Raw genomic sequence first — 57671 nt, 5'->3', positions numbered from 1 at the left:
AACGATAACGCCTTTTCCAGCCCGCTACAAGCCGTGGCACTTTCTCCAATTACGCCATTTATCGATCCGCGTTCAGGACTTGTAAGTGGAACTTTGCCAGGTGCTGCCTCAAATTTTCCTGTTTATTACAACCCGTTTATTGGCATTGAAAACGCAAGCTACAAGGCCACCGTTTACCGTACAATTGCTAAGGCATTTGCCAATATTAATATTGCAAAAGGGTTAAAGTTCAGCACTGATTTTTCAATTGATAACTTAAATCAAAATGAAGAAAGTTATTATGGTGCTTTAACTTTCAGAAATACGGGAACAGCAAATGGCGATGGCCAGAACATTTCTACTTTCGTTATCAATACAAATACAAATAATTTCTTTAGCTACGCTACAAACTTCGGTGAGAAAAGCAAATTCGACGCAGTTTTAGGTACCAGTTATCAAAAATCTACGGCTAAATATAGTACACTCGAAGGTCAGGATTTTCCAAGTGATTCTTACATCAAATTAGGTAGTGCTGCCACAAAAGTTACCGCAACATCCAACGAAAGCGCATTTAGCTTCTTGTCTTATTTCCTGAGAGCGAATTACAAATATAACGATCGTTACTTAGTTGGGTTTAGCGTGAGGGCCGATGGTTCGTCCCGTTTTGGCGCAAACCATAAATATGGTTACTTCCCTGCGGGTTCAGTAGCATGGATTGCATCAGAAGAAGATTTCTTAAAAGGCAGTTCATCAATCAGTTTATTAAAAATCCGGGCAAGTTATGGTTTAACAGGTAATGCCGAGATTGGTAACTATTCGGCTCGTGGTTTATTTAGCGGAACGGGCGCATATGGTGGTAGCGCTGGTCAGATTCCAACAAGAATTGCAAACCCTGATTTAACCTGGGAAAAAACCAAACAGCTGGATTTAGGTTTAGACTTCGGTATTCTTAAAAACAGAATCACCGGTGTTTTCGACTTCTATCAAAAAAACACTTCAGATTTGTTGCTGGATGTCCCAATTCCACAAACCACAGGTTTCTCTACTAAAACCCAAAATTTAGGCAAGCTGAAAAATACAGGTTACGAGCTTGGCATAAACACCGAAAATTTCGTCGGTGCTTTCAAATGGTCAACTGCCTTAACAGCCTCAATTAATAATAACAAGATTACCAATTTAGGTGGCCAGGTTTTAAATAGCAATGAAATTAATGCCGCAATTGCTGGTCAGCCGATTGGTGTATTTTATTTGCCAGAGTACGCAGGTGTAAATCCGGCTAATGGTGATGCCATTTACTATAAGAACACGACTGACGGCAACGGAAATTTAAACAGGGAAACAACAAACGACATTAACCAGGCCCAAAGGATATTTGCAGGCAACCCGAATCCGAAATATATTTTCGGAATTAATAATACCTTCTCTTACAAAAACTTCGATTTGGGTGTTTTCTTACAAGGTGTTAGTGGAAATAAAATTTTTAATGCCGGCGGGCAATATATGAGCGCAAATGCATCTAATGGATATGATAACCAAACGGCCGACCAAATGTCGTACTGGAATGCACCTGGCGATATCACTCAGGTTCCTGAACCGCGTTTGTTTTATGCAAATGGCACAGGTAATTCTACCAGATACATCTCAGATGGTAAATACCTTCGTTTAAAAACGCTAACGCTTGGTTATAACTTTGCGCCAGAGGTTTTAAGTAAATTAAGATTAAGCCGACTTAGAATTTATGCAACCGCACAAAATTTAGCAACAATTACAGGTTACAAAGGTTGGGATCCGGAAGTGAATGCCGATTATCAATCTACAAACATCAATCAGGGTGTAGATTTTTACTCCGCTCCGCAACCCAGAGTAATATCATTCGGTATAAACATTGGCCTATAATTTAAAGAGATTCATCATGAAAAAAACATATATATACAATTTACTATTTGCCTCGATGCTTTTGGCAGCCGCATCATCCTGCAAAAAGGCGCTCGATATTGATCCGGTTGACACCATTGAGCAAAGCCAGGCTTTGTTAACCTCAAAAGATGTTGAAGTTGCGCTCGTTGGGTCCTATTCCGCACTTGGCAACTCGAATTTTTATGGAGGCCGGCCGTTCCTAATGGCCGATTTCTTAGCCAATACCAATGCCATTGAATGGTATGGAACGTACGAAGAGCTTACGCAAACCATCAATAAACAGCTGTTAAAAACAAATACTTTTGTTGATAATGTTTGGGCAGCTGGTTACACCGCAATTAATGACGCAAATAATGTTATTGCTGCAATTAGTAAAGTTGATGCAGCGAAAAAGAATAAAGTTGAAGGCGAGGCCAAATTTATACGAGGTGCCGCTTATTTTGACCTGGTAAGGCTCTTCGGTAAAGCATACAATGATGGAAGCCCAACAACTAATCCCGGGGTGCCTATCGTATTAACGCCAACAACCACTGTTACCGATGCCAGTTATGTAACCCGGGCTTCAGTTGCAGCTGTTTACAGCCAGGCAATTGCTGATTTAACCGATGCAGAAGCAAAGTTACCTGCTACCAACGGTTTCTTTGCAACTAAGTACGCTGCAGCAGGAATGTTGGCCAGGGTATATCTGCAAATGGGAAACTATGCAGCAGCAGCGGCAGCGGCAAACAGGGTAATTGCATCAGGAAATTATACACTTACACCGGCATTTATCGATGCATTTCCAGAAATGGGATCAACTCCGGGTGTCAATTCCTCAGAAGATGTTTTTGCAATGCAGGTAACAACACTTACAGGTTTTAACGGTTATAACGAATTCTACGGATCGTCAACCTATGGCGGACGTGGTGATGCAGTAATATCACAGGATTGGATTAACAATACCTATGCAGCCAATGACGATAGAATTAACGCATTTTATGATGATGGCGATATGTACACCTCAAAATATGCAAATCCCTATGGAAATGTTTCTATAATCAGATTATCAGAAATGTATTTAATCAGAGCTGAAGCAAATGTCCGCTTAGCCCCTGCCGCACCAGTTGGTGGCAGAACACCTTTACAGGATTTGGCTGTTGTTAGAAGCAGAGCTGGGTTAACAACAACCACCGCTACTTTAGCCAACATTTTAGCGGAGCGAAAATTAGAACTTGCATTTGAAGGTTTTGCGTTGCATGATGCAAAAAGAACGCAAACTAATATTGGTTCGATACCGTGGAACTCCAATGTATTGGTTTTTCCAATTCCTCAAAGAGAAATGGATGCGAATAAAAATTTAACTCAGAACGCTGGTTATTAAAATTTCGTCGAAACAAAAAAAGCTTCCTGATTTTTTATCAGGAAGCTTTTTTTGTTTAAGAGGTTTTACATTTGCTTAGCGGCTTCGATAATTTCTTCCACAACCGCTGGGTCTAACAATGTGGATGTATCGCCGAGATTAGTCGTTTCGCCCTCGGCAATTTTGCGTAAAATCCTTCGCATAATTTTACCCGAACGAGTTTTAGGGAGGCCGGAAACAAATAAAATTTTATCGGGCTTAGCGATTGCGCCTATTACTCTGGTAACCGTTTGCAGAATGTCTTTTTTGGATAACTCTGCTTCCCCATGCATTTCCGGATAAATTACAAAAGCAAAAATACCCTGCCCTTTAACATCATGAGGATAACCGACAACCGCACTCTCTACTACTCCTGCATGCATATTAATGGCATTTTCAACTTCAGCTGTACCAATTCTATGACCTGATACATTCAGGACGTCATCAACACGACCGGTAATTCTGTAATACCCATCTTCATCACGAAGGCAACCATCACCAGTAAAATAAAGATTTTCATAGGTTGAAAAATAGGTTTGTTTACAGCGCTCGTGGTCGCCATAAGTTGTGCGCAACATGCCTGGCCAGGGAAATTTAATACAAAGATTTCCACTTACGCCATTCCCTTCAATTTCGTTACCGTTTTCATCCACCAAAATTGGCTGGACACCAGGAAGTGGCAACGTTGCAAAACTTGGCTTTGTTTGCGTAACTGATGCAATTGGCGAAATCATAATTCCACCCGTTTCCGTTTGCCACCAGGTATCAACAATCGGCGCCTTGCCATGCCCAATCTTCTCATCGAACCAATGCCACGCTTCTTCATTAATCGGTTCGCCAACCGAGCCCAGAACACGGATTGAGCTTAAATTTTTTCCGTGTAACGGTTCTTCGCCAAAACTCATCAACGAACGAATTGCAGTTGGTGCGGTGTATAAAGTGTTTACCTGATGTTTTTCTACAATGTCCCAGAAACGTGATGGACTTGGATAAGTCGGGATGCCTTCAAACAGAACGGAAGTTGCACCTTGCGAAAGCGGCCCGTACACGATGTACGAATGTCCTGTAATCCAACCGATATCTGCGGTGCAAAAATACACTTCGCCCGGCTGGTAGTTAAACACGTTGGAGAATGTATAGCCAGCATAAACCATATAGCCACCGCAGGTATGCACAACGCCTTTTGGCTTGCCAGTTGACCCAGAAGTATAAAGGATAAACAGCATATCTTCAGCGTCCATTTCTTCGGCCTCGCAAATATCGTTAACATGCTTAACCTCATCTTCCCACCAAACATCTCTGCCTTTAAGCATTGATACCGGTGTGCGAACATGGGTAAGCACAATACATTTCTCAACAGTTGGGCAACCAATTAGGGCATCATCAATAACATCCTTCAATGGAATCTGTTTGCTGCCGCGATGAGCTCCATCGGCCGTTATGACTAGTTTACATTGCGAATCATTAATTCTATCGGCAATAGATTTGGCAGAAAATCCACCAAAAATTACGGAATGCACAGCGCCAATTCTTGCGCAGGCCAAAACGGCAATGGCCAGTTCCGGAACCATAGGCATGTAGATACAAATACGATCACCTTTTTTTGCACCATTTCTCTTCAAAACATTCGCGAAACGGCAAACCCTTTCGTGCAGCATTTTGTAGGTAAGCGTTACACTTTCTTCCTCCGGATTATTTGGTTCCCAGATAATTGCCGGCTTATCGCCATTTGTAGCGAGGTGGCGGTCCAGGCAGTTTTCCGTAATGTTTAACTTCGCACCCTCGAACCACTTAATTTCAGGATCCTGAAAATTCCATGATAAAACCTTAAACCACGGTTTACGCCACTGAAAGTTTTGGGCAACCTCGCCCCAAAACTGCTCCGGATTTTCTACGCTTTTCTTATAATCTTGTTCGTATTGTTCGAATGAAGTAATTTGCATTGCTCGTGTATGTATTGTTATATCTGCTAATTTATATAAATATTGATGGATTAATCAATGATAGTTTATCAAAAACATTGCCCAGGAAATTTTCTCCATTTGCTTTAACCTAAATATTATCTTATTTTTAAAGTATGAAACCCATCAAATTAATACTCGCTGCCTTACTGTTAATCACTACTCAACAGGCTTTTTCTAAAGTGAATGGCCCATTATTAAGAACCGATACTTTACAAAAAACAAATCAATACCTGCTGTTTAGCAAGGGTGAAAACATTGATAACGTTCGTTTTACCAAAAATAAGAAATCAAAAGACGAAACTTTATTCATCAATATTGATTACGCCAAAACAAGTTCGGGTTCCGGCGTTAACCAAACAGGCGTACAAAGTCCTCGTCAGTTTGGTAATGCAGATAACCCGACAATTAGTAATGTTAGAATTATTTTAGGAAAATACACGGATATGAAAGCAGATGCGGTAACCAAAACAGCTACGCTTTACACGCTTTCCGGACTACAATTTCCGCTGCGCCTGCAGGTTTTTGTGATGGGAGAAATCATTGATTTTGAGCTTTCAGAACCAGGGAGATGGAATGTTGATTTAATTTTAAAAAAATAGCTACTCTCTCTTGCCGTTTACAATTATTATTAAGATATTTGCACACTCTTAAAAAAATTAAGCGGACGATATTAACAACTATATTTACAAGTCATGTCAAGAGTTTGTGATTTAACAGGAAAAAAAGCAATGGTAGGTAACAACGTTTCTCACTCAAACGTTAAAACCAAACGCAAATTTTACCCAAACCTACAACTTCAGAAATTTTATATTCCTGAAGAAAACCGTTGGATTACGTTGAAAGTTTCTACTTCGGCGATTAAAACCATCAACAAAGTGGGTATAAGCGAAGCGATTAACCGTTTCGTAAAAAAAGGATTTTTGTAAAAAACATTAACTGTTGAGATTAACAGTTTACAATTTATAATAAAATGGCAAAAAAAGGTAACAGAGTTCAGGTTATTTTAGAATGTACTGAACATAAAGAAAGTGGCATGCCGGGTATGTCTAGATATATTTCTACCAAAAACCGTAAAAACACTACTGAAAGATTGGAATTGAAAAAATTCAATCCGGTATTGAGAAAAGTAACCGTTCACAAAGAAATAAAATAATTGAATCATAGATTGAATGATTGAGTATATATTCAATCATCATTAAATCCACTAATTCAATCATAAAAATTTTTAGAAAACATGGCAAAGAAAGTAGTTGCAACCCTTAAAACAGGTACAGGTAAAGAATATTCGAAAGTTATCACAATGATTAAATCACCAAAAACAGGTGCTTATTCATTCAAAGAACTTATCGTACATAACGACCACGTAAAAGATGCTATCGCATCTAAATAGGTTAATATTTTTTAATATTAAAAGATATTAAAGGCCGTTCCGTTTAAACCGGAAGGGCTTTTTTTGTTATATAAAAATTTACATATGGGTTTATTCGATTTTTTCAAAAAGAAAGAAACAGCGCCTGAAGCACAGGAAGCATTGGATAAAGGCTTGGAGAAAACTAAAGATGGCTTCTTTAACAAAATAACAAAAGCTGTTGCCGGAAAATCTTCTGTTGATGATGAAGTACTTGATAATCTTGAAGAGGTTTTGGTAACCTCTGATGTAGGCGTAAGCACCACGTTAAAGATTATTAAGCGTATTGAAGAACGGGTATCTAAAGATAAATATTTAAACACTTCTGAATTAAACTACTTACTCCGTGATGAGATTCAGTTGTTATTATCTGAAAACAACAGCAATGATTTCCGTCAGTTTGAATATGGCGATCATAAGCCTTATGTGATTATGGTTGTAGGCGTAAATGGCGTTGGCAAAACGACTACCATTGGCAAACTCGCCCACAAGCTTAAAGAGGCGAATCTAAAGGTTGTTTTAGGTGCCGCAGATACATTTAGAGCCGCAGCTGTAGATCAGATTAAGTTATGGGGAGAGCGTGTTGGTGTTAGAGTTGTGGCTCAGGCAATGGGTTCAGACCCTGCGTCAGTAGCTTTCGATACCCTGCAATCTGCCGTTGCCAATGGAGAAGATGTGGTGATAATAGACACCGCGGGCCGTTTACACAACAAAGTTGGATTAATGAATGAACTTGGTAAGATAAAACAGGTGATGCAAAAGGTTGTTCCTAACGCGCCACATGAAATTTTATTAGTTCTTGATGCCTCTACCGGGCAGAATGCCTTCGAGCAATGTAAGCAATTTACAGAAGCCACAGATGTTAATGCTTTGGCCATTACAAAACTTGATGGTACGGCAAAAGGCGGCGTTGTTATTGGCATTTCAGACCAGTTTAAAATACCCGTTAAATACATTGGTGTAGGTGAAAAAATAGGCGATTTACAACTTTTTGATAAAAAGGAGTTTGTAAATAGTTTATTTAAGTAAATTTCATTGGAAAGTTAAAAACCATACACTGCCTGCTTGATTTCACAGTTTACTCAATTGCACAGATTTGAAGTAGCTATAGTGATGGAATAAATCAAAGTGTATTTAATTAACTTTTGCAATTGAAGTTGCCAAGTAACCAGATTTGTAGTTAAACTGAAAATCACTACAAATTTTTATACCAGTGTAATGATTGATTTGAAATTGACGATATAGTTTGTGCAGTCACTAGAAGTCATCCAATCTTTAAAAAGTTTAAATACCCTTGAAAAAATCTGTGGAATCAAGCTTTAAGGGAAGCGTAACCAGCAAGATATGAATACCAGAACCATAAAAAAAAATTTAACAATTAAACAACCTAAAATCAATGTGATTACATTAGGTTGTTCCAAAAATATTTACGATTCAGAAGTTTTGATGGGTCAGCTTCGCGGCAATAATTTAAATGTTGTACACGAATCCGACAAAATGGGGAAAGATGACATCGTTGTTATTAATACCTGCGGTTTTATTGATAATGCAAAGCAAGAATCCATTGATACTATTTTACAGTTTAGCGAATTAAAAGAGGCTGGCAAAATTGGCAAAGTGGTGGTTACCGGATGTTTATCTGAGCGCTACAAACCAGAACTGGAATCGGAAATTACCAATGTCGATGCTTTTTTCGGCACTAATGATTTGCAAAACATACTGCATGAGTTAGGCGCAAACTACAAACACGAACTTATTGGCGAACGCTTGCTTACTACCCCGTCTCATTTTGCCTATTTTAAAATTGCAGAGGGTTGCAACCGTCCATGTTCTTTCTGTGCAATTCCGCTTATGCGTGGGAAACACATGAGCAAGCCAATGGAAGAGTTAGTTAACGAAGCCAAAATTCTTGCCAAAAATGGTACGAAAGAACTGATATTAATCGCACAAGACTTAACCTATTATGGGCTCGACTTATATGGCGTTCGTAAACTGGATGAATTGATGCGCCGTTTATCTGACGTTCAGGGTATTGAGTGGATTCGTTTACAATATGCATATCCTTCAGGTTTCCCAATGGAAATTCTGGATGCGATGAATGAGCGTGATAACATCTGCAAGTACCTTGATATGCCTTTACAACATATTACCGATAACATGCTTAAATCCATGCGCCGTGGTACAACAAAGCAGAAAACGATCGATTTGGTAAATCAGATTAGAGATAGGGTGCCAAATATCGCAATGCGAACTACGTTAATCTGTGGCTATCCTGGAGAAACGGAACACGATTTTGAGGAGATGAAAGCGTGGGTTGCCGAAACAAAGTTCGATCGGCTTGGCTGCTTTACTTATTCGCACGAAGAAAAAACACATGCACACACACTCATTGATGACGTTTCTGATGAAATAAAACAACAACGCGTTGATGAGATAATGGAAATCCAGCAGGGTATTTCTTTTGACATTAACCAGGAAAAAGTTGGCAAAACCTTTAAGGTACTTGTTGATAAGAAAGAGGGTGATTTTTTTGTTGGAAGAACTGAGTTCGACTCGCCTGAGGTTGACAACGAGGTTTTAATTGACGCTGCCACTGGCTACGCGGCAAATGGAAGCTTCGTAAATGTTAAAATAAACCGGGCAGAAGATTTCGATTTATACGGAACGATTATTTAATAAAAAAGAAATGGCCGATTGTAAACAATCGGCCATTTTTATTAAGCACTATTTTTTCTCTACTCTTGTTTTAATCTGGCTTGGTTTTAACCAGATTTTGGCACCTTTTGAGTTCACATAGTATTTTTCATTCTTTGCGTTAATGTACACATCAGAACCATCTGGTGCCATCTTGCCTTTCCAGGTTTTATCTGCTACTTTAGAGCCACCTTTAACAGCCACCTCGGCCGTTTTGTTACCAACAGATTTAGCGCCTTTACCAATTACTTTACCTGTTTTATCCAAAGCTTTACCAACATCGGTTTTCTTTTCTTGTGCGTTTACGCTCAAACTTAAACCGCCAAATAGTGCGAGTGTTAATAATCCTATTGCAAATTTCTTTTTCATGACCGTCATATTTTATTTGATACTAAACGTTTGGTGTTTCGTTTTTGTTTTAACCGCCGTATCAATATTAATGTAATCAAAATTACTGGAACAGATACTTTCAAATGCATTAACCTGAACGCTAAACTGCCGGCTACTTAAACATCGCTAGGCGAAATCTCCTAACAGATTAATTTAACTGTTCTGCCAAAAGTTTCATCTCAATATGCGGCGATCGGTTTTCGTACAAAATATTATGAACAGCCTTACAAATTGGCATGTCTACATTATAAGCCTCATTTTTAATGTGCATACATTTCGCGGCGTAGTAACCCTCTGCCACCATATTCATTTCCAGCTGCGCTGATTTTACAGTGTAGCCCTTCCCTACCATATTCCCAAATGTTCGGTTCCTACTAAACTGAGAGTAGGCGGTTACCAGCAGATCGCCCAAATATGCCGATTCCATAATATCCCGATTGATGGGATGAACAGCATTTACAAAGCTTTTTATTTCGCGAATCGCGTTGCTGATCAACACGGCCTGGAAGTTATCTCCGTAACCGATGCCATGACAAATACCACTTGCTACGGCATATATATTTTTTAAGACCGCAGCATACTCTGTTCCATAAATATCATCAGATACATTGGTTTTAATGTACCTTGTGTTTAAAAAGGAAGCGAAAGAAGATGCCTTTTCAATATCAGTGCAGGCAATTGTTAAGTACGATAACTTTTCGAAAGCAACCTCTTCCGCATGGCAGGGTCCGCTCACAACCAGAATATCATGATAAGGAATTTGATAAACCTCGTGTAGAAATTCGCCAATAATCAGATTATCTTCTGGAACTATACCCTTAATGGCCGAGACAATTTTTTTACCTTTTAAATCGTTAGCAGTAATGTTGCTTAAACTAGCTTTTAGAAAGGCAGCAGGCACATTTAAAACAACATAATCTGCCGCCCGTATGATGCAACTTATATCGTCAGAAATATTATCAGGTGAGATTTTTATTTCGACAGAACTAATGTAATGGGGGTTATGTTTAAAGCGTTTTATGTGCTCAATGGCTTCAGCATTTCTCATCCACCAGTAAATTTCCTTTTCAGTTAAATTATCTGATAGCATTTTTACAATTGCAGTAGCCCAGCTTCCGCCGCCAATCATCGCTATTTTTGGTACCATAGTTATAAAAAACAATTTAAGGTAAAAGGTGCAAGGTTTAGGTTTGGCAAACTGCCTTAAAACCCTAAACCTTACACCTCAAACCACTGCAAGTTACTGTTTTTCTTGCGACTAATTAAACACTACTTCTTAGCGTCTTTGCTAAATAACTGGTCTTTAGATGTTTTTTCTACAACCATTCCGTCTTTAAGCTTATTTTGAATGGCTGAGTAAGGTCCCGTTACGATTTCCTGTCCGGCTTTAACACCACTTTTTACAATAATAAACTGGTCGTTCTGAATTCCTGTGGTAACTTCCGCCTGCTTAACTTTTTTGCTTGTAGCATCATAAATATAAACGAACTGTTTAACGGTTTTATCAGTAAGTTTTGATTTTTGTTTGTCGTTATTTTCCTGGTTATTCGATGAGGCGCCAGCATCTCCAGATTTATTCTTGTTATCTGTAAATACAGCTTGAATTGGCACTGCTAAACCTTTTAACGATTCACTTTCAATATCTACAGTTGCAGACATGCCCGGGCGGAAGATAGATTGTTGTTTGCCGGCAAGTTCTTCAGTAATCCTGATTTTTACAGAAAAGTTTGTAACCTGATCTACAGATGTAGAAGTTGTGGTACCCACAGCAGTTGACGAACTTGCGATTTCGGTAACCTCACCTCTAAATTTTTTATCAGAAAACGCATCCACTTCAATTGAAGCCTTGTCGCCAACTTTAACACGCGTAATGTCATTTTCATTTACATCAACATTTACTTCCATTGATGAAAGGTTTGAAATACGCATAATCTCCGTACCAGCCATTTGAGAAGTACCCAGAATACGGTCGCCCAGCTCGATGGAAAGTTTTGAAACTACACCATCTACAGGAGCGTAAATTGTTGTCTTTGCAAGGTTTGCACCAGCTTCTTTAACGTTTGCACCGGTTTGTTCGAGCGTAAATTTCGCACCTGTTACATTTTCTTTAGCACTGGCCAAATTTGCTTTTGCGGTTAAGTAAGCCGCTTTCGCTGCATCAAACTCCGAAGCTGAAATCACTTTTTTATTATACAGTTCTACGTTACGCTTATAAGTGGCTTCTGAATTAACAAAATTAGCCTGGTTTTGAATCAGCTGTTGTTGAGCTGCTGCAACACTGGCTTTTTGAGCGTTAAATGATGCTACAGTCCTTTCGTAACCCGATTGCAATACATCTGGTCTCACTTTACATAGTAATTGTCCGGCTTTTACAATATCTCCTTCTTTTACCTTTAGTTCAACCACCTCACCCGATACCTCCGAGCTTAATTTCACTTCTGTTTCGGGTTGTATTTTACCACTGGCAGTTACTGTTTCAACAACAGTCCTATCAGATGCTTTCTCTGTTGTAACCTTTTCAGTTTTGTTGCCGCCTATTACACCGGCAAGTCTTAATCCGATTAGAACAACAAGGATAACACCAATGGTAATTAAAATGTGCTTCAGTTTCATAATATTTTATTGTATTTCGTTTGTTGGTTATTAAAATGTAATCTGTTTGCCTAAATAATAGTCAATTACTTTAGCTCTAAATAACAGGTCGTATTTTGCCTGGATAAAATCAATTTCAGCTTTATTTCTGTTGGTTTGTGCCGTACTATAATCAAGCGAGTTCACTAAACCTACGTTATAACGTTGTTCTACTACATAGAAAGCATCTTTTTGCGCATTAAAAGCATTTTGTGTAGAACCATACCGACTCTGAGCGGCTTTTAAATCTGTAGTTGCCTGAAAGATAACTTTATTTAAATTGTTTTTGGCCAATTGCTCTGTTGTTAAACTGTTTTGGTAAGTTATTTTAGCTCTCCTCACTGTAGAGCGGGCACTGAAGCCATTAAAAATGGGAATTTGCAAACTCATACCAATGCTTTGGCCCAAACGCTGGTTAATTTGGTCGGTGAAAGACGATTGTGGAAATTGCCCGTTATATTTAAACTGATATGAATATGAAGTATTAAGGCCGGCACCTAAACTTAAGGATGGCGAGTAAGCCCCTTTTGCTACGGCTATCCCTTGTTTTGCTGCCTCCGAACGTAGATTCGCTAATTTTATGTCGGGAAAAATGCTTAGGGCATTATTGTAAATCTCTTCAGGACTTGCAGCTGATGGCGCCGCTTTAACATTATCGATTAAAGGAGCCTGAACCACAAAACGTTGATTTGGTTGCATCTCCATCAACTGGCCTAGGGTTAGGTAAGAAATTGACAGTGCATTTTGTGCGTTTGTTAAATTCAGTTCTGCTATGGCTACCTGCGATTTGGCTTGCGAAATATCAGCAAGGGTTTTGTTTCCGGCATCAAGCAAGGCGTTTTCTCTGGTCAGGGTTTTGTTTGCGATCTCCAGCTGCTCTTTCGAAGCCCGCTCCAGGTCAGTATTGTACAACACCTGCAGATAGGCAGTAACAACATTTAAAATCAAGTCGTTTTTAACCTTATCAACATTAGTTTGATCTGCAGCTAAAAGCAACTTATTCTGTCTAATCTGGTTTACTTTTTCAAATCCGCGAAAAAGGTCAACATTGGTGCTTAAATTTCCGCTTGTAAATAAAGATGTTTGATTGGTAACCTGGAAAGTTGTTTGATCCAAACCACGCCCAAATGTTAAGTTTGGATTGATGCTTGCGTTTAAATTTGGGTAAAGAGCGTATTTAGATTGCGTTAAATTTTCGTCGGTTATTGCAGCGCTAAACTGGGCCTGCTTTATGGTAAGATTATTATTTAGGGTATTATCAACAGCCTGTTGTATGGTAATTACTTGCTGGGCGTTAACAATTTGACTACAGCCTAAAGCAATTAACAATGTAGTGCAGGTAAAAAACTTTGTTTGGGTAAACATCTTCATAATTTGTTTCAAATCTATATAAACAACTTCAATAATTTCAATGTGTCCGGGCAATTACTAACTTTGGCGTAATGTACCTGGTAAAATCGCCGCTTCTGCTTAAATGGTATTACCCATCTTTGTTATGGAATAAATCCCGAAACGAAAAAGTTATTTATTTAACCTTTGACGATGGACCCATACCCAATGTTACAGATTTTGTTTTAAAAACTTTAAAAGTCTTCAATGCCAAAGCGACTTTTTTTTGTATTGGCGATAATATTATCAAGCATCCTGATGTCTTCAACCGACTAACAAAAGACGGTCATGCTATCGGAAATCATACTTTCAACCACCTAAAAGGCTGGATAACCGACAACGAAAGCTACATCCAAAATGCCTTAAAGTGCCAGCAGCTTACTAAAACTAATTTATTCAGGCCTCCGTACGGAAGAATAAAAAAGTCGCAAATTAAGCTTCTCAAATCTCATATCCCAAAACTAAATATCGTAATGTGGGATACACTAAGTGGCGATTTCGACCTAACCCTCGCTCCCGAAAAATGTTACAAAAACGTAATCAACAATGCCCGAAATGGTTCAATTATCGTTTTTCATGATAGCCTGAAAGCTTTCGACCGTTTAAAATACGCTTTGCCCCTCGTTTTAAAATATTTTTCCGAAAAAGGTTTTCAGTTTTCATCATTGAACGAAAGCTAAAGTAATGCCAACTAAGCGAAGAAACCTAATCGGCTAATATACAACTGGTTAATGTTTGTAACCACCCAGCTTGTGTTCGTAAATGAACAGGATAGTCCGCAATTGAACAATTGGCGAAGCGATCTATTTAGAACAATAATAAATAATACAATGATCCTCCTATGACTGTAACAGGTTCATTTTTTTTGTAAATTCGCACCTATTAGAATAGAAGTATTACCTTTTAACCAATAAATCGATGGCTTTTGATATAGACATGATTAAAAAGGTTTATGCAAACTTCGGCCCTCGTGTAGATGCGGCCCGCAAAATAGTTGGCAGACCTTTAACATTATCTGAAAAAATATTGTATGCTCACCTTTGGGACGGCGATCCTAAAAAAGCATTTTCTCGGGGAACAGATTACGTAGATTTTGCACCAGATCGCGTTGCGATGCAGGATGCGACTGCGCAGATGGCTCTTTTACAATTTATGCAAGCTGGTCGGCCTCAGGTAGCAGTGCCTTCAACAGTTCACTGCGATCACTTAATTACGGCGAAAGAAGGTGCTGCAATAGATTTGCCTCATGCAAGAACAGAAAGCGCTGAAGTATTCGACTTTTTATCTTCTGTATCAAATAAATACGGTATTGGTTTCTGGAAACCAGGCGCTGGAATCATCCACCAGGTTGTACTAGAAAATTATGCTTTCCCTGGTGGAATGATGATTGGAACCGACTCACACACGGTTAATGCAGGCGGTTTAGGTATGGTTGCGATTGGCGTTGGTGGTGCTGATGCTTGTGACGTAATGGCTGGATTGCCTTGGGAACTTAAATTTCCAAAATTAATCGGTGTAAAATTAACTGGTAAACTAAACGGCTGGACGGCTGCGAAGGATGTTATTTTAAAAGTTGCCGGTATCTTAACCGTAAAAGGTGGTACCGGTGCAATTGTAGAATATTTTGGCGATGGTGCTATTAACCTGAGCTGTACTGGTAAAGGAACTATTTGTAACATGGGTGCCGAAATTGGTGCTACTACTTCTACATTTGGTTATGATGAAAGCATGGAACGCTATTTACGTTCTACAGACCGTAACGAAGTTGCCGATGAAGCTAATAAAATCAAAGAATATTTAACAGGTGATGCAGAAGTTTATGCAGATCCTGAAAACTATTTCGATCAGGTTATCGAAATTGATTTAAATACCTTAGAACCATATTTGAACGGTCCTTTTACACCCGATTTGGCTACTCCGGTATCACAAATGAAGGTAGAGGCCGAAAAAAATGGCTGGCCTTTAAAAGTTGAGTGGGGCTTAATTGGTTCTTGTACCAACTCATCATATGAAGATTTATCGAGAGCAGCATCCATTGCTAACCAGGCCATTTCCAAAGGTTTAAAAACTAAAGCGGATTTTGGTATCAATCCTGGTTCTGAACAGGTTCGCTATACAGCCAACCGCGATGGCTATTTGAAAACTTTCGAAGATTTGAATGCGACTATTTTCACCAATGCCTGCGGACCATGTATTGGTATGTGGGACAGAACTGGTGCTGAGAAAGCAGAGAAAAACACCATCGTTCATTCATTTAACAGGAACTTTGCGAAACGTGCAGACGGTAACCCGAACACTTTCGCTTTCGTAGCTTCGCCAGAAATGGTAGCGGCAATTGCGATTGCCGGAGATTTAGGTTTTAATCCGCTAACAGATACTTTAACAAACGACAAAGGTGAGCAGGTTAAATTAGACCCACCAACGGGTGATGAATTGCCTACTAAAGGTTTTGCTGTAGAAGATGCCGGTTTCCAGGCGCCCGCTGCCGATGGTTCATCGGTTCAGGTTTTGGTTTCTCCAACTTCACACCGTTTACAATTGTTAGATCCTTTTACACCTTGGGAAGGCACAGACCTTAAGGGTTTGAAACTGCTAATTAAAGCAAAAGGAAAGTGTACAACGGATCACATCTCTATGGCTGGCCCATGGTTAAAATTCCGTGGCCACTTGGATAACATTTCTAACAACATGTTAATCGGTGCGGTAAACTACTTCAACGATAAAACTGATAATGTTAAAAACGAATTAACCGGCGAATATGGACCAGTTCCGGCAACGCAACGTGATTACAAAGCTGCAGGTGTCGGTTCTATCGTAGTTGGCGATGAAAACTACGGTGAAGGTTCATCTCGTGAACACGCAGCTATGGAACCTCGCCATTTGGGTGTTCGTGCTGTTTTGGTTAAATCTTTCGCCCGTATCCATGAAACGAACCTTAAAAAACAAGGTATGTTGGGCTTAACGTTTGCCAATAAAGAAGATTACGATAAGATTTTAGAAGATGATACAATTGATATTTTAGGCCTAACAGAATTTGCACCAGATAAACCATTAACATTGGTATTGCACCATGCAGATGGTACCGAGGAGCAATTCCCGGTTAACCACAGTTACAATGCACAGCAAATTGAATGGTTTATTGCAGGTGGTGCTCTAAATATCATCAGGAGAGAAGCTGCACTTAAAGCACAAGGCTAAGCGCAAATACTAATATGCTTACGAAATCCCGTTTTGATTAATTTCAAAACGGGCTTTTTTTAATCAGCAAAGTGTTTTTATTTTTTGGAAAATTTAGCGGCTAATAAGCTTATTTCAGTAAACCAGTGTTGCTTTTTCGGCGATACAAGCAATAGATTTCGGCGGAATGATGGTACTACAATCTGACAAAATTTGATACTTCACATTAAACGCTCTTTGCTTCTCGGTATATTCTGATACTTTTTGAAGAAAGAGCTTTGTATCAATATCAAGGGAATATAAAACGAAATGCGTTGCACCGCCACAAGGTTTTGAACCGATTGGAACGAAACGCCAGTTTGATGGATTATTACAAGATACTTCAGCCGTCAAACTTTCGATTTCATTTAGTAAGGTCTTGAGTTCTTTTTCATCAGCATTTTTAGTTGAGCTGTTTAAGTTGCCGTCTTTGCAGCTTTGAAAGGTTACTATAGCAGAAAAGAAAATCGTAACGATTATAAGGGAATAGTTGTTCATGGTGTGTTTTACTCAAAACGAAAACGTTAAAGCAAACGCTACAGCCTATCGTTTCAAAAATTCCTGCCACCAATATCCGGAATCCTTTATGGTTCGCTCCTGAGTTTTAAAATCATTGTAAATAAGTCCAAACCTTGCGGTAAAACCTTCGGCCCATTCAAAATTATCCATTAATGTCCAGGCCATGTAACCTTTAACAGGCATGCCATCGTTTTTCGCCCTCAGTAACGCTGCAAGATATAACTGAAAATACGCTATGCGCTCAACATCATTAACATGTCCATCCATTAATTTATCGTGGTAAGCAGCACCGTTCTCTGTTATAATTATATTCTTAATGCCCTGGTACGATGAAAACTGTTTAATAATGTTGTAAAAACTCTCTGCATTAATTTCCCAGCCCATAGCCGTGTGCGCTTTTTTTCGGCTTTTCGCCTTAACTTCCCAAGCCTGGATTACAGGTATAAAGGCATTGTATTTAACTGTTAGCGGAAAGTAGTTCTGCAAACCAATAAAATCGAAATCAAATTTATAGCGCTCTGTATGTCGCCACGTTCCATATTCAATCTGAAACTTTTCGAGTACGTCCCAATTTTCTGTTGGAAAGCCAAGGCCGAGACTAGGTTCTACAAAAAGTCTGTTCATCAGGCAATCGACTCTTTTCGAAGCCAAAATATCATTGTCGCTTTGCGTGTAAGGCAGAATTTCTGAACAGGAAAAAGTTGTACCAATATTTGCCTGACTAATTTCGGCACGTAAAATTTTGCCCCCTTCTGCTTGCGCCAGGGCTGTGTGGTGTACCGCAGAAAAGAAATTTGTTAAACCAGTTTTACCGGGAGCATGCACACCCAGCATGTAGCCTAAAGAAGTATATCCGAAAGGTTCGTTAATTACAATCCAGTTCTTTACTTTGTCGCCATACGCTGTAGCGCAAATGCTTACAAACGCGTTAAAAGCAGCATTGATGCTAAAGCTTGTCCAGCCGCCCTCCTCTTCTAAAGCTTGTGGCAAATCCCAGTGGTATAAGGTTATGTAGGGTATGATACCATGTTGAAGGCATTCATCAACAATGTTGTGGTAAAACCTGATGCCTTCGGGATTAATCTCTCCTTTTCCAAAAGGTAAAATCCTCGACCAGGCAATTGAAAACCTGAAAACTTTGAAACCTAGAAGCTTTACCAAAGCGATATCTTCACGAAACCGATGGTAAAAATCACAGGCAACATTGGGTTTGTGGCCTTTCTTTATCTTGCCGCTTTTGGTAGAGAATGTATCCCAAATGGATGGACCTTTTCCGTAATAATCTGACGTCCCTTCTATCTGGGCTGCCGCAGTTGCAACGCCCCATAAAAAATCATTACCAAAATCAGTTGATTTGACCATGTCCATGTATTAACGAGCCAAGATGCAAACCTAATATTAACACAACATTAATTTTATTGGCTAATCAAGTGCAAGGCCAATCTCTTTCAATAATATTGCGGCATTAAATGTGGCGCAGGGTCCGGTTTTAAGTTTGTAATCAAACCGCATGTTGCCGTCAATAATCGATATATCAAAATGAAAATTACGTAAAGCACCTTCATGTTCCGGCTGCATATCTGCCAACTGCAAATCATGCGTAGCAAACAGTGCCGCTCTTTTTAACTCCAATAGTTTTTCGATAAAAACCTTCGAACCTAAATATTTATCGCGACTATTTGTTCCCCGCAACATCTCGTCTATAAGAACAAAGGTATTTTCATTTCGTTTTACATTCATTAAAATCATTTTTAAACGATTTAATTCTGCCTTAAAAGTAGATGTACTCTCGTTTAATGAATCCTTAATTCTCATGTAAGTATTTAGAGCGAAAATCGAAAGCTTCATATCTGCGGCGCAAACGGCAGCGCCAGAGTAGGCCAAAACCATATTTATGCCGACTGTGCGAAGAAAAGTGCTTTTACCCGCCATGTTAGAGCCTGTAATGATATCGACTGTTGGAATTTTTTCACAGCTAAAATCGTTCACCACCCGAAGAGGAAGCTTAATTAAAGGGTGCCCTAACGAAGTTGCAGAAAGCGAAAAGGCCTGCTCAATTTTAGGGAATGTCCATGAAGGCGAATTATAAGTTAATGTTGCCAGGGAAATGATTTCTTCAAAATGACCCAAATTGTTTAGTGATGAGCTTACGTTTTCTGACGAACTTTTAAGCCATTTTTCAAGCTGAATGCAGCATCTGAAATCCCATAAGAACAATGCATTTAACAGACTTCCAATCATTAAATTTAAACGTGAATCAAAATTTTGGATAATTTTTGAAAGGCTATTTATTTCTTTGCTAACCGTTAAATTAATTGGCGAAAGTTCTGAAAAAAAGGCACTTTCCCAGCGCTGGCTTTCAGTCCATTTAATTGCTTTTGAATATTCGTTTAACAAGCTAGAGCTGCCACTGAAGCTATAAAAAACAAGATCTACTTTTTTGCTGAAAAAAGAATTCCAACCGATATGTGCAAAAAATAAAAAAGCAAAAAATTTCCAGAAAATCCCTCCGTAAATTATTCCGGCCGACAATAAAAAAATTGTTAAGAATGGAACCAGTGAAACATAAAACCTAAAAAAGGTATTATTTGTAAAGGTTAAGAGGCTTGCCAGTTTATTCGAGAGTTGTTCTGTAATTAACTCAATTTTTTCTGCATCATAACCTAACAGATGTGCACGGAATTCAAAAGTTTTATCTGTTATAGCTGCCATTTCCTTTATCGCATCCTGACGAAGGTTAATTTCATCAACCGTTTTTAACTGAGAAAAAACCGCAGCTAATGTTTCGTTTCCTGTTTTTGTGCTACAACGGTTCGCCAGGGCAAATAAAGAGGAGTCTCCGAAAATATCCAAATCAGAAGAATATGGATGTACATCTGACTGGAAATGCTGGCCATTATCATAACCATTTTCCAATCCGTTTGAAATGTTGAGTTCGTTTTGGAAAATCCAAAGAAGTTTTTTTTCGAAACTTAGCTTTTTGTCGAGCCGGCTCTGGCGGCGAACAATAAATACAAAACATAAAACAGGAATAGCCAAACATATTTGAATTAAAGTTCTCAGACCATTATCCGGAGAATTTAAGAGCAATACAAAAAGCAAAATTTCAACTAAAAACAAACCGATTCTAACGAGCGACAGTCGGTCGATAAGTGTTTTAGTTTCGCCAATCTGTTTCGTGGCATCATCAACTTTCTGTAGGTAATCGGCTCGTATTTGTTCGTCAGTTTGAGACATCCTGTGTATTTATTTTTGTAAAGATATTAAAGCAGATGATGATTTATTTTCTTCGTACATTTTTATCTAAGTTTGCAACTTCAAGAGAAGGATTATAACCGGTAAATAATGAAGATTAGCCTTATCGCCATTGGCAAAACAGAAGATAAATATTTAATTGAAGGAATTGATAAATATATAAGCCGTTTAAAGCACTACATCAATTTTAATTTTCTGGCGATTCCTGATGTGAAAAACGTAAAAAACCTTTCGGAAGCCCAACAAAAAACGAAGGAAGCAGAGCTGTTGCAAAAACAAATTAATAATGGTGATGTTGTTATTTTATTGGATGAGAAAGGTAAAAAGTATAGTTCTGTTGAATTTTCTGCGTACCTTAATAAACAGATGATTGGAAGCGTTCAGCACCTGATATTTATAATTGGTGGCCCTTACGGTTTTGATGATGCTATTTACAAAAGAGCAAATGGTTTAATATCCCTATCGGACATGACTTTTTCGCATCAGATGATTAGGTTATTTTTTGTTGAACAGTTATACCGGGGTTTCAGTATTTTAAAGGGAGAGCCATATCATCATGCCTAAGAAACATGATTGCTTATGGAAATAAGAATTTCTTTTCATCGTTAAATAAAAAGATTATGATTTTAGATAAATATAAACGGCAGTATAAATTTAAGAGCCGCCAGGGAAATGCAGATAAATACCTTTGGGTGAGTATTATTGGTGCGTTAGTGATCTGTGCAATTATTTATTACTTCTTTTAAGCGTAAGCCTGCAAAAAAAAGCAAAAAAAAACACCGGTTTTCACCGGTGTCTTAAATTTTATTGTCACTAAACTCCTTTTTTACTCGTCATGCTTGCTTTTTTAGCAGGCGCAGACGTTTTTGTAGTTGCTTTAGCACTTGCTGATGCCTTTGAACCTGTAGCTTTCTGCTTTTTATCAGCTGCAGCCTTTTCCTCAGCTAGTTTAACTTCAGCAGGCGAGCCTTGTGTATCAGGCGTATCTTCCGTAAACAGAGGCAAATCCTTAATAATGTTATACCAGCCGATAATTTTCTTCATATCAGAAGCGTAAACTTTATCTTCATCATGGCCCGGCGCTACTTCATTAAAGTAAGCACGTAAAGTTGCGGTATCAGCTTTGGTATCAGGAGTTGTTCCTTTTGCCGAAATTTTGGTAAAAACATCTACCAGCTTAATTTCTTCATCTTCGCCGTAAACCGTAATATCTTCCAGCGAAGCCAGTTTTGTATTTGTAATGTTGGCTACAACTTTAAGTTTCTGAGCGTCTAAACCTTCTAAAATGTAACCTACTTTATTTTGTCCAACAAGTTTAAATAAACCTGGTCTGCCGGAAACGGCAACTATTCCTCTTAAATTCATATATTTTGAGATGTGAGATTTGAACACAAAGCATGCGTAAACACCACCCTGAATTTCAAATCTATTGTCTATTTATTTAAATGAGAAAGAGATTCAAATCGGCACTAAACTATGCTGATTTGAAATCCCACATCTCGGGTTTGTACTAATCTTCGATTATTTCTACTCCTAAAATTTTATCGCCCTGGCGGATATCATCAACAAGATCAACATTTTCAACCGCTTTACCAAATACAGTATGGTTACGATCTAAATGTGCTGTGTTTGTTCTGCTGTGGCAGATAAAAAACTGAGAACCACCAGTGTTACGACCAGCATGTGCCATTGATAACACACCACGATCATGGTATTGGTTTTCGCCATCTAATTCGCAATCGATTTTATAGCCCGGACCACCTGTACCAGGCATTCCTGTTGCGCCATCTTTAGAGTTCGGGCAACCCGTTTGAACCATAAAATCAGGAATTACACGGTGAAAAGTTACGCCGTCGTAAAAGCCTTCGTTCGCCAATTTTTTGAAGTTTGCAACTGCCTTAGGAGCATCTTTTTCAAAGAACTCAACAGTCATATTACCTTTTTCAGTTTTTATTATTGCTTTACTCATATCAATATATTTTTTTACAGCCATTAAAAGTTTTCAAATTTTTTAATGAACCGCAAAAATAACAAAATTACATTACTTATAACACGATTAAATTTTTGTAAACAGACTAAATCAGGTATTTTAGTGTTTTATGTAATTATGGCGATTCGAAAAAAATATTGCATGTTGATTTTTTGTCTGCTTTTGAGCATCTGCGCCAAGGCATCATCTATTTTAGTTTTTATGGATGAAGACCAGAAAAATCACTTAAAAGCTTATGGAATTGCCTATTGGACAATAAGTAAACAACTTGAGGTAGACTGGTTGTTAAACTACCGCGGCGGGAGTTTTCTTATCAAATATAATAAAAACGTTGAGGATGAACTGAAAATCAGAGGTGTATCATACGAGGTTTTAGCAGATGGAAAAGTAGTAAATCTGTTGAATGAGATAAGCGACCCATCGGTGAACATGGAGATGGTAAAGCTGGAAAAAACGCCTAAAATCGCTGTTTATTCGCCAAAAAGCAAATTGCCCTGGGATGACGCAGTAACCCTTGTTTTAACTTATGCCGAAATACCTTACGACGTAATTTATGACGACGATATTCTGCAGGACAAACTAAGCAAATACGACTGGCTACACCTGCACCATGAAGATTTTACAGGGCAGTACGGACGTTTTTACGCTTCGTTCAGGTACGCAAACTGGTATCAGGATGACGTTAAAAACCAGGAAGCCTTAGCCAAGCGCATGGGTTATAAAAAAGTTTCGGAAATGAAACTGGCTGTGGCAAAACACATAAAAGAATATTGCGCAGGTGGCGGGTTTTTATTTGCCATGTGCTCGGGAACCGACAGTTTCGATATTGCACTTGCAGCCGATGGTGTAGACATCTGTGCCACCATGTTTGACGGAGACCCCGCAGACCCGAACGCACAATCTAAGCTTGATTTTAATAAAACGATGGCTTTCCAAAACTTTAAGCTAGATAACAACCCGATGAATTATGAATTTTCGGATATCGACGTAACAAACAGCAGGGGTTTGAACCAATCGAATGATTACTTCACCCTTTTTGATTTTTCTGCCAAATGGGATTTAGTTCCGACCATGCTTACTCAAAACCATGATAAGGTAATTAAAGGTTTTATGGGGCAAACTACTGCCTTTAAAAAAGGGCTGGTTAAAACCAGCGTAACGGTTTTGGGCGAAAATAAAGGCGCCGCAGAGGTTAGATATTTGCATGGTGAGATTGGGAAAGGTCAGTTTACATTTTACGGCGGGCACGATCCTGAGGATTATCAGCATGCCGTTGGCGATCCGCCAACGGATTTAAATCTTCACCCAAACTCGCCGGGCTACCGTTTAATACTGAATAATGTGCTGTTTCCTGCAGCTAAGAAAAAGCCTCAGAAAACATAGCTTGCTCTCTTTGATTAAGAAAACCTGTTAAAATCATTCCTGAAAACGCCACTATCCTTTAATCTATACAGCTAAAGAGATTTGATGTGGCTTACATCTGCCGGGGCTTTATACCCGAAATCAATTAAAAACACCGCTGTATATCAACGATTTAGAAAACACCAATGTAACGTAAACAATACTTTGGCACAGCTTTTGGAAAGAGGCTTGTAATTAACAAATGGCCATTGGCCGATAATTATAAACTAGATTCTTTACTTAAAAGAAAAATATTATGAAAAAGTTACTAATTGGTGCGAGCGTTCTATTATTATCAACAGGTGCATTTGCACAAACTACAATGAGCGGTTCTTCTGCAAGGTTTGGATTGAAAGCCGGTGTAAACTTATCAACTTATAGTGGAACAGGTGTAGCAGATTTAGACTACAAAAATAACGTTGGTTATAACGTTACCGCTTTCGGCGATTTTGGCATCGGAAACAATTTCTTCATTCAGCCAGGTGTTTCCTTGCAAAACAAAGGTGCTAAGTTAGAAAGCTCGGGTACCATTGCCGGAACAACAACTACCGGAACATTTAAACAAGATGTAATGGCTATTGAAGTTCCAGTTAATGCCGTGGTAAGAATCCCTACAGGTGATGCTGGTGCAATTCAGGTTAGTGCAGGACCATATGTTGGCTTCAACATTTCTGGAAAAAACAAATACTCAGGAAGTTATACTAATGCAGGAACTGCATCCTCAACTTTTACTGATAGAGATTTAAATTTCGGTAGCGAAACTTCTGATGATTTAAGCAGTATAGACTTTGGTGCAAACTTTGGTTTAGCTTACCGTACAAACTCAGGAATTTTAGTGGGCGCAAACTATGGCTTGGGTTTATCTAATTTAATTCCTTCGGATTCTAGAACAAACGACGTGAAATTAAGAAACCGTGTATTAGGTTTCTCAGTTGGATATTCATTCTAGAAAACCCTCTAATATAAAAAAAGGCGTTCTGAATTGAAATTCAGAACGCCTTTTTTTTTAATCGTAAAAGTTCCAGGTAACGCCAAATTTCAGAAGTGCATCTGGCATTGGGTATCTGTTAACGGTAAAATAGCCCGGCGAGAGCAAACCCTGATTCAGGTAATCGTATTTAACAAAAATGTTAGCCCGCTTTAAGTTTGCTTTCAAAAAGAAATCCACCACAGGAGTTGATTTCAAGACACTTTCCTCGCCTACATAAAATTGCGATAAAGCCGGCGAATAAGAATAATTTGCATAAGCGGTGTTGTACCTTACATCAAAACCGATGTTCGTTTTCAATACCTTAAAAAAAGTTATATCAAAATACACACTATTGTAGGTGTAAAACTCTGGCGTTCTTAAAACACTGCCATTATCCGTTTTTTGATATGCAAGGTAATTTTCAAGGGCAAATTTTCCGAAACGCCACTTTTTGGAAACATCCAGCCTTATTAAATTGATATCCGAACTTTCCTGAAGAGGCTTTATTCCAACATCGTTAATTCCCTTAATTGTAGTGCCAAAGTAAAGGTAGTTGCTGGTTAAAAAGTAGCTTGCGCCAGCCTGGAGCATTAGTTTATCATTAATGTAACCGAATGATAAATTGGCTACTTTAACATTTTTCAAACCTTGATCATTCCACGAGAAATGGTTGCCATTGTAGGCACCGAAGATTGCCGATGGCGATTGGTTCTGAAGGTAAGCACCAAGCTCAATTCTTCCGATGGTTTTGCCTAAAGCAATTTTACTTTTGGCTTCGTAGAGAAAATCGCCTGCATTTCTTCCCTGAAATATCTGTTGAACATCTAAATTTAAATCGATATTAGTTGTAAAGCGATAACCCAAGTTTCCTAGCAAACTGATGTTTTGGAAACTCGATGATGCATCCTCATATCTCGCTCCGCTTGATCGAAGACCAATTGTGTGGTAGTTGTAATAGTCGTGCTTAATTCCTGCATCTAACTTCAACTCATTTTTAATAACAGATGAGTTTTTCGGCCTTAAAAAGAAACTATATAGAAACTCATTTTTTATATGCTGAACATGTGATGAATCATTGGTGAACGATGCATCTACGATATTATCACTTTTTCGTAATGCCCTCGGAATTACGGTGTTGTCGTCAGATTCCTCTTTACTAAAGTCATAACTATCATTGTTGTATTCTATTGTGTAAGATATTTTGTTGGTTGGCACAACAGAGCCATTGACTGTATTGGAACTATCTATTCGCCCCACATAATATGTTTGCTTTAAGAATATGGTATTTTTACGGAAAAGGTTTCTGGCCGACCTCAGTCTGACAGCCTCGGCATCTCTGGAAATTTTATCGTAACCAGAATTAAATATAGTGGAATCTGTAGTTACCGAACCATTTTCGTATGCCCGCAACGTGTTAAAAATGGCAGAGGCCCACATGTTATACCGCTTGCTTGGCGATTGATACCAGCTAAAAACTGCGATGTTTAAATTGTCACCACGTTGCCTGCTGTAAAAACCACGTGAATCCATTCGGTTAAAATTAAAGCCTGCATTCCAGTTCTTCTTAATATTCTGACTATGGATGCCGCGAAAAAGTTGCTCTTTTTGTCCGGCGCTAATTAAATACAGGCTTGTAAAAGGCGAACGTGCCTGATAGTAGATGATCTCTTCAGGCGTTAATGCATAGTAATCGAGCGAATGAAAACCTACATCAAAACCAATCCTTTTGGAGGGTTCGTATAAAAGTGGCCTCGCAACCTGCCCCATGTTACCCGTTGTAATCGTTGGGTGTTTAGGCTGCATCAGCGGACTATAATTTTGGATATTTACCGTCGAGGTATCAAGCGGCAACAGAACAATACTGTCTTTGCTAAGCGAAAGTTTTGTAAACCGAATGTATTTTGCATTATAGACAATGGAGTCTTTTGGGCCTTCTTCTTTTTTTCTTAAAGAATCGAGTTCCTTGTTATTACCAACAGTGGTTTTTAAATCTTGGCCAAAGGCTTTATCAACACCAGAAAGTATTAAGATTAAAAGACAGATTTGAACAACTTTACCCATCTTACAGCTCAGCGATTAAGCGGATTAAAATTTCAGTCATTTTTGGTTCAGCTTTGGCGGCAGCTTCTAAAATTTCGTCTAAACTAAATGGCTGCAAGTCTTCAGGAAAACCTTCATCTGTTAAAACTGATATTGCAAAAACTGGTAAGCCGGCGTGATTGGCAACAATCACTTCAGGCACGGTACTCATCCCGACAGCATCGGCACCTATCAATCTTAAATATTTGTACTCGGCTTTTGTTTCCAAATTAGGCCCTGAAACGGCTACGTAAACACCTTTATGACATTTAACATCAACCTCTTTTGCGATTTGCAATGCTTTATGAATAATAGAACGTTTGTACGGCTGGCTCATATCCGGGAAACGCGGACCCAGGGAACTTTCAATTAAACCGCGTAAAGGATTATCAGGTTGCAAATTTATGTGGTCTTCAATAATCATTAAATCACCTTTTTTAAATTCGGGATTTAAAGAGCCTGCAGCATTAGAAACTATCAAATTCTCGATACCCAAACCTTTCATTACCCTAACCGGGAAGGTGATTTGTTGCATGCTGTAGCCTTCGTAGTAATGTAAACGACCCTGCATGGCAATAATTTTCTTTCCGTTTAAGGTTCCGAAAATTAACTTACCACTATGAAATTCTAAAGTAGATATTGGGAAATTAGGAATGTTTGAGTACATCAGTTGATGTTCTACCTCAATCTCCTTAACCAGGCCGCCTAGTCCTGTGCCTAAAATGATGCCTATTTCTGGTTTAAAGTTTTCGGTTTTGCGTTTAATGTACTCAACGGTTTCTTCTATTGCTCTTAACATAGTTTAAAATAAGTTCATCAAAGGTAATCTTATCTTGTTCAAATAAATCAACCTCGATAGGTAAAAAATATACTGGTAAATTTACCAGTAAATCTTTAAAACCCGCAGCATTTAAACGCTTACTATCCTTTTCTGTTGTGATGATGATTTTTTCTTTTTTTGTACCAGAAACAAATGCTGATTTAAACTTTTCAATATCGGCAATTTTAAATTGATAATGATCTGGAAATTCTTCGTGTTTTATTGTTTTTGTGTATTTCTCAAGCGCCTCGATAAGCGGCTCTGGATTAGCAATTCCGGTAAGCAAAAAAACCTCATAATCCTTAATGGAATCGAGTGTGCGGCTTCCATTGGCGTACAAATGCTTTAATTCGCCATACTTAATGTACGAATGAAGCACTTTTTGATTGCTATCTGGCTGTAATTCATTTATTGAAGCCTGTTGCGCCACATGCAACAGTGGCACGGGAGCTTTAGTTACCAATAAGATATCAGCTCGTTTTCTGGATGAAAAAACATCGCGTAAATTTCCTGCGGGAAGTAAAAATTGCAGCGTTCCGAGTTTTCTGAATTCGAAAAGTAAAATATTAAACCCTCCTCGCACCGCCCTGTGCTGATACGCATCGTCCAGGATAATTAAATCGTGACTATCTTTCAATTTTTCAATCCCTGCTACCCTATCTTCGCAAACCGCTACAGTTATGTTTTTAAACTTATCGTAATATTGAAGTGGTTCATCTCCGATGGTTTCGGCTGTGGCGTTATTGTCGGCCAAAATAAAACCTTTGGTTTTACGTCCATATCCTCTGCTCAAAATGGCAATCTTATAATCGCTTAGGAGCCTTACCAAATACTCGGTAGTTGGTGTTTTACCAGAACCACCAACGGCTAAATTACCCACACAAATTACAGGAAGATCAAATTTAACTGAAGCCATAACCCCCCAATCGTACAGTTTTTTGCGGAGGGTAATGGCCATACCGTAAATTAATGAGAATGGAAGAAGTAAAAGGCGTAAATAATTAATTAGCATACCGTCGTGTTTTCAAAAATAAGGATAATTTAAAAAATTCGGGCATCGCAGTTTTCTTGCCCAATAAAGCAACGTGAGAAAGATGGAAAGGTTTGTCAGAATTTTATTGTAATAATTATTTTAATTTCCTAGCTTGGCGGGTAAGCGTTACATTCAACATCAAAACACCCTAATTGTTGTCGCCATCCTTAGTTTGTACAGCCCCATTGGCTTCGAATTAATTTAGTTTAAATAGTAGCTACTATTTATGAACCTTAAAAACCACCAAATAATTTAATGTCTCCAAGGCAACGTTTAGTAATCGGTCAGGGCCAGATAAGTGGCTACATTTCTATTTTCTTAGCAGTTTTAGCTTTATTAGGAATTCTTTGTTTCCATTACCCGGAAAAATTAACGACTCCGGAATTCCGTGAGATTTACACCAAAGACAGCATGGAGGCGATGATGATTGGCGGAGTTATCGCCTCGCTCTTCTTCTCTGCATTAAGCATTGTTTTAAGCAAAAAGCTAAAATATGGCTGGCCTGGTTTTGCACTGGCTGCTTTGGCGGTAATATTGGGCGCCTTAAGTGTTGAGGGAAGAGACGTAGCCAAATCCAGCTGGCATTTTGGTTTAGATTGGATGATTTTGGATCTGCTTTTAATGGTAGCGATTTTTGTTCCGCTCGAATTGTTTTTTCCAAAGAACGATAAGCAAACAAAATTTCATGAAGAATGGCGGACAGATTTAACCTACTTCGTAATTAGCCATCTGTTTATTCAGTTTTTTGGAATTGTAACGCAAAAACCTGCAGTGCTTTTTTCGGGTGGATTGGATTAGATAAGTTACACACCTGGGTGCAGAGCTTGCCATTTATTGTGGCATTATTTTTAGCTTTTTTCAGCACGGATTTATTTCAATATTTGGCGCATCGGTTTTTCCATACCCGCGTTTCATTATGGCGCTTTCACTCCATACATCATTCTACGCAAAATATGGACTGGCTTGCCGGAAGCAGGACGCATTTTATTGATATTTTCTTTACCCGGGCAATGACATTTGTACCGTTGTACATTTTGGGTTTTTCTGCAACCGTTTTTAATGTTTATATCATTTTCATTGCCATTCATGCTGTACTTATCCACGCCAATACCAGGATAAATTTTGGCCCGCTAAAATACATTTTTACAACGCCACAATATCATCATTGGCACCACTGCGAAGATCCAAAGTATTATGGACACAACTTTGCATCGATATTCCCTTTTATTGATATGATGTTTGGCACCTATTATTTGCCTGGCAAGGAATGGCCTGCCGGAACGGGTGTACACGAGGCCGAATACCCTAAAGGCTTTGTTAAACAAACCATTTACCCCTTTACTAAAAGCCCGTTCGACACGGATTTGAAAATGGAGGAACGAAGTGACCGATAGCGGATTTGTTTGTTTTTAATGGAATTACGGAGTTAAAAGCCTTTGGCAATGAGTGGTAATCACTTTTTGATATGATGTGAATCTCGGTTGAATCTTTTCAAATCTTCATTAATATTTCTCCAAAGAAAATTTTCTGAGAAGCAATGAATTTGGTTACTAAACCCGATGGTAGCGAGCATGAAGCGCAGCGAAATAAAGCGGACAGCGGGGCGACTGTAACCGAGTGACCAGTGACTTTCATTTTCAAATTATCAGACTGATTGTTCTCGTTAATCATACTAGGCTGATTTCCGTCGGTTTTCTGTCATGCTGTCAGTAACATCAGACACTCTTTTTTACATTTTATCAGGCTTTTAGCGATAATATCTGCCAAAACCCAATTGGCACAGGCATTGTTTAATAGGATTAGAAATTATAATACTTTAAAAAGAGAAAAAGAAAAATACAATGGGAAAAATTATTGGAATAGACTTAGGAACAACAAACTCTTGCGTGAGCGTAATGGAGGGCAATGAGCCTGTAGTTATTGCGAACAGTGAGGGTAAACGTACTACACCGTCTATTGTTGCTTTTGCAGAAAACGGTGAGCGTAAAGTTGGCGAGCCTGCTAAACGTCAGGCTATAACCAACCCAACAAAAACGATATATTCGATTAAACGCTTTATGGGTAGCAGCTACGACGAAAGTGCGAAAGAAGCTGGACGTGTACCTTATAAAGTTGTTAAAGGTGATAACAACACACCTCGTGTAGAAATCGACGACAGAAAATATACTCCACAAGAGATTTCTGCGATGATTTTACAGAAAATGAAAAAAACTGCCGAAGATTTTCTTGGTCAGGAAGTTACTGAAGCGGTAATTACGGTACCTGCTTACTTTAATGATGCACAACGTCAGGCTACTAAAGAAGCTGGCGAAATTGCAGGTTTACAAGTTAAGCGTATCATCAACGAGCCAACTGCAGCTGCTTTAGCTTATGGTTTGGATAAAGCACACAAAGACATGAAAATTGTTGTTTTTGACTGTGGTGGTGGTACACATGACGTTTCTGTTTTGGAGTTAGGTGATGGCGTTTTCGAAGTAAAATCTACTGATGGTGATACACACTTAGGTGGTGATGACTTTGACCACATTATTATCGATTGGTTAACAAGCGAGTTTAAAGCTGAAAACAGCATGGATTTAGCTAAAGACCCAATGGCTTTACAACGTTTAAAAGAAGCTGCTGAGAAAGCTAAAATTGAGTTATCAAGCACAACTTCTACTGAAATTAACTTGCCTTACATTACTGCTGATGCTAGCGGCCCTAAACACTTGGTGCGTACATTATCTCGTGCTAAGTTTGAGCAATTAGCGGATAGCTTAATTAAACGTACTATCGAGCCTTGTAAATCTGCATTAAAAAATGCTGGTTTAAGCACAAGCGATATCGACGAAATTATCTTGGTAGGTGGTTCAACCCGTATTCCTGCAATTCAGGATGCAGTTAAAGCTTTCTTCGGTAAAGAGCCAAGTAAAGGTGTTAACCCTGATGAAGTTGTAGCAATTGGTGCTGCTATTCAAGGTGGTGTTTTAACTGGTGATGTAAAAGATGTATTGTTATTAGACGTTACGCCTTTATCATTAGGTATTGAAACTATGGGTGGTGTAATGACGAAATTAATCGAATCTAACACGACTATCCCAACTAAAAAATCAGAAACTTTCTCAACTGCAGCTGATAACCAGCCATCAGTAGAGATCCATATTTTACAAGGTGAACGCCCAATGGCTGGTCAAAACCGTACAATTGGTCGTTTCATTTTAGATGGTATTCCACCAGCACCTCGTGGTGTGCCTCAGGTAGAAGTATCTTTTGATATTGATGCTAACGGTATTTTACACGTAAGCGCTAAGGATAAAGCTACTGGTAAAGAGCAAAAAATCCGTATCGAAGCATCTTCAGGCTTAACCGATGCTGAGATTAAAAAAATGAAAGAAGAAGCAGAAGCTAATGCCGCTGATGATGCTAAAGCAAAAGAAGAAGCAGATAAAATTAACGGTGCTGATGCTTTAATTTTCTCTACAGAGAAACAGTTGAAAGAGTTTGGTGATAAATTATCTGCTGATAAGAAAGCACCAATCGAAGCTGGTTTAGAGAAATTGAAAGCAGCACACTTATCTCGCAACTTCGCAGATATCGATGCAGCACAAGCTGAATTGCAAAATGCATGGAATGCAGCATCTGAGGAAATGTACAAAGACGGCGGTCAGCCTCAAGGTGGTGAACAACCACAAGCTGATGGTCAGCCTCAAGGTGGCGGTGATAACGTTACTGATGTTGATTTTGAAGAAGTTAAAGAAGAAAAATAATTTTTAGTCGACAGACCGAAAGTTAAAAATAAAAGCGTTTCTGATTAAGTTCAGAGACGCTTTTTTTTGTTTGTTGAAATCAGTTGCAAAAATTGAATCGGAATGAGCATTGATGCTACGCCGTGAATGAATCAAACAATAAAAAGTTAACCGACAACAAATGATGGTGTTGTGGATAGCTCAGCGTCTAAAATTATTTAAAGGCGATTGTTTGGTTTATCAGCCTGTTTTACGTTAGCCAGGATTTAGAGTAGAAAATTATTTACGATGCCTGGTTTTTACCGGCTTAGCATGATACTCCAAATCGTGTACCTTGCCAAAAAACCTGTTTAATAATGTAATTGCAGGCCAAATTAACATCGGCGTAAACCTGCTTAACATATTCAGGCTATTTTCTGAAGGCAGGATTGAATTGATAAGTATTCCAAGTACAAATATTGCAGGGACAATAAGCGTTCGCCACCTGGCAAGTCTGCGGGTTTTTATATCATCAAATCCGTCGGAAATTCTACCACGATGCTTAATGATGTAAGCAAGCATGATATAGTTTAACAAACCTGTAAAAGCAATATTTAGAGAATAAAACCAAAAAGGCAAATTGTAAAGCGTATTATCGCTGTAATACGCGGAACTAAAGGGCATTAAAATAATGGAAAAAAGAAAAAAGAAATTTAGCCAGATTAGTTTGTCGTCGTAGTCTTTAATAAAAGAAAACATTCTGTGATGCGAGCGCCAGTAAATGGCAATTACGAAAAAGCTAATAATGAAACCGATAAACTTAGGGACTAAATTTAAGAGCTGATTAATCATTTCTGCATTTGTCATCCCATGATGGATTTCTGGCGCCTTGATTTCGATGATTAACAGGGTTATTGCAATAGCAAAAACGGCATCTGTAAAAAGAATCATCCGTTCAATCTGAAATTCCTTTTTTAGTTCGCTATGTTCTGGCATATCAAGTTTAAACTAAATTTTCTTCGATTATATCTTGTAACTCTTTTTCATTCCGCGATAGCTCTTGCAGCAACTCAAACTGATTTTTTGTTCTATCCAAATTTTGAGCGGGATAACTAATTGAATAATAATTGTTTCCGTTTAAGAAATCGGTTAGAAATCTTAATGCCTGCATGTAAACAATATACTTACCCGAGAATAAAATCAGTTCTTTTTCGGTTTCGGTAAGAATAGTTTTCATTTCTGATAAATAGCCTTTAATCATGGCCTCAAAGTATGGCAATCTGATTTTGATTTTATCTAGATCCGTTTCGTTTTCTGAAAATGCACAGAGGTAGGTTCTCATCATATCGCCCAAATCAGAAATAAATTTTCCAGGCATAATGGTATCCAAATCGATAACACAAACACCTTCGAAGCTTTGCGCATTTAATAACACGTTACTAATTTTTGTATCATGATGCATCACCCGATCCGGAAAATCCACTCTGTGCGAATACGATTTAAAATAGTCCAGTATGTACTTATGCTCTAACGCGTCGTCAATTTGTGGCTTGGCCTGACTTTGCAAACTTTCTGTCGTTGTACTTAAAGCCAGGGTAAATTGTTCAAATCTTAAGGCTAAATCATGAAAACCCGGAATGGTTGGCTTAAGTATAGAGGCGTCAAAATTGTTAAGAAGTCTGCTTAATTTACCGAACTGTTTAGCTGCTTCGTAAGCCTGCTGCGGCTCAGTTAAAACATCTAAAGAGACAGTGTTAGCCACGTAAGGCAACATTCTCCAATATTCGTTATTAACTATTGCCATTTCTTCACCATTTTGGGTGGCAATAGGTTTTACAAAAAGATAATCAGGATAGTTTTCCTTGAGATAGTCGGCGATTGCCTTTAAATTATCGGCAATGGCTTGGGGACTTTTAAATACCGAAGTATTTATATTTTGAAGAATATACTTTTTTTCTTCGGCTGGGGGCGAAAGCAAATAAGTACGGTTTATTAAACCCGTACCTATTTGTGTTATTACAATATTTTCTTTAGTGTATCCGTATGCTTTTAAAACTTCGGAGTCTAAATTTAGCTCCATAATTTTTCAGGATACGTTCCGTTTTTAACCAGCTGGTTAATGCTATCCTGAACATAAGGTTTGTCTTCTTTATAAGTTACGCCAAACCATTTGTTCGAAGTAGGAACAACTTTAAAAGTAGCTTCACCAGTTTTAACAAGGTTTTCGCCAATTAGTGGTATAAAAAATTCTGCTTTTGGTTTATCTTTATTTGCTTCTGCAAACTCTACAAAAAGCTTTTCTGTGATGTTAAAAACTGCAGGTGTGAAACCCCAGAAATTCATCGAAACAGGTGTTGCAAAATCCAAAGGGGATTCTTCACCATCTTCTTCGTAAAAAATTTTACCATCCTTTGGATAAACTTTGGTACGCTCAATAATTTCTTCAAGATTTCCTGAAGCATCTACCTTACAAACCCCGCGTGATACTGCACCAAATTCGGAAAGTGTTTTACCAACCTCATAGCCAATAATCGAAAAATTGCTGTCGGAAGCTTCCTGATCTAAAAAATCAACCATTTTCTTAAATGCATCATAACCATAATAGTCATCAGCATTGATTACACAGAATGGCTCTTTAACAACCTTTCTGGCAGAAAGAATTGCATGCGCAGTTCCCCAAGGTTTTTCCCGGTAAATTTCTTCCTCAATACCAAACTGTTTCAAATCGAAATTTTGAAAAACATAATCCGTTTCGATTCTTCCGTTTAATTTTGGCTCGAAAATCGATTTAAAATTATCTACAAATTCTTCTTTAATGATGAATACAACTTTACCGAAACCGGCTTTAATTGCATCGTAAATTGAATAATCGATGATAGTTTCTCCATTCGGGCCGAATCCATCAATCTGTTTCATGCTTCCATAACGGCTTGCCATCCCGGCGGCCAGTATTAATAGGGTAGGTTTCATAATGCTAAAATAGTAATCCCTAATCATTTTTTTGATTAGGAAAGCGTTTAATTTTCGTTAACGATTTAAATATGTGAATAATTTATAAAGATCATCGTCTTTTTTGAAGTCAATTTTATTTTCTTTGAGGTAATTATCCAGTTGCATGTCATTAATACCATATAAAGCGGTAATAGTTTTTTTATTTGGTAATATTTTAACCAGCATCTCCTCTTTAAGAGCAAAATAGCTAGAAGTTGTATTGATTAACTTATTGGTTACTGCCGAGCCATACTGTTTGCTTTCCGTTATTTCCTTTCTAATTTTTTTGAGGAGGGTAACTTTTCCCTCGGCCAGAATTTGAAAATAAGCTTCTGAACTGAAACCTTTTGTCGCTGGCAAACCGTTGATAAATCGAGCTGGATTTGAGCCTTTCACTGCTAATTCGAATCTCTTAACTGGTTCAGCAAAATGCATCAAAGCGCCATCTTCACTCTTAAATACCAGGTTATCCTCAATAACATTGTATTTCAAAGAGTCTACCAGATATTTTTTTCCATTTGTGAGTGTTACATTCCCTTTTACACAATAATCAAAAAGATAAGGGCTACCGGTTACGTCTGTATATTTAATTTCAGTTAAAGGCGTTCTCTTCACATCTCCGAAAGGAAGCACTTCGTATTGAGCGATGGCGTAGAAAGGAAGGAGAGTTAATTGCAGTATAAAGAGTCTTGGTAAGAGCATGCTATTGGTTTATAACATCGAAAAGTTTTTGCAAATCCAAATCGTTTTTGAAGTCGATTTTTTGAACCTTTAAAAAATCTAAAATTTCCTTTTCCTTGCTCGGGAAGGTACTTGCAATGCTCTTCTTCGACAAATTAATTTTCTGCAGAACGCCATCCTTTAAAACATAATAGGTAACTGATGGATTGAATAACCTTTTAGTTGACTGAGCTCCGTATCCTTTGCTCTCAATTATAGCAACATTGTATTTTTTGTAGAGTGAAGACTTTCCAGTAGCAATGATTTGTAGGAAGGTATTCTCTTTTACGTTGTCTGCCTTAGGGAGGCTATTTACGAATTTCAAGGGAACGGCGCTTTTTTCCGAATTCAACTCGAAAGCAACGATTGGCTCGGCAAAGGTCATTGAATCGCCTTGTTTGTTTAGGTATAGAAGTCTTTCGCCTGCTATGTCGTATTTTAAATTCAGATCAGAGAATGTTTTCCCTGAACCTGTTTTAACAGAGCCCTTTTCCCATTTTTCCAATAGATAGGGACTTCCGGACACGTCATCGTAGGTTGTTGACTTAATTATTTTACCTCGGGAATCGGTAAAAAGTGGACTTGTAACTTGAGCGAATGCGCCAGAGGAGACGATTAAAAAAGCGAATAATAGTACTTTCATATTTAGATTATTTTGAGGTTAATTATTAAAATCCAAAAAAACCGCCACCGCTTTTTGAACGTGTTTTCTTTCCGGTTAGCATCCCAAACAGCCCGCGAACAATTTCTTTACCAATTTGACGGGTAATTGTTGCACCCATAACCCGTTCTACTAAACTCTTTTCGCCAGGTTTTGGCTTATTCTCTAATTCGACCTGTTTTTGGGCTTCAATTTCCTGCTTTTGTTGGTCGGCCGCCGCGGTCTGCTCATTTATCCGCTTAGTTAAAATGTCGTAAGCACTCTCGGGATCTATCGGGTCTTTGTATTTCGTATACACCTGGCTTCCGGTAACTACCTTTTCAAAGTCTGCTGCAGATAAGGGCCCCATAATTGCTCTCGGTGGTGTTAGCATGGTTGCAGAAACTTCGGTAGGAATACCTTTTTCGTTCAGCACCGTTACCAATGCTTGTCCTGTACCCAAAGATGTTAGCACTTTATCGATTTCGTAAAATTCGGATTTTGGATACGTATTCACCGTTTTCTTCAGAGCATCAACGTCGTTCGGCGTAAAAGCTCTTAGCGCATGTTGCACCCGGTTACCCAACTGACCTAAAACACTTTCCGGAACATCGGTAGGAGATTGCGTGCAGAAGAAAACCCCTACCCCTTTAGAGCGGATTAGCCTTATAATCGTTTCAATCTGTTCTAAAAAAGTTTTTGAGGAATTGTTGAAGAGCAAATGTGCTTCATCGAAAAAGAAAACCAGTTTCGGTTTATCTAAATCACCAACTTCGGGCAGGGTATTAAAAAGTTCGGCAAGTAGGCTTAAGAGAAATGTAGAATACAAAACCGGCTGGTTTTGAACATCGGCAATGTTTAACAGGCTTATAACGCCCTTCCCATCTACACGTTCAAACAGATCCTCTGCATCGAAAGATTTTTCGCCAAACATCCCTGCTAATCCCTGCTGCTCAATAGCAACAATTTTCCTTAAAATAGTTCCTGATGTTGCAGTTGAAATGCTACCATAGCTTTCCTTTATTTCTTTGGCTCCTGCACCTTCCGACAAATATGAAACTAATTTTTTGAGGTCATTTAAGTCAATAATTGGCATCTTGTTATCATCAGCATATTTAAATATAACTGCCATAACGCCAGATTGAGTGTCGTTTAAATCTAAAACTTTGGACAACAAAGTTGGACCAAACTCCAGGACAGTTGCCCGCATTTGGGCACCAAGTTTTCCCGAAAGTGAATAAATTTCTATAGGAAAACCTGTTGGGGTGAAGGGTTTGTTGAGTTGTGCAGCACGCTCTTCAATTTTTGGATTTATGCTTCCTGGTTGATTAAGCCCTGACAAGTCGCCTTTCACATCAAGCATAAAAACCGGAACGCCCGCGTCTGACAGCTGCTCTGCCAGTAACTGCAGTGTACGGGTTTTGCCTGTACCTGTTGCACCGGCAATTAAACCGTGCCTGTTCATCATTTTTAATGATAAATTTACTTCAGCATCACCGTATACCTGGCCATCCAATATGCCCGCTCCAAGGTAAATATATGAGCCAGACGGCGCATACGACGCTTTAATTTTTTCGACAAATTTTGATGAGGAATCGCTCATTGCTTTAGTTTTGATGCCCCAATGTAATAACTTAAAATCAAAAAAAGGATTTTTTTATCGCAGCTTTTAGAGGCTGCGAACAGCAAAACTAATGAAGTTGCTTGTAGTAACTGATTTCGTTTTTTAGCGAGGCAATTTTATTTTGCAATAGTTCGAGCTGACCCAACAGATGTGAGACCGCATGTAGGCCTTCCAGGTTTATCTCAAGCTCTTTATATAGGCGGATATATCTTTCCAAACCAGTAAGATCATCAGCATCTATGAAAACTGCTTTATTAACCAGTTTTGTTTTTACTAACCCATATTCTTCCAGCGAAGTTACAAAGTCAGTTGCCACTTTGTAATGTCCACAAAAATCATCAACTGAAATTAAATTGGTTTCCATATTTGCTAAAGTTTGGAAAGCTGTTCAAATAATTCTTTTTGCTGAGTATTTAATTTTGTAGGTAATTTAACCTGCCATTTAACATATAAATCACCAAAAAGGTTTTCCTTTTTATAAATAGGAAACCCCTTTCCTTTGAGCCTTAAGGTGGTATCGGGTTGGGTTCCCGGGGGAATTGTAAGCTTAACTTTCCCATTTAAAGTTTCGATAATTTTTTCTCCACCTAATATTGCGGTGTACAAATCTACCTCTTCCTGTATATGAATATCGTTCCCTTTTCGTTTGAACTTAGGGTGTTCGGAAATATTAAATGAAATATACAAATCTCCTGCCGGACCATTATTGGGGCCTGGCGCTCCATAACCGGTAAGCTTTATTTTCTGTCCGTTTTCTACGCCCGCGGGTATAGTTATCCGCACCTGTTTGCCGTTTACGGTAAGTGTTTGTTTATGGGTAGTGTACGCATCGATCAAATTCAAACTTAGCTCAGAACTGTAATCCTGGCCTTTAAATGGCGAACGGCTACTGCTCCTACTTCCGCCTCCGCCAAACATCGATGAAAAGAAGTCGGAAAAATCATCGCCACCAAAACCCGAAAAACCACCTCCGCTTCTACCTCTGCCCTGCGATTGTCGTTGTTGTTGCGCATCGAACTGATCAGCATGTTGCCAGTCTTTCCCGTACCTATCGTACTTTTTCCGCTTTTCGGGGTCGCTCAGAACCTCATTCGCTTCATTTATTTGCTGGAATTTTTTATTAGCCTCTTCATTATTAGGATTTAAATCAGGATGGTATTTTCTGGCCAGTTTACGATAGGCCTTTTTAATATCATCAGTTGATGAATCTTTTTTAATTTCAAGAACTTTATAGTAATCTATGTATTCCATAAGGGTTAAACAAATATTTAATTTGAATGTTCGTGTTTGATTTTTGAAAGTGTAAAATTACTCAATATGGGCGAAGAACGCTAATTTAAACAAAAATGCCCCCCGGTTACCGGGGCATTTAAAGACAGAATAAAAAATTATTTTTTGTTCTTGACGTATTTCTCCAACCATTGGTCTTGCTCCCAAAGGGCGTGTAATATGTTTTCTTTTCCACGGTATCCGTGTGCTTCGTAAGGCAAAAACACAAAACGCACAGTACCTCCGGCACCTTTAATAGCTGCAAACAAGCGTTCACTGTTTATTGGAAATGTACCTGTATTATCATCAGAATCGCCGTGGATTAACAATAAGGGTGTTTTAATTTTATCAGCATAACTAAACGGGCTCATTTCGTAATACAATTGGGGTGCCTGCCAGTAGGTACGGTCTTCGTTTTGAAAGCCGAAAGGTGTCAATGTACGGTTGTAAGCACCACTTCTGGCAATACCTGCGGCGAAAAGGTTTGTATGCGCTAAAAGGTTTGCCGTCATAAATGCGCCGTAACTATGGCCACCAACCGCCATACGCTTTCTATCACCTACGCCTAAGTCTACCAGTTTATTAATTGCCGCTTCGGCATTTAAACTTAACTGATCCACAAAAGTATCATTCGGTTTCTTGCCATCTTTTGCTACAATTGGCATTTCTGCGTTGTCCAAAACTGCATAGCCGCGGGTTACCCAGTAAATTGGCGAACCCCAGGCAATGGTTGTAAATTTATCTTTGGATCCGCGAATCTGCGCAGCGTCTGCAGCAGAGTTAAATTCGCGTGGATAAGCCCAGATAATGGCCGGTAACGGCCCGTCTTTGTCTTTATTGTAGCCTTTCGGCAAATATAGGTCGCCGGTTAAATCAACACCATCAGCACGCTTATAAGATATTTTCTCTTTTACCACACCATCCAGGGAAGGGTAAGGATTTGCAAAATTAGTGATTGGCCTATCGGCAACACGGAGCACAAGGTTTTTGATATAATAATTTGGAACCAGTTTCTGACTTTCTTTTCGGGTTAGCAAAATCAGTTTGTCAGGGTCTATTACGTCACTTACATATTCGAAGGTTCCTTCTGCGCTTCGCCAGATGATTTCACTTTTCTTTGTGGCCAAATCGAATTTGGCCAGAAAAGGCAAATCGCCTTTTTCTGATGAACCAACAGTATTATTCATTAACAACTTTGTGCCGTTATCTACCGTATGAATTACCGAACGGCCAAACTTGTTTTTTGTTGTAACGGGCGTTCCCGGATTTCCGTAAGCATCTGTTTGATTGCGTGTGTATAACTCCTCCATTTTACCAGTAGTTGGGTTATACGTGCTTACTTTATTGGTTTGCTTACTTCTTAAACCCTCCATTACCAAGGCCAAACCAGCATTGCCCCATTGTGTGCCACGATAGCGGGTTTGCGTTTTGAAAAGTTCTTTTTCTGTGCCCGTAAATGGGGCGATTAGTGAATAGACAGCATCGTGAAACGGCACATTTTTCTTAATTAAGCCGCTGTCTAACGGTTTAGACCAGGTTACCGTAGCCGCTTCATCGTCTCTCCAATCAAAACCGCGGGGAACATTTTGAGTATTGTCATATCCAGATGGCGTTCCTTCAGATGATGGCAGCTCTGCCAGAACCTTAACGGGTTTTCCGGTTAAATCGGTCACCGTAACAGTAGATGGAAAGCCATTCGCCGTTACTAAATATGAGAACGGTTTACGGATGGTTTCGGTTAACATATAATTTTTATCGGGCGAAAGACTAACCGATGAATAAATCGCCGGTTTGCCTATTGGGGTTTCTACGCCTCCTGTATTTTTCACCAATTGCGATGTACCGAAAAACTCGAACAACTGTTCATCGAACGGAGATTTTATTAAATCCTGATAAGTTGGACTTGGTGCTGCCTTGCCTAAATTCTGTTGAACAGTTGGCCCCTTAGGCATTAACGGTTTAACCGGCGCAGCACTTGCTGGTTTGGTAACTGCCCGGTAAATTATCGTGTTATCATTTAGCCAGATTAATCCGCTTCCTAAAACAACGTTCAAAAATGACTTATTTGTTTTGGTCGCTTTCTTGGTTGCGATATCAATCACATACAAATCAACACCTTTTTGAGTGGTATTTGTAAACGCGATTTTAGTTTGCGATGGGTTCCAGCTGATGTTACTGGCATATAACGGTGCCGGCAATCCCGTAACCGGAAAAGTTTTGTCGGCTTTTATACTTTTTAAACTAAAGTTATTGATGTAAGTAATCCGGCTCGGTGAATAGTTATTGGGGTTTAACCTTAAGCCGGCAATTCGGTATTCGGGCATGGCCAGTTCTTCCACAGATGGGTACGAATTTCTTTCGCTGAACAAAATCCACTCGGCTTTATCATCCAGGCTAACGCCGGGCGTTGGCTTGGCAAGTAACAAATCAGCAATCTCCTTTGGCGGTGTTTGATAGCTTACCGCATCCTGCGCAGCAGCTTTAATTGAAAAGCAAATGCCCGCTATTAAAAAATAGAGGTGTAGTTTTTTAAGCATAATCCAGGTTTATTTATTTGACATTCAAATATTGCAAAATAAACACCTAAACCTGCAGCGTAACTGGTTATTTACAAGTTACGCAAAGTGATTTTAGGGAAAACTAAATTTTAACTGTATTGGCTTTTAAGGCTTACTATAGAATTTATAATCATCTGTTTTAAGATATCAATATTAATCTCGTCTAGTTTTTTAATGTAAACACAAGCTTTGCCGGTTTTATGTTTGCCCAAATTTGCTAAAAGCTGATCCTTATCTTCAAAATCGGCTGAGAAATAGAGTGCAAAATTATCTTTTCGCGGCGAAAAACCTGCAAGTGGTGCATCGCCCGCTGTGCCGCTCTCGTATTTGTAATGATAACTGCCAAATCCAACTATCGCATTGCCCCACATTCTGGCTTTAAAAGACGAAACATTTTCAAACAACGCAACTAAATCGAAGCTGTTTTTGCGTTTAGTTTCATCCGTAATTGTATTTATAAATGCAGTTACGCTACTGTCGTTTTCTGTTGTTTTGTTAGTTGTCATAGTTAGTTTTTAAAAACTTCCCATTTATCAACATACAATACTAAGCTGCCCGTTTGCTCTGGATCTGCATTAGAAATTGTCAATTTGCCTTGTTCGTCTCTTGAAATTTTTAGGATTGAGTTCGTGGCATCTCCGTTCTCATGTTTAATGTAGCCTTTATAAAGTGCAAAACCTTTGGTTAAATCAGCATTTAGGGTGCAATCAAACGAATCAATAATAATGTCGAATTTCGATCGTGGCTGATTTGAGATTTCTAAATCGACATTAATTAAATTAATCGGATTAACAATAATTTCAGCATTTACCTTGAACGCTTTGTTGTTCTCTTTTCCTGCTTTAATATAGTATTTGATAACGCTTTCGCAGGGTCCATCTATGTTTTTTTTCCTTGGTTCTACTTTGGCCGAAACTGACACAAATAGAACCGCCATCAGGGCAAGGAAGAGTTTCTTTTTATTAAGATAATGCATGTAGTTTTTTAATTTTCAGTTTTCAATAGAGGACAAAAATACGAAGATGAATTTGCTGATAATTAAAGCTAACGATAATGTTGAAAAAATCTGATTAAACCTTAACATTTCAATCCAAATAGTAATGGCGAATCTTCTGTAAATTATCGTCTAACTCATAAACCAATGGTGTACCTGTCGGAATTTCCAGGGCGGTTACTTCTTCAGTATCCAGGTTGTCGAGGTATTTAATTAATGCCCTTAAACTGTTACCATGTGCTGAAATAATTACTTTTTCGTTTTTACTTATTGCCGGCACAATTTCTTCATTCCAAAATGGGAGCACCCTGGCAATTGTTTGGCTCAAGTTCTCGGTTAAAGGTAGTTGCGCAGCAGTAAGTGAGTGGTAGCGCAAATCGTTACCGGGATACCGGGGGTCGGATGTAGTTATTGCGGGTGGTTCTTCATCCGGATCTCTCCGCCATTTATTTACCTGCTCTAAACCGTATTTTGCAGTCGTCTCATCTTTGTTTAGTCCCTGCAGAGCCCCATAAAAGCGTTCATTCAAATGCCAGGTTTTATGTTCAGGAATCCAAAGGTGGTCCAGTTGTTCCAAAATGATGTGAAGCGTTTTTATGGACCTTTTTAGCAGGGAAGTGAAAGCAATGTCGAAATTGTAATCGTGTTTTTTCAAAATCTCTCCAGCCTTTTTCGCTTCCAGATAACCCTGTTCAGACAAGTCTACATCTGTCCAGCCTGTAAAACGATTCTCCAAATTCCAGATGCTTTGGCCGTGTCGTATCAATACAATTTTCTTCATTTTCAGCCATTTTTTTTAAACGGGTTTTCCAAAAAAAAGGTCTAAGAAATTAACCTCAGACCCTTTTTACAAAGAATAGTCCATCTCGTTGCTTCTCGCAATTGATGAGGAATGTTATTTGAATTCTCTAAAATCCTGACCGTCTTTAATGTTTAGTAAGCTTTGGTATATTAAGCTAATTACATTATCAACGTCTTCTTTATGCACCATTTCTACAGTTGTATGCATGTAACGCAAAGGCAAAGAAATTAATGCCGATGGAACGCCGCCATTTGAGTAAGCAAAAGCGTCGGTATCGGTTCCGGTAGAACGTGATGATGCCTGGCGTTGGAATGGAATTTCATTTTTCTCTGCCGTTTTTATTAACAACTTGTTCAGGTTAGTTTGAACCGCCGGCGCATATGAAACTACCGGGCCCTTACCCGCAGCTAAATCGCCTTGAGTATTTTTGTTAATCATTGGCGTTGTGGTATCATGGGTTACATCGGTTACAATTGCAACGTTAGGTTTAATGCGCTGAGCAATCATTTCCGCCCCGCGTAAACCAATTTCTTCCTGAACCGAGTTGACGATGTATAAGCCAAAAGGCAGTTTTTTCTTGTTTTCTTTTAACAATCGTGCAACTTCGGCAATCATAAAACCACCCACCCGGTTATCGAGCGCCCTGCCTACATAGTAGCGGTCGTTCAAAACCATAAACTCATCCTCATATGTAATTACGCAGCCAACATGGATGCCTAAATTTTCCACTTCTTCTTTCGTAGTACAGCCACAATCTAAAAAGATGTTTTTTAGTTCCGGAGCCTGCTCCTTTTCACCATGGCGGGTGTGAATTGCCGGCCAGCCAAATACAGCTTTAACCAAACCTTTTTCTGTATGAATATTAACACGCTTCGATGGTGCAATTTGATGATCGGAACCACCGTTGCGGATTACATAAATCAGACCATCGTTTGTGATGTAATTTACATACCATGAAATTTCATCAGCGTGTGCTTCTATAACAACTTTATAGGCAGCTTTTGGGTTAATTACACCGACTGCTGTGCCGTAGTTATCAACAAAATGCTCGTCTATATAAGGCTTTAGGTAGTTTAACCAAAGTTTCTGTCCTTCCCATTCGTAACCTGTAGGGGCAGGATTATTTATGTATTCTTCAAGAAACTGTAACGATTTTTTAGTTACAACTGCAACGTGTTTTTTTTTGTCGTCTTCTTTTTTCTTAGCCATATTTATTTAAGGTTTCAGATTTACGATTGTGGATTACAGATAGGAAATCCTTTTCGCTAACCTAATTTTATTTGTGTTTATTATGATGATTTTTTTGGTTTTAAATTGCGGTTTGTAAACCTACAATTTAAAATTCTTTCTCCATGACTACAAAATCGTAACCATCTTTAAAAAAGGTATCTTCCGTTTCGGAGAAGCCAAATTTAAAATAAAAATCTTTTGCATTAACACGAGCATTGCACCAAAGCGCCGTTGCCCGCTGAATTTTACAAAAGTCTAAGATATATTTCATCAATTTAGTGCCGTAGCCCAGGTTTTGAGCAGCTGGTAAAACCGCAAGTTTCCTGAATTGATAAACATCGCCCTGCGAAAACAGAGACACAACACCTGTTAATTTATGATCAGCATACAAACCAAAATGCACACCGTCAAAATCATCCTTTAGCTTTACAGAATCGAAAGGCATATCGGGGTACATCGCTTCGTGCCTGATTCGCCAGGTTAGCGAGGGGAAAATTTGCTCTATTTGAACCAGTGCTTCCAAATTAAGATTTCTTGTTTCCGTAGAATTTGTAAATTAAAATATTTAGGACAATGATTGCTGCCATACCGTAGCAAAATAAACTCCAGCCGCCTTTATCCCAAAGGAATAAGCCAAGCGCTGAGCCACAACTTGCGCCAATAAAACTTACCGACATAAATATCGTATTTAGCCTGTTCCTTGCTTCCGGAATTAAGGTGTAAATTCTTGTCTGATTGGTTACGTGAATGGCCTGCTGGCCGATATCAATAAGAACGATACCAACTACGAAAAGGTATAAATGGCTGCCGGTAAAGTAAAACAGCGCAATGCTTACAATCTGTAAAATGAAACCAATCATTAGATTTTTGCGAGGATTGTTTCCATCGCTAAGTTTTCCAACTAAAGGTGCTGCCAAGGCGCCCGCTGCACCGGCAATGCCAAACAAACCAATTTGCAAAGTTTGAAAACTGAACGGAGGGTTTGCAAGAAACAATACCATGGTTGTCCAAAAGGCACTTATAATTGCGAAGGCAAGGAAATTGATGATGGAGGTTTCCCTTAATACTGGCTGTGTTTTAATGTAGCTAAACATGGAAGTCATTAACTCTTTATAACTCCCTTTAAAACCCGGGTAACTTTGTGGAAAACGTTTGGCCATTAAAGCAATTAGTAATGCACAAATGCCTGCAGCAATATAATACATTGCCCGCCAACCGAGCCAGAAGCCGATACTACCGCTCACGGCCCTTGATGCCAGAATACCAACCAGTAAACCACTCATAATCATGCCGATGTTTGCACCACGATTCTCATCAGAACTTAAATTTGCCGCCAACGGTAAAATAAGTTGAGGAACAATGGAACAAGCTCCGATTAAAACCGAAGCAATCTCGAGCAGGAAAAACGTTTTTGAAAGCGCTGCAACAAGGAGCGCCAGAATAGCAAAACCAGTTATTACTAAAATCTGTTTCTTACGCTCGAACATGTCGCCAAGAGGGACTAAAAGAAATAAACCAAAAGCATAACCAATTTGGGTTAAGTAGGTAATGCGACCGGCGTAGCTTTCTGTAAGGTTGAAATCTTTGGCAACCAAAATTACCAAAGGCTGGCAGTAATAAATATTTGCAACAATTAGGCCTGTGCAAAAGGCCATCAACAAAATATCGGCTCTTTTCAACATTTAAGTTCGAAGTAAAATTAGCGTGTGGCGGCGTAAGCAAGGCAATCCTAATCATTCATTTTCTCCTTGCTGCTTTAGCGCCATCGTTGTTACAAAGGTATATTTCCGTGTTTCTTGCGAGGACTGTTTACTACCTTATTTTCTAACATTTTAAAAGCTTTTATCAACTTTAAACGTGTCTGCGATGGCTCTATAACTTCATCGATAAAGCCACGTTCGGCAGCACGATAAGGGTTTGCGAAGATATCGGAATAAAGCTTTTCCTTTTCGAGCCATTTTTCCTGCGGATTTATGGCAGAAGTAATTTCTTTTTTAAAGATGATTTCCGCTGCACCCTTTGCACCCATTACTGCAATTTCCGCACTTGGCCAGGCATAATTCAGGTCGGCTCCAATGTGTTTACTGTTCATCACATCATATGCACCGCCGTATGCTTTGCGGGTGATAACTGTTATGCGTGGCACCGTGGCTTCGCTAAAAGCATATAGTAACTTTGCGCCATTAGTGATGATTCCGTTCCACTCCTGATCGGTTCCGGGAAGGAAACCCGGCACGTCTTCAAACACCAATAAGGGTATATTAAAGCAATCGCAAAAGCGAACAAAACGAGCCGCTTTCGTTGAGGAATTACTATCTAAAACGCCGGCCAGGTAAGCTGGTTGATTAGCAATAATGCCAATACTCCTGCCTGCCAAACGAGCAAAACCGACAACAATATTTTCAGCAAAATCTTTGTGTACCTCCAAAAAAGAATCAGGATCGGCCACCGCTGAAATTACATCTCTAATATCATAGGGTTGTGAAGCATTTTCGGGCATAAAAGTGTTAAGTTCGGGCCTGCTTTCATCACTGGGTTCGTAGGGTAAGTGCACGGCTGTTTCCTCGCAGTTTTGAGGCATGTAACTTAATAGCTTTTTCACATGTGTAATGGCTTCTATCTCATTGGCACAGGCGAAATGTGTTACACCCGATTTGGTTGCATGGGTGCTTGCGCCGCCAAGTTCTTCGGAAGTAACCTCCTCATGTGTAACGGTTTTAACCACATTAGGGCCAGTTACAAACATATAAGAGGTATTTTCTACCATTAAGATAAAATCGGTAATTGCAGGCGAATACACTGCACCACCCGCACATGGGCCCATTATTGCCGATAACTGCGGGATGACGCCCGAAGCCTGAACATTTTTATAAAAGATATCTGCATAGCCACCCAGCGATACAACACCTTCCTGAATTCGGGCGCCACCGCTATCATTAAGCCCAATTAACGGAGCGCCATTTCTCATGGCCATATCCATCAATTTGCAAATTTTTTCGGCATGCGTTTCTGATAGCGAACCCCCAAAAACCGTGAAATCCTGCGAGAAAACATAGGTTAGCCTCCCGTTTATCGTGCCGTATCCAGTTATTACACCATCTCCTAAATACTTTTCCCGTTCCATGCCAAAATCGGTACTGCGATGGGTAACGAGCATACCAATTTCCTCAAAAGAGCCTTCATCCATTAAAAAGTGAATCCGTTCTCTTGCTGTAAGTTTGCCTTTATTATGCTGACTATCTATTCTCGCCTGGCCACCGCCAAGTTGTGCCTGATTAATTTTATCTTGAAGTAAGGCTATTTTCTTATCCATATATTTGGTTGATAACAGATTTAAATTAAAATCCTGACCGGCAATTTAAGGTTTGGCCAGGCTGTTGCTAAGCACTACAATCTTTGTTGTTAAGCCTGACAGAAGCGATATCCTTTTTGGTATTGAAGCCTTCGCTACCGGTTACGAACCCAAAAAGATTTAGCAAATGGCAGGACCACTTTAACCGACAACGAACTGAACAAGTGCTTTCGAAAAAACAATTGCAAGGTATTAAAAAAAGAGATTAGCGAACGCAACAAAGTTTATATTGCAATTTTTTTACACCTTAAAGTATTGAAAAACCAATTATCCGTTTATTTTTGTATCCGACTTTAAAACACAACTAAAGAAAAAACGAATGTTTTTAAGGAAATACAAGTATTTAATCGTTGCCGCATTTATGCTCATCTTCAGTGCGAAGATGGTAATTTCTGGCGCTCCGGTTTTTTGTACCTGTATTGATAAGGAAATTATGAACGCCGTAATCATGCAAATTGAGTTAGAGCATGATGGCGGAAAGGATGCCGCCAAAGACACATCCAAGTTCACCGATTTTAAACTTGTCGAGTTAAATCATCCAATTTTTTCTTACGAGTTCTCCTCCAGTCATTTTATTTTGAAAAGCAGTTTTATTGAGCATTTCAAAAGATATGTTGAGCCATACCACCCAACGGTTCCAACACCTCCGCCTAACTTTATCTAATTTTTTCAGTTTAACAGCACTTTCTCGATTATTTTAGGATAGCACAGAATATACGCTAATTGGGTATAGCTATCAATTATTTTTTCGCTGTTAAACCACGATTTATTCGTTAAAATTTATTAGATAATTATATCGTTATGCAAAAGTTTAACCCGGCCTTTTCAGGTTCGGATGTAAAAAAATATATTCTTAAAAAGAATTTAAAGAAAGATTTACCATCAAGTATTGTGGTATTTTTAGTGGCCCTGCCATTATGTTTGGGAATTGCGCTGGCTTCGGGCGCACCATTATTTGCCGGTTTAATTACCGGGATTATTGGCGGCATCGTTGTTGCCTCCTTTAGCGGCTCGCAGCTGAGCGTAAGTGGGCCTGCTGCAGGTTTAACGGTTATTGTTTTGGGTGCAATAACCTCATTAGGCACTTACCCTACATTTCTGCTAGCCGTTGTTTTGGCAGGTGTTTTTCAATTAATTTTGGGTTTAGTCAAAGCCGGAACAATTGGCAATTACTTCCCTTCGAGCGTAATTGAAGGCATGCTGGCCGCAATTGGTTTAATCTTGATTTTAAAACAGCTTCCTCATGCTTTAGGCGTTGATACTGATTTTAGTGGTGATGAAGGATTTTTTCAGCAAGACCATGAAAATACGTTTTCGGCAATTACCGCAGCGTTAAGCCATTTTAGTTTGGCAGCAGTTGTTATAAGCCTTTTGTCCATAGCGATATTACTTATTTGGCCAAAGTTTCCTAAACTGGCAGTTGTGCCTGCACCATTGCTGGTGGTGGTTTTGGGCATAATCGGCACCATCATTTTTGCGGGTACAACATATCCACTGCGTGCCGACCAAATGGTTAAAATACCTGTTGTAAATGGTTTCGGCGAATTTATGGGCTTATTTACCATGCCCGATTTCTCTCAGCTGGCTAATAAGAACGTTTACATTGTTGCCGCAACAATTGCTGTTGTAGCGAGTTTAGAAACATTGCTAAGCATTGAAGCCGTTGACAAAATTGACCCGATTAAACGCGTTACGCCTACAAACAGAGAGCTAATGGCGCAGGGCATTGGTAACATTGCCAGCGGGATGGTTGGTGGTTTGCCAATGACGTCGGTAATTGTTCGAAGCTCGGCAAATGTAAATGCCGGAGGCAGAACAAAAATGTCGGCAATATTTCATGGCGTGTGGCTATTGCTTTCCTTGCTTTTTATTCCACAGGTAATTAATTTAATTCCATTGTCTTGTTTAGCGGCAATTTTGCTTGTTACCGGATATAAGTTAACCAGGGTGAGCTTGTTTAAACACATGTACCACAAAGGTTGGGATCAGTTTGTCCCTTTTGTGGTAACTGTTTTAGCGGTTCTGTTTACCGATTTACTGAAAGGTGTTGCGGTTGGTATGCTGGTGTCAATTTTCTATCTGCTGCGCACAAACATGCGTAATCCATTCTTTTACAGAATTACCAATGATGGCGATAAAAAGAATATCAGAATTAAACTGGCGGAAGAGGTTTCCTTTTTAAACAAAGCAGCAATACAAGTGGTTTTAACGAATATTCCTAGAGAAACAAATGTAATTATAGATGGAACAAATGCCCGATACATAGACCCTGATGTTTTGGAAACCATTTTTAATTACAAACACAATGCTTATACCAAAGGCATTATCGTAACCTTAGAAAACGTACAGAAACATTACACTGTACCAAAATTAACTAACAAAATAGTAGAAGACATTAATAAATAGAATTTATGTGCGCAAAAACAATTGAAACAAAAGATATAACATACGATAAATTATTGCAGGGAAATAAAGACTGGGTGAAAGATATGATCGATAAAGATCCTGCTTTCTTTGATAAACTTTCTGCCGGTCAGAGTCCACCGGTTTTATGGATTGGTTGCTCTGATAGCCGCGTTCCGGCGAATCAAATTACAAATACTAAACCAGGTGATATTTTTGTGCATCGCAATATTGCAAATGTTGTAGTACACACCGATATGAACATGCTTTCAGTATTGGATTATTCGGTAAACGTATTAAAAGTGAAACATGTTATTGTTTGTGGCCACTACGGCTGTGGAGGCGTTAAAGCCGCTTTAGGCAACAAACAAGTTGGCATTATCGACAACTGGTTGAGAAACATTCGCGATGTTTACCGCATGAATGAAGGCGAAATGGCGGCAATCGAAGATGCAGACCAGAGATTTGACAGGTTGGTAGAATTAAATGCCATCCAGGGAGCTTCAAATGTAATGAACACTTCGATTGTGCAAACCGCATGGTCTAAAGGCCAGGAACTGGCTGTACATGCATGGGTTTACAGTCTGCAAACAGGAATAATTAAAGATATGGAAGTTACCTGTACCTGCCTTGATGATGTTACACCTGCCTTTAAAGTAGGATAAACACAGTTTAAGTACAGCTTTTTTGTTTAATGAAATGCCCCGATTTTTACTTCGGGGCATTTTTTGTAACTGCATATTGACTGCCTGTATACTTCAATTATAGCTTGAACTAGGCCTTGCCGAAAACTATCTGTTTTTTCTAAATAAGTTACGGAGTAACAAACTAAAAGAACCCTGCATTCTATTGCCTGGATTATTGAAAATATACTGCGTTTTATTTGTTTTTAAGTAACTGAGCCGCTCTCCATTGTAACTTGGGCTTACTTTTTCTCCGGTGGCAATGTTAACCAAATTGTTTCTTAAATTTAACTCATCGGTAACCATATTGCTTAACATTGGGGTGTAATAGTAGCAATCTTTAAAAAAGTAGTGCGTAACCTGCGACCAACGACTGGAGCCTTCCTTTAGTACGGGTGAACCACCATGTAAAATGTTACTCGACCAGATTAGGGCATCGCCTTTCTTTGCATGAAACACCTTTTTTTCTAAACCGTTTACTTTTACAATCTCAGCCATAAAATCTTCGTAATCCTTATAATCTTCATAAGAAGTACTTTTTGCGCCTTCCTTTATTTGGGAGAAATTATATTCAGGCAGGCGTTGCGAACCGGGATAATAAAATAGTGGACCATTTTCTTCAGTTACATCCTCCAAAGCAACCCAAACGCCGCACATAAACTTAGCAGGAAGCGAGCTGAAATGTATCGTATCTGAATGCGCTCTTTGCTGAGAACCAACACAGAAGTTTAAAGTCTGGAATGGAAAAGATTCCCTCCCATAAAGCATGGAGAGCAAATCCAACAGGGGTTGATAAGAGGCCAACTCTTTACTCGCCGCTGATGCCTTCCAGAAATCCTGAATCCGCTGCTCATCCCGGTAGGTTTTAATCGGAAAATCTTTGTTAAAGCCAATTTCTTCTGCATCTTTTCTAACGCGGTCTATTAAATCAATCGGCAAAAAATCAGATAAGACTACATAGCCATCTCTGTTGTAATCGGTTGCAAGCTTTTTTTGTTCCTCACTGAGATTTTTTGTCTTTATGATTTCGCTAGAAAATGGTGATTCCACCCAGGGAAAGTTTGATTGTATCATGGCTAAGTGCATTATGCTAACCTTGTTCGCAAATCACGAACAACAGATTAGTCTAAAAAATTTGTCGCTAAAATAATAAAACCCCTGCTTTTTGCAGGGGTTTTATAGGTAAAAATGTGTTTAATCTTCAGCTAAAAACGGATATCGGTAATCAGTTGGCGATTCAAAAACTTCTTTAATTGTGCGTGGAGAAACCCAACGCAACAAGTTTATCATCGAGCCTGCTTTATCGTTCGTACCCGAACCTCTGGCACCACCAAAAGGCTGTTGTCCAACAACTGCGCCTGTACACTTATCGTTGATGTAAAAGTTACCTGCCGAATTGCGTAAAGCATGGCTTGCTTTATCAATAGCATAACGGTCTTGAGCTATTAATGCCCCGGTTAAGGCATATGGCGAAGTGGTATCAATTACTTCCAATATTGAATCGAAATCGTTATCAGCATAAACATATACAGTTAAAACCGGCCCGAATAACTCTTCGCACATGGTCGTATATTTTGGGTCGTTAACTACTAAAACCGTCGGTTCTACAAAATAACCTTTGCTTTTGTCGTAATTACCACCGGCAATAATTTCTACTCCTGCATCTTTCTTTGCCTGGTCTATATATTTAGCCAGCTTGTCAAATGAACGCTCATCGATAACGGCATTGATGAAGTTTGTGAAATCTTCGGTACCACCCATTTTAAAGGAAGCAATATCACGCAACATTTGTTCTTTAATTTCTGGCCAAAGGCTTTCTGCAATGTAAACACGGCTGGCGGCAGAACATTTTTGTCCTTGATATTCAAAAGCACCACGAACAATCGCTGTACTTGCAATATCTGTTTGCGCAGACGGGTGAACCAGAATAAAATCTTTTCCACCGGTTTCGCCAACAATACGAGGATAAGATTTGTATTTGTGGATGTTTGTTCCAATTGTTTTCCATATCTCCTGAAACACTTTTGTAGAACCTGTAAAATGTATACCTGCGAAATCTGGGTGATTAAAAATCACTTCGCCAGTTTCCGGCCCGTCGGCATAAACCAAATTTACAACGCCATCAGGTAAACCTGCTTCGCGAAAAATCTCCATCAAAAGGTTAGCTGCATATACCTGGGTGTCTGCAGGTTTCCAAACCACAACATTACCCATCATTGCTGCAGATGCCGGTAAATTTGCGGCGATAGCCGTAAAATTAAAAGGTGTTAAAGCGAAAACAAAGCCTTCTAACGGGCGTTGTTCTACGCGGTTCCAGCTTCCACGAGGCGAAACAGGAGGTTGTTGCTTGTAAATATCTGCCATATAACTTACGTTGAAACGCAAGAAATCAATCAGTTCACAAGCCGCATCAATTTCTGCCTGATAGGCATTTTTGCTCTGCCCCAACATTGTGGCAGCGTTTAATTTATAACGGTATTTACCAGCAATTAAATCTGCAGCTTTTAAAAATATTGCTGCTCTATGTTCCCAGGAAAGGCTTTCCCAATCTTGCTTTGCAGCCAGGGCCGCATCAATAGCCTGTGATATATGGTTTTTATCGCCAATGCTAAACTGGGCTAAAATATGTTGATGATCATGCGGTGGAACAACTTTCCCCTTTTTTTCGGTATGAATTTGCTTCCCGCCAATATACATCGGAATATCTTGTTGGTGTGAGCGAGCCTCAGCAAGTGCCTCCTTCAAAAGCGCACGTTCTTTACTGCCTGGACCATAATTTAATATAGGTTCGTTTACCGGAGCGGGTACGTTAAAAAATCCTTTAAGCATATGTTATTTTTTATGATTTGTACAAAGATAAGGCTTTTTGAGGGATGCTATTCTATTATTCTGTAAAGAAATACCAGGCATAAACTCAAATTTGCCTGCGAAAACCTAGTGCATTAAATAACCTGATTTTATTGTATCTTCAACCTAGCAAATCAAAAAAAAATGCAACTAGCAGCACAAATTATTATCGGCATAATTGCCCTCATTCACATTTATATTCTCTGGCTGGAAATGTTTGCCTGGACTACCAAAGCCCCGAAAGTTTTTAAAACCATTCCAAAAGAATTATTTGCACCAACAAAAACACTGGCTGCCAACCAAGGCTTATATAATGGCTTTTTGGCTGCAGGATTAATATGGTCTTTATGTATTGAAAATGAGCAGTGGAAATTTTATGTCGCGATATTTTTTCTGTGCTGCGTTATTATTGCCGGCATTTACGGTGCTGCAACCGCAAGCAAAAAGATTCTTTATGTACAGTCGATTCCGGCTTTGGTTGCTTTAATTTTATTGCATTTAAAGTAGTATAAATTTAAAGCATGAGATTTTTTTCAGTCCTTGCGGTACTTGCGATCTTAAGCTTTAAACAGGCTTCCAGTTATAAACTGAGCGATTCAAAAATCAAAGCCGCATTATCGTTTTGCCAAAAAAACAATATGGATACTTCGGTTTGCATCATGATCGATATGAGTATCCACTCTGGAAAGAACCGGATTTTTGTTTACAATTTTAAGCAAAAAGAAATCATCATAGCAGGACTTTGTGCCCATGGCGTGGGCGGTGGTAGTACGCCGGTAAAACCGATGTTTAGCAATAAAATTGGAAGTAACTGCACTTCTCTGGGAAAATATAAAGTAAAAGGTCGTTCTTACAGTAACTGGGGAATTAACATCCATTACAAAATGCATGGGTTAGAAGAAACCAACAATAATGCTTTTAAAAGAATTGTGGTTTTGCATTCCTACACGCCAGTTCCTGACCGGAAAATTTTCCTCAAACCTTATTCGGCCAAAGTGCGGGGTGTCCGGTTGTATCTGATGGAACGATGAAAAAGATTGACAACCTTTTAAAAACAAAGAAAAAGCCCGTATTACTTTGGATTTATATCTAAAGGCAATCCGCTCATGAGCTCATCATTCCGAAAGCCTTAACATAAAGACTGCTTTGAATTTCGGATTTTAGAAATTGAAAAACTTATAGGTTTAAAAGCCGCTCTAAATGATGATAACTAATGCCAAAGTAGTCTTTACTTTCTTTAATCTTCTGGAGAATTTCTACTTTGTTTTTTGTGTCCTTTTCTTTACCCTTAATTCCGACCACTAAAACATTTTTTGGTGTATGCGCATCAGAAATAAATTCGAATACTTTCGTTTTATAACCAAAATATTCTAAAATTAAAGCACGGATTCCATCGGTAACCATCTCCGCCTGGCGTTCTAAGAAAATACCGTACTTCGTTAAAAAGGAAACGTCATTTTTTACTTTGTTGCGCTCAATTTCTCTGCGGATTTGTTTATGGCAACAAGGGGCAACAACGATTAATTCGGCATTCGCTTTAATGCCCTTAAAAATTGCGTCGTCTGTTGCCGTATCGCAGGCGTGAAGTGCAATTAACAGATCAAGGTGCTCCGCTTCGTAGTCTTCAATTGTTCCCTGTACGAAATTTAAGTGCCCAAAGCCCGACTTTTCAGCAACCTCATTGCATAAGTTTACCATATCCTGGCGGTACTCTACACCAACAACTTCAGCATTTAACTTTAAAACCGAATGTAGATAATCATACAAAGCAAAGGTTAAATAACCCTTGCCAGAGCCCATGTCTACAACATTTTTAATCGTTCCCTCTGGTAACTCTTTTATCAGAGAACTTAAAATTTCGATGTAGTGATTTATCTGGCGGAATTTGTCCTGCGCATTTTTGAAAACTTTCCCTTCCCCATCGGTAATTTTCAATTCAGTTAAATAAGATTTCGAATCAGCTTTAATTAGCCTGCTTTTCTCTTTATCGTGGGTAGCCTTTGGAATCTCCCTAGTTGATGCCGATATTTCCCTTAATACAACCTTACCGCTATTTAACTGTTCAAGAATCAAGTCCTTGTCGGCTGTAAAGAGTGTTCCTATTTTAAATCCGGCATGCAAATGTTCAGCAACGAGCTTAATGCCCTCACTTACAGAAAAGTTTTTCACCAAATCACGTGTTTTATAGCGAAATGTGAAAGCCAGCTTATCTTCTCGTTTAATAACGACTTTTCTAACCAGAATTTGCTTCAAGCCTTCTTCATCTCCTTTATAATTTCCTAAAGAGATTTTAGCAAACTTCTCTGAAGTTAAACTAGCTTGCAAAGCGGAGATAAATTGTTCAATCTGTTCTGAAAATACCATCGTAAAATTTAAACAACAAAGATAAATCAATTTCTTCAGAGAACGCCCCATGACTAATAATGTAACACTCGGCCGACTTTTTTAAAGGCATAAACAACGTTTAGTAATGAATTGCTGCTTAAAGCGTTTCTAAGATGTAATTGCCAAGAAGCGGGCTAACCAATTAAAAAAAGTTATCAGTAATGATTCCAAAAAGGCAAATGGTTTTCGTTTAATGCAATTAAAGATTATTTTAGGATAAATTTAACAGCCAAACCAAATTAATGAGTGAATTTCAGATAAAAAAATCGCCAACTGTTTATGATGCCATTGTAGTTGGCTCTGGCGCAGGTGGCGGCATGGCAGCGTATGTACTTGCAAACGCAGGCCAAAAAGTTTTAATGCTCGAAGCGGGGCAATATTTCGACCCGAGGTTAGATTCTCATCAATTAAAATGGCCCTGGGAATCGCCCAGACG

At 38.9% G+C, this 57671-nt stretch carries 55 protein-coding genes (2 of these 55 running past the window's edge); 23 read left to right on the top strand and 32 right to left on the bottom strand.

The features are described from left to right. Both ASG14_RS04495 and ASG14_RS04490 read left to right on the top strand, forming a co-directional pair. Positions 1-1875 carry the 3' portion of a TonB-dependent receptor gene (locus ASG14_RS04495; RefSeq protein ID WP_056869805.1) on the top strand. 1221 nt of this gene lie to the left of the window's left edge, so the window shows 1875 of its 3096 coding nt (coding positions 1222-3096); its start codon lies off the left edge, out of view; its stop codon occupies positions 1873-1875. Between the two features lie 16 nt (positions 1876-1891). After that, positions 1892-3256, top strand: a complete 1365-nt coding sequence (locus ASG14_RS04490; protein ID WP_200940312.1) for a RagB/SusD family nutrient uptake outer membrane protein — start codon at positions 1892-1894, stop codon at positions 3254-3256. A gap of 65 nt (positions 3257-3321) precedes the next feature. Here the strand turns inward: ASG14_RS04490 and acs are convergent, their stop codons facing one another. Then, a complete protein-coding gene (gene acs, locus ASG14_RS04485) occupies positions 3322-5217 on the bottom strand; it encodes an acetate--CoA ligase (RefSeq protein ID WP_056869803.1) in 1896 nt (631 codons plus the stop codon). A 134-nt stretch (positions 5218-5351) separates the two neighbouring features. Here acs and ASG14_RS04480 point away from each other — a divergent pair, with 134 nt between their 5' ends. The 6 genes from ASG14_RS04480 (at position 5352) to rimO (ending at position 9322) form a co-directional block, all read left to right on the top strand. Next, positions 5352-5837: a hypothetical protein gene (locus ASG14_RS04480; protein ID WP_056869802.1), complete on the top strand. Its 486-nt coding sequence runs from the start codon at positions 5352-5354 to the stop codon at positions 5835-5837. Positions 5838-5930: 93 nt separating this feature from the next. Continuing rightward, complete coding sequence (rpmB, locus tag ASG14_RS04475) at positions 5931-6164, top strand: 50S ribosomal protein L28 (RefSeq protein ID WP_025145121.1); 234 nt, start codon at positions 5931-5933, stop codon at positions 6162-6164. 44 nt (positions 6165-6208) lie between these two features. Further along, positions 6209-6391: a 50S ribosomal protein L33 gene (rpmG, locus tag ASG14_RS04470; protein ID WP_010599807.1), complete on the top strand. Its 183-nt coding sequence runs from the start codon at positions 6209-6211 to the stop codon at positions 6389-6391. A gap of 81 nt (positions 6392-6472) precedes the next feature. Next, a complete protein-coding gene (locus ASG14_RS19990) occupies positions 6473-6628 on the top strand; it encodes a DUF4295 domain-containing protein (RefSeq protein ID WP_082491331.1) in 156 nt (51 codons plus the stop codon). An 84-nt stretch (positions 6629-6712) separates the two neighbouring features. Then, a complete protein-coding gene (ftsY, locus tag ASG14_RS04465; RefSeq protein ID WP_056869801.1) occupies positions 6713-7675 on the top strand; it encodes a signal recognition particle-docking protein FtsY in 963 nt (320 codons plus the stop codon). A 315-nt stretch (positions 7676-7990) separates the two neighbouring features. Beyond that, positions 7991-9322 carry a 30S ribosomal protein S12 methylthiotransferase RimO gene (rimO, locus tag ASG14_RS04460; protein WP_056869800.1) on the top strand — a complete coding sequence of 444 codons (1332 nt, stop codon included), beginning with the start codon at positions 7991-7993 and terminating at the stop codon, positions 9320-9322. A 48-nt stretch (positions 9323-9370) separates the two neighbouring features. Here rimO and ASG14_RS04455 read toward each other — a convergent pair whose 3' ends face one another. The 4 genes from ASG14_RS04455 to ASG14_RS04440 all read right to left on the bottom strand — a co-directional run bounded on the left by ASG14_RS04455 (position 9371) and on the right by ASG14_RS04440 (position 13732). Continuing rightward, a complete protein-coding gene (locus tag ASG14_RS04455; RefSeq protein ID WP_056869799.1) occupies positions 9371-9709 on the bottom strand; it encodes a hypothetical protein in 339 nt (112 codons plus the stop codon). Between the two features lie 169 nt (positions 9710-9878). Beyond that, on the bottom strand, positions 9879-10877 hold the full coding sequence (locus tag ASG14_RS04450) for an NAD(P)H-dependent glycerol-3-phosphate dehydrogenase (RefSeq protein WP_056869798.1): 999 nt from the start codon (positions 10875-10877) through the stop codon (positions 9879-9881). Between the two features lie 122 nt (positions 10878-10999). Beyond that, positions 11000-12343, bottom strand: coding sequence for an efflux RND transporter periplasmic adaptor subunit (locus ASG14_RS04445; protein ID WP_056869797.1), 1344 nt, complete (start codon positions 12341-12343; stop codon positions 11000-11002). Positions 12344-12373: 30 nt separating this feature from the next. Then, positions 12374-13732 carry a TolC family protein gene (locus ASG14_RS04440; protein WP_056870242.1) on the bottom strand — a complete coding sequence of 453 codons (1359 nt, stop codon included), beginning with the start codon at positions 13730-13732 and terminating at the stop codon, positions 12374-12376. Between the two features lie 71 nt (positions 13733-13803). On the opposite strand from ASG14_RS04440, the gene ASG14_RS04435 reads away from it, so the two are divergent. Next, on the top strand, positions 13804-14430 hold the full coding sequence (locus ASG14_RS04435; RefSeq protein ID WP_056869796.1) for a polysaccharide deacetylase family protein: 627 nt from the start codon (positions 13804-13806) through the stop codon (positions 14428-14430). Between the two features lie 238 nt (positions 14431-14668). After that, a complete protein-coding gene (locus ASG14_RS04430; protein WP_056869795.1) occupies positions 14669-16948 on the top strand; it encodes an aconitate hydratase in 2280 nt (759 codons plus the stop codon). Positions 16949-17062: 114 nt separating this feature from the next. Here the strand turns inward: ASG14_RS04430 and ASG14_RS04425 are convergent, their stop codons facing one another. The 3 genes from ASG14_RS04425 to ASG14_RS04415 are packed head-to-tail and all read right to left on the bottom strand — an operon-like array spanning position 17063 to position 20722. After that, entirely contained in the window at positions 17063-17464 is a 402-nt protein-coding gene (locus ASG14_RS04425) for a hypothetical protein (RefSeq protein ID WP_056869794.1), read from the bottom strand. Between the two features lie 45 nt (positions 17465-17509). Next, entirely contained in the window at positions 17510-18847 is a 1338-nt protein-coding gene (locus ASG14_RS04420; RefSeq protein WP_056870241.1) for a GH1 family beta-glucosidase, read from the bottom strand. 60 nt (positions 18848-18907) lie between these two features. Then, positions 18908-20722 carry a DNA mismatch repair protein MutS gene (locus tag ASG14_RS04415; RefSeq protein ID WP_056869793.1) on the bottom strand — a complete coding sequence of 605 codons (1815 nt, stop codon included), beginning with the start codon at positions 20720-20722 and terminating at the stop codon, positions 18908-18910. Positions 20723-20830: 108 nt separating this feature from the next. Between ASG14_RS04415 and rlmH the strand changes: the two genes are divergently transcribed. Together rlmH and ASG14_RS20585 are read left to right on the top strand one after the other, a co-directional pair. Beyond that, positions 20831-21304: a 23S rRNA (pseudouridine(1915)-N(3))-methyltransferase RlmH gene (rlmH, locus tag ASG14_RS04410; RefSeq protein ID WP_056869792.1), complete on the top strand. Its 474-nt coding sequence runs from the start codon at positions 20831-20833 to the stop codon at positions 21302-21304. 56 nt (positions 21305-21360) lie between these two features. Then, on the top strand, positions 21361-21486 hold the full coding sequence (locus ASG14_RS20585) for a hypothetical protein (protein ID WP_255352773.1): 126 nt from the start codon (positions 21361-21363) through the stop codon (positions 21484-21486). A 67-nt stretch (positions 21487-21553) separates the two neighbouring features. On the opposite strand, the gene ASG14_RS04405 is transcribed toward ASG14_RS20585, so the two are convergent. Continuing rightward, positions 21554-22105, bottom strand: a complete 552-nt coding sequence (locus ASG14_RS04405) for a DUF5606 domain-containing protein (protein WP_056869791.1) — start codon at positions 22103-22105, stop codon at positions 21554-21556. A gap of 145 nt (positions 22106-22250) precedes the next feature. Then, complete coding sequence (locus tag ASG14_RS04400) at positions 22251-22709, bottom strand: peptidylprolyl isomerase (protein ID WP_056870240.1); 459 nt, start codon at positions 22707-22709, stop codon at positions 22251-22253. A gap of 162 nt (positions 22710-22871) precedes the next feature. Here ASG14_RS04400 and ASG14_RS04395 point away from each other — a divergent pair, with 162 nt between their 5' ends. Both ASG14_RS04395 and ASG14_RS04390 read left to right on the top strand, forming a co-directional pair. Continuing rightward, positions 22872-24113 (top strand): hypothetical protein, encoded by a 1242-nt coding sequence (locus ASG14_RS04395; RefSeq protein ID WP_056870239.1) that lies wholly within the window; start codon positions 22872-22874, stop codon positions 24111-24113. Positions 24114-24387: 274 nt separating this feature from the next. Then, positions 24388-25080, top strand: coding sequence for a porin family protein (locus tag ASG14_RS04390; RefSeq protein ID WP_056869790.1), 693 nt, complete (start codon positions 24388-24390; stop codon positions 25078-25080). Positions 25081-25137: 57 nt separating this feature from the next. Here ASG14_RS04390 and ASG14_RS04385 read toward each other — a convergent pair whose 3' ends face one another. From ASG14_RS04385 to lpxK, 3 genes are read right to left on the bottom strand one after another with little or no spacing between them, the layout of a single operon-like run. Then, positions 25138-27162: a putative porin gene (locus tag ASG14_RS04385; RefSeq protein WP_056869789.1), complete on the bottom strand. Its 2025-nt coding sequence runs from the start codon at positions 27160-27162 to the stop codon at positions 25138-25140. A gap of 1 nt (position 27163) precedes the next feature. Beyond that, positions 27164-27979, bottom strand: coding sequence for a purine-nucleoside phosphorylase (locus tag ASG14_RS04380; protein ID WP_056869788.1), 816 nt, complete (start codon positions 27977-27979; stop codon positions 27164-27166). After that, positions 27951-29012: a tetraacyldisaccharide 4'-kinase gene (gene lpxK / locus ASG14_RS04375; RefSeq protein ID WP_056869787.1), complete on the bottom strand. Its 1062-nt coding sequence runs from the start codon at positions 29010-29012 to the stop codon at positions 27951-27953. Before lpxK ends, ASG14_RS04380 begins: the two co-directional genes overlap by 29 nt. Before the next feature lie 276 nt (positions 29013-29288). Here lpxK and ASG14_RS20495 point away from each other — a divergent pair, with 276 nt between their 5' ends. The 3 genes from ASG14_RS20495 (at position 29289) to dnaK (ending at position 32779) form a co-directional block, all read left to right on the top strand. Next, the gene (locus ASG14_RS20495) at positions 29289-29831 is read left to right on the top strand and encodes a hypothetical protein (RefSeq protein WP_235528510.1); all 543 of its coding nucleotides are present in this window, start codon (positions 29289-29291) and stop codon (positions 29829-29831) included. 38 nt (positions 29832-29869) lie between these two features. Continuing rightward, complete coding sequence (locus ASG14_RS20490; protein ID WP_235528509.1) at positions 29870-30427, top strand: sterol desaturase family protein; 558 nt, start codon at positions 29870-29872, stop codon at positions 30425-30427. Positions 30428-30874: 447 nt separating this feature from the next. Further along, on the top strand, positions 30875-32779 hold the full coding sequence (gene dnaK / locus ASG14_RS04365; RefSeq protein ID WP_056869786.1) for a molecular chaperone DnaK: 1905 nt from the start codon (positions 30875-30877) through the stop codon (positions 32777-32779). 258 nt (positions 32780-33037) lie between these two features. Here dnaK and ASG14_RS04360 read toward each other — a convergent pair whose 3' ends face one another. From ASG14_RS04360 to ASG14_RS04285, 16 genes are all read right to left on the bottom strand, one after another. Next, complete coding sequence (locus ASG14_RS04360) at positions 33038-33733, bottom strand: TMEM175 family protein (RefSeq protein WP_056869785.1); 696 nt, start codon at positions 33731-33733, stop codon at positions 33038-33040. 7 nt (positions 33734-33740) lie between these two features. Further along, positions 33741-34817, bottom strand: coding sequence for a phosphotransferase enzyme family protein (locus tag ASG14_RS04355; RefSeq protein ID WP_056869784.1), 1077 nt, complete (start codon positions 34815-34817; stop codon positions 33741-33743). After that, positions 34808-35707: a sugar phosphate nucleotidyltransferase gene (locus tag ASG14_RS04350; RefSeq protein WP_200940311.1), complete on the bottom strand. Its 900-nt coding sequence runs from the start codon at positions 35705-35707 to the stop codon at positions 34808-34810. Before ASG14_RS04350 ends, ASG14_RS04355 begins: the two co-directional genes overlap by 10 nt. A 57-nt stretch (positions 35708-35764) precedes the next feature. Then, positions 35765-36430: a hypothetical protein gene (locus ASG14_RS04345; RefSeq protein WP_056869783.1), complete on the bottom strand. Its 666-nt coding sequence runs from the start codon at positions 36428-36430 to the stop codon at positions 35765-35767. Position 36431: 1 nt separating this feature from the next. Then, positions 36432-37091, bottom strand: coding sequence for a hypothetical protein (locus ASG14_RS04340; RefSeq protein WP_056869782.1), 660 nt, complete (start codon positions 37089-37091; stop codon positions 36432-36434). A gap of 25 nt (positions 37092-37116) precedes the next feature. Continuing rightward, the gene (locus ASG14_RS04335; RefSeq protein WP_056869781.1) at positions 37117-38691 is read right to left on the bottom strand and encodes a helicase HerA-like domain-containing protein; all 1575 of its coding nucleotides are present in this window, start codon (positions 38689-38691) and stop codon (positions 37117-37119) included. Positions 38692-38779: 88 nt separating this feature from the next. Beyond that, positions 38780-39076 (bottom strand): chaperone modulator CbpM, encoded by a 297-nt coding sequence (locus ASG14_RS04330; protein ID WP_056869780.1) that lies wholly within the window; start codon positions 39074-39076, stop codon positions 38780-38782. A 5-nt stretch (positions 39077-39081) separates the two neighbouring features. Beyond that, entirely contained in the window at positions 39082-39963 is an 882-nt protein-coding gene (locus ASG14_RS04325) for a DnaJ C-terminal domain-containing protein (protein ID WP_056869779.1), read from the bottom strand. 137 nt (positions 39964-40100) lie between these two features. Further along, complete coding sequence (locus ASG14_RS04320; protein WP_056869778.1) at positions 40101-42518, bottom strand: S9 family peptidase; 2418 nt, start codon at positions 42516-42518, stop codon at positions 40101-40103. Positions 42519-42628: 110 nt separating this feature from the next. Further along, positions 42629-43045 (bottom strand): DUF1801 domain-containing protein, encoded by a 417-nt coding sequence (locus tag ASG14_RS04315; protein WP_056869777.1) that lies wholly within the window; start codon positions 43043-43045, stop codon positions 42629-42631. A gap of 2 nt (positions 43046-43047) precedes the next feature. Further along, positions 43048-43515, bottom strand: a complete 468-nt coding sequence (locus ASG14_RS04310) for a hypothetical protein (protein WP_056869776.1) — start codon at positions 43513-43515, stop codon at positions 43048-43050. Positions 43516-43624: 109 nt separating this feature from the next. Further along, positions 43625-44314, bottom strand: coding sequence for a 2,3-diphosphoglycerate-dependent phosphoglycerate mutase (gene gpmA / locus ASG14_RS04305; RefSeq protein WP_056869775.1), 690 nt, complete (start codon positions 44312-44314; stop codon positions 43625-43627). 114 nt (positions 44315-44428) lie between these two features. Then, positions 44429-45544, bottom strand: coding sequence for a M42 family metallopeptidase (locus ASG14_RS04300; protein WP_056869774.1), 1116 nt, complete (start codon positions 45542-45544; stop codon positions 44429-44431). Positions 45545-45671: 127 nt separating this feature from the next. Beyond that, positions 45672-46088, bottom strand: coding sequence for a GNAT family N-acetyltransferase (locus ASG14_RS04295; RefSeq protein WP_235528508.1), 417 nt, complete (start codon positions 46086-46088; stop codon positions 45672-45674). A 1-nt stretch (position 46089) separates the two neighbouring features. Further along, positions 46090-47247 (bottom strand): MFS transporter, encoded by a 1158-nt coding sequence (locus tag ASG14_RS04290; protein WP_056869773.1) that lies wholly within the window; start codon positions 47245-47247, stop codon positions 46090-46092. 89 nt (positions 47248-47336) lie between these two features. After that, positions 47337-48878 carry an acyl-CoA carboxylase subunit beta gene (locus tag ASG14_RS04285; RefSeq protein WP_056869772.1) on the bottom strand — a complete coding sequence of 514 codons (1542 nt, stop codon included), beginning with the start codon at positions 48876-48878 and terminating at the stop codon, positions 47337-47339. 358 nt (positions 48879-49236) lie between these two features. Between ASG14_RS04285 and ASG14_RS04280 the strand changes: the two genes are divergently transcribed. The 3 genes from ASG14_RS04280 (at position 49237) to ASG14_RS04270 (ending at position 51985) form a co-directional block, all read left to right on the top strand. Beyond that, positions 49237-49581: a hypothetical protein gene (locus ASG14_RS04280; RefSeq protein WP_056869771.1), complete on the top strand. Its 345-nt coding sequence runs from the start codon at positions 49237-49239 to the stop codon at positions 49579-49581. 137 nt (positions 49582-49718) lie between these two features. Further along, on the top strand, positions 49719-51323 hold the full coding sequence (locus ASG14_RS04275; protein ID WP_056869770.1) for a SulP family inorganic anion transporter: 1605 nt from the start codon (positions 49719-49721) through the stop codon (positions 51321-51323). 5 nt (positions 51324-51328) lie between these two features. Beyond that, positions 51329-51985: a carbonic anhydrase gene (locus ASG14_RS04270; protein ID WP_056869769.1), complete on the top strand. Its 657-nt coding sequence runs from the start codon at positions 51329-51331 to the stop codon at positions 51983-51985. Positions 51986-52111: 126 nt separating this feature from the next. Here the strand turns inward: ASG14_RS04270 and ASG14_RS04265 are convergent, their stop codons facing one another. Both ASG14_RS04265 and pruA read right to left on the bottom strand, forming a co-directional pair. Further along, positions 52112-53077, bottom strand: a complete 966-nt coding sequence (locus ASG14_RS04265) for a phytanoyl-CoA dioxygenase family protein (RefSeq protein WP_162238702.1) — start codon at positions 53075-53077, stop codon at positions 52112-52114. 120 nt (positions 53078-53197) lie between these two features. Next, positions 53198-54832, bottom strand: a complete 1635-nt coding sequence (gene pruA / locus ASG14_RS04260; protein WP_056869767.1) for an L-glutamate gamma-semialdehyde dehydrogenase — start codon at positions 54830-54832, stop codon at positions 53198-53200. Positions 54833-54994: 162 nt separating this feature from the next. Between pruA and ASG14_RS04255 the strand changes: the two genes are divergently transcribed. Further along, on the top strand, positions 54995-55357 hold the full coding sequence (locus ASG14_RS04255; RefSeq protein WP_056869766.1) for a DUF1304 domain-containing protein: 363 nt from the start codon (positions 54995-54997) through the stop codon (positions 55355-55357). A 14-nt stretch (positions 55358-55371) separates the two neighbouring features. After that, on the top strand, positions 55372-55881 hold the full coding sequence (locus tag ASG14_RS04250) for a murein L,D-transpeptidase catalytic domain-containing protein (RefSeq protein ID WP_200940310.1): 510 nt from the start codon (positions 55372-55374) through the stop codon (positions 55879-55881). A gap of 145 nt (positions 55882-56026) precedes the next feature. Here ASG14_RS04250 and ASG14_RS04245 read toward each other — a convergent pair whose 3' ends face one another. After that, positions 56027-57214, bottom strand: a complete 1188-nt coding sequence (locus ASG14_RS04245) for an SAM-dependent methyltransferase (RefSeq protein WP_056869765.1) — start codon at positions 57212-57214, stop codon at positions 56027-56029. A gap of 263 nt (positions 57215-57477) precedes the next feature. Between ASG14_RS04245 and ASG14_RS04240 the strand changes: the two genes are divergently transcribed. Beyond that, on the top strand, positions 57478-57671 hold the 5' portion of the coding sequence (locus ASG14_RS04240) for a GMC family oxidoreductase (RefSeq protein ID WP_056869764.1). The gene runs 1543 nt beyond the window's last position; the window shows 194 of its 1737 coding nt (coding positions 1-194); the start codon lies at positions 57478-57480; its stop codon lies off the right edge, out of view.

It is taken from the genome of Pedobacter sp. Leaf194, assembly GCF_001423945.1.
Lineage (GTDB): Bacteria > Bacteroidota > Bacteroidia > Sphingobacteriales > Sphingobacteriaceae > Pedobacter.
This window is presented reverse-complemented; position numbering and strand designations above follow the sequence as displayed.

What these genes read in the sequence shown, in the direction of transcription:
- ASG14_RS04490 (WP_200940312.1), top strand. Translation starts at nt 1,892, where the DNA reads ATGAAAAAAACATATATATACAATTTACTATTTGCCTCGATGCTTTTG.
- acs (WP_056869803.1), bottom strand. Translation starts at nt 5,217, where the DNA reads ATGCAAATTACTTCATTCGAACAATACGAACAAGATTATAAGAAAAGC.
- ASG14_RS04480 (WP_056869802.1), top strand. Translation starts at nt 5,352, where the DNA reads ATGAAACCCATCAAATTAATACTCGCTGCCTTACTGTTAATCACTACT.
- rpmB (WP_025145121.1), top strand. Translation starts at nt 5,931, where the DNA reads ATGTCAAGAGTTTGTGATTTAACAGGAAAAAAAGCAATGGTAGGTAAC.
- rpmG (WP_010599807.1), top strand. Translation starts at nt 6,209, where the DNA reads ATGGCAAAAAAAGGTAACAGAGTTCAGGTTATTTTAGAATGTACTGAA.
- ASG14_RS19990 (WP_082491331.1), top strand. Translation starts at nt 6,473, where the DNA reads ATGGCAAAGAAAGTAGTTGCAACCCTTAAAACAGGTACAGGTAAAGAA.
- ftsY (WP_056869801.1), top strand. Translation starts at nt 6,713, where the DNA reads ATGGGTTTATTCGATTTTTTCAAAAAGAAAGAAACAGCGCCTGAAGCA.
- rimO (WP_056869800.1), top strand. Translation starts at nt 7,991, where the DNA reads ATGAATACCAGAACCATAAAAAAAAATTTAACAATTAAACAACCTAAA.
- ASG14_RS04455 (WP_056869799.1), bottom strand. Translation starts at nt 9,709, where the DNA reads ATGAAAAAGAAATTTGCAATAGGATTATTAACACTCGCACTATTTGGC.
- ASG14_RS04450 (WP_056869798.1), bottom strand. Translation starts at nt 10,877, where the DNA reads ATGGTACCAAAAATAGCGATGATTGGCGGCGGAAGCTGGGCTACTGCA.
- ASG14_RS04445 (WP_056869797.1), bottom strand. Translation starts at nt 12,343, where the DNA reads ATGAAACTGAAGCACATTTTAATTACCATTGGTGTTATCCTTGTTGTT.
- ASG14_RS04440 (WP_056870242.1), bottom strand. Translation starts at nt 13,732, where the DNA reads ATGAAGATGTTTACCCAAACAAAGTTTTTTACCTGCACTACATTGTTA.
- ASG14_RS04435 (WP_056869796.1), top strand. Translation starts at nt 13,804, where the DNA reads ATGTACCTGGTAAAATCGCCGCTTCTGCTTAAATGGTATTACCCATCT.
- ASG14_RS04430 (WP_056869795.1), top strand. Translation starts at nt 14,669, where the DNA reads ATGGCTTTTGATATAGACATGATTAAAAAGGTTTATGCAAACTTCGGC.
- ASG14_RS04425 (WP_056869794.1), bottom strand. Translation starts at nt 17,464, where the DNA reads ATGAACAACTATTCCCTTATAATCGTTACGATTTTCTTTTCTGCTATA.
- ASG14_RS04420 (WP_056870241.1), bottom strand. Translation starts at nt 18,847, where the DNA reads ATGGTCAAATCAACTGATTTTGGTAATGATTTTTTATGGGGCGTTGCA.
- ASG14_RS04415 (WP_056869793.1), bottom strand. Translation starts at nt 20,722, where the DNA reads ATGTCTCAAACTGACGAACAAATACGAGCCGATTACCTACAGAAAGTT.
- rlmH (WP_056869792.1), top strand. Translation starts at nt 20,831, where the DNA reads ATGAAGATTAGCCTTATCGCCATTGGCAAAACAGAAGATAAATATTTA.
- ASG14_RS20585 (WP_255352773.1), top strand. Translation starts at nt 21,361, where the DNA reads ATGATTTTAGATAAATATAAACGGCAGTATAAATTTAAGAGCCGCCAG.
- ASG14_RS04405 (WP_056869791.1), bottom strand. Translation starts at nt 22,105, where the DNA reads ATGAATTTAAGAGGAATAGTTGCCGTTTCCGGCAGACCAGGTTTATTT.
- ASG14_RS04400 (WP_056870240.1), bottom strand. Translation starts at nt 22,709, where the DNA reads ATGAGTAAAGCAATAATAAAAACTGAAAAAGGTAATATGACTGTTGAG.
- ASG14_RS04395 (WP_056870239.1), top strand. Translation starts at nt 22,872, where the DNA reads ATGTTGATTTTTTGTCTGCTTTTGAGCATCTGCGCCAAGGCATCATCT.
- ASG14_RS04390 (WP_056869790.1), top strand. Translation starts at nt 24,388, where the DNA reads ATGAAAAAGTTACTAATTGGTGCGAGCGTTCTATTATTATCAACAGGT.
- ASG14_RS04385 (WP_056869789.1), bottom strand. Translation starts at nt 27,162, where the DNA reads ATGGGTAAAGTTGTTCAAATCTGTCTTTTAATCTTAATACTTTCTGGT.
- ASG14_RS04380 (WP_056869788.1), bottom strand. Translation starts at nt 27,979, where the DNA reads ATGTTAAGAGCAATAGAAGAAACCGTTGAGTACATTAAACGCAAAACC.
- lpxK (WP_056869787.1), bottom strand. Translation starts at nt 29,012, where the DNA reads ATGCTAATTAATTATTTACGCCTTTTACTTCTTCCATTCTCATTAATT.
- ASG14_RS20495 (WP_235528510.1), top strand. Translation starts at nt 29,289, where the DNA reads ATGTCTCCAAGGCAACGTTTAGTAATCGGTCAGGGCCAGATAAGTGGC.
- dnaK (WP_056869786.1), top strand. Translation starts at nt 30,875, where the DNA reads ATGGGAAAAATTATTGGAATAGACTTAGGAACAACAAACTCTTGCGTG.
- ASG14_RS04360 (WP_056869785.1), bottom strand. Translation starts at nt 33,733, where the DNA reads ATGCCAGAACATAGCGAACTAAAAAAGGAATTTCAGATTGAACGGATG.
- ASG14_RS04355 (WP_056869784.1), bottom strand. Translation starts at nt 34,817, where the DNA reads ATGGAGCTAAATTTAGACTCCGAAGTTTTAAAAGCATACGGATACACT.
- ASG14_RS04350 (WP_200940311.1), bottom strand. Translation starts at nt 35,707, where the DNA reads ATGAAACCTACCCTATTAATACTGGCCGCCGGGATGGCAAGCCGTTAT.
- ASG14_RS04345 (WP_056869783.1), bottom strand. Translation starts at nt 36,430, where the DNA reads ATGCTCTTACCAAGACTCTTTATACTGCAATTAACTCTCCTTCCTTTC.
- ASG14_RS04340 (WP_056869782.1), bottom strand. Translation starts at nt 37,091, where the DNA reads ATGAAAGTACTATTATTCGCTTTTTTAATCGTCTCCTCTGGCGCATTC.
- ASG14_RS04335 (WP_056869781.1), bottom strand. Translation starts at nt 38,691, where the DNA reads ATGAGCGATTCCTCATCAAAATTTGTCGAAAAAATTAAAGCGTCGTAT.
- ASG14_RS04330 (WP_056869780.1), bottom strand. Translation starts at nt 39,076, where the DNA reads ATGGAAACCAATTTAATTTCAGTTGATGATTTTTGTGGACATTACAAA.
- ASG14_RS04325 (WP_056869779.1), bottom strand. Translation starts at nt 39,963, where the DNA reads ATGGAATACATAGATTACTATAAAGTTCTTGAAATTAAAAAAGATTCA.
- ASG14_RS04320 (WP_056869778.1), bottom strand. Translation starts at nt 42,518, where the DNA reads ATGCTTAAAAAACTACACCTCTATTTTTTAATAGCGGGCATTTGCTTT.
- ASG14_RS04315 (WP_056869777.1), bottom strand. Translation starts at nt 43,045, where the DNA reads ATGACAACTAACAAAACAACAGAAAACGACAGTAGCGTAACTGCATTT.
- ASG14_RS04310 (WP_056869776.1), bottom strand. Translation starts at nt 43,515, where the DNA reads ATGCATTATCTTAATAAAAAGAAACTCTTCCTTGCCCTGATGGCGGTT.
- gpmA (WP_056869775.1), bottom strand. Translation starts at nt 44,314, where the DNA reads ATGAAGAAAATTGTATTGATACGACACGGCCAAAGCATCTGGAATTTG.
- ASG14_RS04300 (WP_056869774.1), bottom strand. Translation starts at nt 45,544, where the DNA reads ATGGCTAAGAAAAAAGAAGACGACAAAAAAAAACACGTTGCAGTTGTA.
- ASG14_RS04290 (WP_056869773.1), bottom strand. Translation starts at nt 47,247, where the DNA reads ATGTTGAAAAGAGCCGATATTTTGTTGATGGCCTTTTGCACAGGCCTA.
- ASG14_RS04285 (WP_056869772.1), bottom strand. Translation starts at nt 48,878, where the DNA reads ATGGATAAGAAAATAGCCTTACTTCAAGATAAAATTAATCAGGCACAA.
- ASG14_RS04280 (WP_056869771.1), top strand. Translation starts at nt 49,237, where the DNA reads ATGTTTTTAAGGAAATACAAGTATTTAATCGTTGCCGCATTTATGCTC.
- ASG14_RS04275 (WP_056869770.1), top strand. Translation starts at nt 49,719, where the DNA reads ATGCAAAAGTTTAACCCGGCCTTTTCAGGTTCGGATGTAAAAAAATAT.
- ASG14_RS04270 (WP_056869769.1), top strand. Translation starts at nt 51,329, where the DNA reads ATGTGCGCAAAAACAATTGAAACAAAAGATATAACATACGATAAATTA.
- ASG14_RS04265 (WP_162238702.1), bottom strand. Translation starts at nt 53,077, where the DNA reads ATGATACAATCAAACTTTCCCTGGGTGGAATCACCATTTTCTAGCGAA.
- pruA (WP_056869767.1), bottom strand. Translation starts at nt 54,832, where the DNA reads ATGCTTAAAGGATTTTTTAACGTACCCGCTCCGGTAAACGAACCTATA.
- ASG14_RS04255 (WP_056869766.1), top strand. Translation starts at nt 54,995, where the DNA reads ATGCAACTAGCAGCACAAATTATTATCGGCATAATTGCCCTCATTCAC.
- ASG14_RS04250 (WP_200940310.1), top strand. Translation starts at nt 55,372, where the DNA reads ATGAGATTTTTTTCAGTCCTTGCGGTACTTGCGATCTTAAGCTTTAAA.
- ASG14_RS04245 (WP_056869765.1), bottom strand. Translation starts at nt 57,214, where the DNA reads ATGGTATTTTCAGAACAGATTGAACAATTTATCTCCGCTTTGCAAGCT.